A 55,384-nucleotide genomic window follows, 5' to 3' on the forward strand; every position below is an offset into this window, starting at 1 on the left:
GGGCGTACGCTGGGGCGGCAACTGGTCCTGGCGGTGTGTCTGGGCGTTGTGGCCTCTTATATCGGCCTGGTGCTGTCCTATCACTTCGGTCTGCCGGCTTCCAGCGCCATCATTCTGTCAGCGGGCGCCTTGTACATCCTGTCAATGCTATTTGGCAATCAGCACGGCCTGCTGCGATCTGGCCGCTAGTACAAAATCCTTATTTCTCCTTATCGGTTTCGTCCATTTTGGCACGGGGATGCGCCTTGTCGTACACCTGGGCCAGATGCTGAAAATCCAGCCTGGTATAAATTTGCGTGGTGGCAATATTGGCGTGCCCCAGCATTTCCTGCACCGCACGCAGGTCCTGCGCCGATTGCAGGACGTGGCTGGCAAAACTGTGACGCAGTACGTGAGGATGAACCTGCGCGGGAATGCCGCTGCGCATGCTCAGTTTTTTCAGTTGCAATTGAACCACCCGCGGGGCAATGCGGCGACCGCGAGCGCCCAGAAATACGGCGGACTGATCGTCTGTCGTGCTACCTGGCGGCAGCAATTTATGCCTGACGGTCAGCCATTGCGTCAGGGCGCCGATGGCGGTGCGGCCCAACGGCACGCTGCGCGTTTTACCGCCTTTGCCGGTGACCGTGACCTCGCCTTCATCCAGGTTGAGCCAGCTGACCGATTCATAGCCGTCCTTGCGGGTGTAATGAATGTCCAGGCTGACCAGTTCGGCCAGACGCAAGCCGCTGGAATAGAGTACTTCGAACATGGCCTGATCGCGCAGGTCGGCCGGTTCCGTGCCGGTGGCCACGGTCGGATGGTCCAGCAGCGCCTGGGTTTGCTCCACCGATAGCGCCTTGGGAAGCGAGCGGGCGATCTTGGGCGTCTTTACATCCAGGGCAGGATTGACTTTGACCGTGGTCTGGGGAATCCACCATTGATAAAAGCCGCGCCAGGCCGACAGAATCCGCGCCAGGCTGCGCGGGCTGTAATCCTGGGCATGTAGCCGTGCGATGGCGTGTCGGATCTGCGCATTGCTCAGATTCTCGGCGGGGATGTCCGGGTAGAAACCCAGCAACAGCACCAGATCACGCCGATAGGCCGACAGCGTGTGGCTGGCATACCGCTGGTTGGTCTGCAGATAGGCCAGCCATTTTTCCATTGAATCGGGCAGAATGCGTGTCATGGCGCTTCCCATAGGTACTGCTGCACCTGGCCGAAAGACGGTGTGGCAGGTGTCAGGCTGTGTAATTCAGGCGGCTTAAGCAGGCGCTGGCCAGCTTGCCGAGAATTTCAAGAAATGTCGTGCCCATGTCCGGCTTGAAGTGCTCGGACCCTTCTGCGGCGAAGGCCAGCACGCCAATCGTGCGCCCCTCATGCGTTAACGGCACCATGGCGACTGAGCCGGGCTTGCTGTCGAACCAGCCGTGCGCCGGCAGATAGCCTTCCTGGCCACAATAAGGCTTTTGCAGCCCGGCCACAAAGGCCTGGAGCATATCGTCGGAGCCCTGGAAACGCTCGTCTTTGAGGGCTGGAAGATTCCACAGGCGCAGGGCGACTTCCAGCATATCGAATTCCTGGCGCAGCCCGTCAACTACGCGTTGCGGCAGTCTCTGCGGATCCTGCTCGGCCAGCATATGCGTACACCAGAGCGTGACATGATCGCTGATGGTTTCGTTGGAATTGGCATTGTGCAGCAGCTCAGACAGCTTCCACTCCAGTTCCTTGTTGCGCGTGCGCAGCGTCAGAATCTGGCGTTCACCCAATGACAGTGTGTTGCGTGCATGAGGGTGGGGTACCTTCAGAGACGAAAAAATATCGGCGTGCTCATCAAAAAAAGCAGGGTTGTCCTGCAGAAATTGTGCGACGGTTTCTGCTGTCAGTGTGGCAGCTTCAGACATGAGTACGTTCCTTTATAAAGCAGTGCTGTTGCGATACTGCGCAACCAGGCGATCAATGTTTATTTCACTTGAAAATACCGTCACGGCCGGGCCGCGCATGGTAATTTGCGTGCCGTCCCAGGCGATGTTCAGGTCGCCGCCGCGCGTATGGACGGTCACCGGCGATTGCAGGCGCCCGCGCCGGATACCCGCGACCACGGCGGCGCAGGCGCCGGTCCCGCAGGCCAGCGTTTCACCAGCCCCGCGTTCATAAACCCGCAAGTTGATCGTATGCGGGTCCACGATTTGCATAAACCCGGCATTGACGCGATTGCCAAAGCGCGGGTGCCCTTCGATCAGCGGGCCTTGCACGGCGACCGGTGCGCTGGCGACATCATCTACGATCTGCACGGCATGCGGGTTGGAAATGGCAACCAGCGAGAGCGTGACGGTATCGCCATTGCTCAGCGGCAACGACCATAGCGTGTCGTCATGATCGCGCGTGCTTGGCAGATCGCTTGTGTCAAATGCGACAGCCTCGGGTTCAAAGCGGGTTTGTCCCATATTGACCGTGACCGTTGTGTCATCGGCTTCTTCGAGCGTGATCAGGCCGGTTGCAATTTCGGCCTTCAGCGGATTGCGCGAAGACAGTTTCTGTTCGTGCACAAAGCGGACAAAGCAGCGAGCGCCGTTGCCGCAATGCTCTACTTCAGTGCCATCGGCATTGAAAATGCGGTATCGGAAATCGGCCTCGGGGTGGCTTGGCGCTTCGACCAGCAGGATCTGGTCTGCGCCGATGCCAAATTGCCGGTGCGCCAGCGCGCGAGCACGCTCGGGCGTCATGTCGATGGACTGACGTACGCCATCGAGCACAACAAAGTCGTTGCCGGCGCCGTGCATTTTCGAGAAAGACCAGATCATTGAACGTTTTCCTGATTGAACCGCTGATTATTGGACATTATTATCGCCGATCCTGCACGGCAGCACCATGACCATGCGCAATCAATAAAATTTCTTTTCCCCTTCGGGGCGGGTTTTGAAGCGCCGATGCACCCAATAATACTGGGGCGGATCGGCGCGCACCCACTCTTGCAGCTGTTGGTTGCCGAAAAGCGTGGCCTGCTCCAGGCTCATCTGGCCTGGAAAATCGTCAAAGGCAGGTAGCACCCGGGTGTGATAGTGACCGGTGGCGCTGTCCCAGCGGGTCACGATGGGAATCACGTCGGCCTTCCAGGTCCGGGCAATTTGGGCGGTTGCCGGCAGGGTCGCTGCCGGTACGCCAAAGAAAGGCACAAAGAGGGCGCCTTCGCGGCCAAAGTCCATGTCCGGCAGGTAATACACCGGCGTGCCCTGGCGCAGTTGCCGGATGAGACCGCGAATGCCCTCCTTGCGAGGGATCTGGGTCACTTTATTGAAGCGACCGCGTCCTTTGATCATCAGGGCATCAACCTGCGGATCGGATGCAGGCGTGTACATGGTGGCCGATTTGACCAGATGCATGGACAAAATAGTGGCTGCGGCGTCCAGCCCGACAAAGTGCGGGGCGAACATCAATGTGGGTCGGGAGGAGTCGATGCTGTTCTGGATGTGTTCATAACCGCTAAGGTGCACCATGCGGCGGATTTTATCTTCCGAGCCGTACCATAGCACAGCGCGATCAATCATGGTCTGGGCCAGGGCACGAAAATGTTCCCGCAACCAGCGCTGGCGCTGAGCTGGCGTAGCCTCGGGGAAACACAATTGGAGATTGGTGCTCACGATGAAGCGGCGGCGCTTCATCAGCGTGCGCATCAAGGTAGCGCAGATACTGCCCAGGCCCAGACGCAGGCGGTCCGGTAATAGATTGATGGTGCGGAAAAGAAAAACGAGTAATGCGGATTTCATAATGTTTGAAGATGAGCGAAATGCGTGCTGACAATATGTGCTGGCAGTGCGCCGTGACAAGCACGTCGCTGGCTGCCGGCCTGGCGGCATTGCCGGCAGACGGGTGCGATCCTGAATTTTTTCGATTGTAATGGAGAAAAGGATGGCATGGTCCAGGCGGTTGCCTTGACGAGCAAGACGGGTACACTGGCAAAAAACACTATATATGCATGCGCAAACAAATATATTGACGCGCATCTTTGTTTCTTATAATATGCATGCACATGCAAACAATAAATAAATGAAATCTGATGATCTCCATTGCCTTGCATGAAAGCAAACTGTTGAACACTTTATAAAGGAAATATGATGAGCTGGTTATATCTTGGAATCGCCGTGGTCTTTGAGGTCGCGGTCGCAATATCGGCAGGCAATGCCAAGGGATTCACCCGGGCAGGGTGGACGATCGCCACCCTTGTCAGCGGAGTTATTGCCACTTATTTTCTCAGCCTTGCGCTGCTGACCTTCGATGTGGGCATTGGCTACGCAATCTGGACCTCGGTCGCAGGCGTAGGCATCGTTATTCTGGGCGCACTGTTCTTTGGGCAGCGACTGAACTGGAACAAGGTCCTCGGGATTGTTTTGGTCATCGGAGGCGTTGTCGGTTTGCAGCTCAGTGGTGCGGCGTAAGGCGTTGGCAGTCATTGACAGATATTGGTTAATTTAATTTATATAACTTTGAAGGAAATAGATATGTTGACAACAAACAAAAAAAATCCGGGTAGTGGGCAGGCGTGGATGATGTTGCTGCTGGCCGGTGCGTTCGAAATCGGTTATGCGCTCAGTGTTGGTGGGAGTCAAGCCTTTACCGTGTTGAGCTGGTCGCTTGCCGCCATCGTTTTCTTTTTGCTCACGCTGTATTTTCTCAGCGCCGCCCTGAGGACGATTGACGTGGGGATCGGCTACGCAGTCTGGGCGGGTATTGGCGCGGTCGGCGCGGCTGCTTTTGGCAGCGTCCTGCTTGATCAGCCACTGACGGCGGTGCAGGTATTTTGGCTGGTCGTTATCATCGCAGGGGTCGTCTGGCTCAAACTGGCCGATAGCGTCAAACTGCAGGCAGAGCAAAGCAGCGAGCCATTCTGAGCAGAGGTTTGTTGCGGTGCTGAAAAATACCGACAGGTATATCCAGGAGGAAAAAATGATCTTTTTATCCAATGACAGCTTCGGTTTCTCATGCGGTAAAAGAGGCAAGAACGCGGGTGGCTCCGATGGCCGTTGATCTTGCGAAACGTCTGCCGCCGCTTATGCAGGAGGTCGTCGCCTTCTCCATGGAACATGTCCATCAAGGTGGTATTCCATTTGCCGCATTTGTGGTCGATGGCGGTGGCACAGTCCTGGGGCGCGGGGTCAATCGCGTATGCGAGTGTCGTGATCCGACCGCGCATGCCGAGGTTCAGGCCATACGGGATGCATGCCGTGCCCACGGTATTGGCCGTTTGCACGGGGCAACGCTTTTGGCTTCAGGAGAGCCTTGTGCGATGTGTTATATGAGTGCACTCTATGCGGGTATCACGCAGATATGCTTTGCTGTTGATCGGGACGAAGCGGCAGCCAATGGCTTTGACTATCGTGGCAGCTACACGGTTTTGGCCAGCGATCCCATTGACTGGCATTCGCCCGTGGTCCGAAAACTGCCTGTGCCCGAAGGTTTGCAGCCGTTTCTGGCGTTTCGCGCCCGGTCTGCCTCGGCTTGATTTTGCATGGACATGCATATGATAAGATATTTTGCTGAACGATTAAGGACGTGGTGAACTTCGATGTCAAAGAAAAGTGATACATGGCTTAAGCTGATTCAGGTGATCGCCAATGTCGAGGCCAGGCTTGGCGCGGTGCTGCAGGCAAAGCATGGGCTTGGTCTTTCAGAGTATCGTGCACTTGAGGTATTGGCGCGTTCGCCCAACGCCGAATTGCGCATGCAGGAGCTTGCGTCGCATCTGCGCCTGAACCAGAGTTCGGTTTCGCGGATGGCTGAGCGTCTGGAACGCGTCGGGTTTACCATTCGCGATCTGTGCCCGGACGACAAACGAGGGGTTTATACAGTGATCACCGATAAAGGGCGGGCGCATCTGGATGGCGCGCGAGTCGATTACGAAAATGCGCTGGATGAAGCAGTCAAAGAATGCGGGTGTGAAAAGCTGCTGCTCATGAAATTTATCAATGCAGGATAGCTGGCCTGACGCTATCATTACGGCTGCGCCACTTTGAAGGGGTGAGGGTGTCAGGCGCCAGGTTATGTCGGCCCGGCATGCCGCCGGCAGTTGGCGACAGTGTGTTCAAATGCACGTCCTGGAGGGCGGCGTACCCTGGATGGTTTACAGGCACGAACAGTGCACCCATCGGTTTTCCACAATTGACAAAATCCTGGACAATTCTGTACATTAACACCTGAACCGATGCGGACCCTCCCGCACCGGTCCCTGATCAATAGGCGGGTGTCATCAACACCAGCATCAGTACGATCAGGATAAGTAGAAATACGATCTGCTTCATCGTAAACTCCTTATCAGATTGGCCCGGCTTCGGTCGGGCCTTTTACCGTCGGCTGTTTATCAGCGCTGTGGCAAAGGCGCCTGGCCCCTGCCACAGCGATATTTTCTGCAAACCCATGCCCTTGCGGTCTGCCGGTGCATCGTATGTATCTGCCTCGTTTTCTACCAAGACAGTCGGTCAGCCCGCCGACTTTTGCGCTCCTACATGGCGAATGTCGCGCCAGGTTGCCTTTTATCTACTGCTGTCAGGGTTTTTCAGGCCTTCGCAGTCAAATTGTCATAAAATGATTTCCGGTCGCTGAGTTAACCGACAACTTGCGGGGCGACAGCTGAATACACGGTGCACATGCCAGGCTTGGCATGGGGTCGTTTTCAGATACATTCCGCTAAAGCGTCGCGCCAGTATTAATCCCATTCGGTGCTGCGCGTTCTTTTTAAGAATGTCGGTTTTGTTTTGACACTATTAATTGGACGCAACATGGCCCACAACGATTTTCTCTTTACTTCCGAATCCGTTTCCGAAGGTCACCCCGACAAGGTTGCTGACCAGATTTCCGACGCCATTCTTGATGCGCTGCTCGAGCAGGACCCCCAGTCCCGCGTAGCCGCCGAAACCCTGTGCAATACCGGCCTGGTTGTCTTGGCCGGAGAAATCAGCACCAAAGCCAACATCGACTATATTCAGATCGCGCGCGATACGATCAAGCGCATTGGCTATGACAATACCGAGTATGGTATTGACTACAAGGGCTGCGCAGTACTGGTCGCCTACGACAAGCAGTCTCCCGACATTGCCCAGGGTGTTGATCGCAGCGAAGAAGATATTCTGAATCAGGGCGCTGGGGATCAGGGCCTGATGTTTGGTTTCGCATGCGACGAAACGCCGGATCTCATGCCTGCGCCCATCTGGTATGCCCACCGTCTGGTGCAGCGCCAGAGCGAATTGCGCAAGGACGGCCGGCTGCCCTGGCTGCGTCCCGATGCCAAATCCCAGGTCACGTTCCGGTATGTCGATGGCAAGCCGGTAGAGGTCCATACCGTTGTGCTCTCTACCCAGCATGCCCCGGAGATCTCGCAGGACGCGATCCGCGAAGCGGTCATCGAAGACATCATCAAGCCGACTTTCGCCGAAGGCTTGATCACGGCCGATACCAAGTTTCTGATCAACCCGACGGGCAAGTTCATTATTGGCGGCCCTCAGGGTGATTGCGGCCTGACCGGACGCAAGATCATTGTCGATACCTATGGCGGTGCCTGCCCGCACGGCGGTGGCGCGTTTTCAGGCAAGGATCCTTCCAAGGTTGACCGTTCTGCTGCCTATGCGGCACGTTATGTGGCCAAGAATATTGTTGCTGCGGGCCTGGCGCGCCAGTGCCAGATCCAGGTCAGCTACGCCATCGGTGTGGCCGAGCCCATCAATATCACCGTGTACACGGAAGGCACCGGCGTCATCCCTGACGACGAGATTGCCAAACTGGTACGCGAGCATTTTGACCTGCGTCCGCGCGGTATTGTGCAGATGCTGGATCTGCTGCGTCCGATCTATACCAAATCTGCCGCCTATGGGCACTTTGGCCGCTCGGAGCCCGAGTTCAGCTGGGAAGCGCTGGACAAGGCGGCGGTTCTGAAAAAAGCCATCGCTTAAGGTATAATCGTCGTGTCCTGAGGGGCGTTGCGACATGACTTCCCCGTCATGCCAGGCTCAGGATACGATCAGGTAACGAACCGCGCTCATCATATACTGCGTTGCTGGTCTATGGTGAGACGTAACTCACAGTCGGCATCGCAGTATGTTTCAGGATGAAAACTATGACTGCTGATTATAAAATTGCCGATATTACACTGGCCGACTGGGGCCGGCGTGAACTGTCCATTGCCGAAACCGAAATGCCGGGCCTGATGGCCACGCGCGAAGAGTTCGCCAAATCCCAACCGCTCAAGGGCGCCCGCATTGCCGGCAGCCTGCACATGACCATCCAGACCGGTGTGCTGATCGAAACGCTCACTGCGCTGGGCGCCGAGGTGCGCTGGGCTTCCTGCAATATTTTCTCTACCCAGGATCACGCTGCCGCCGCCATTGCTGCCAGTGGCGTACCGGTATTTGCCATCAAGGGCGAAACGCTGGCCGATTACTGGGAATATACACACCGCATTTTCGACTGGCCGGGTGAACAGGCCAATATGATCCTGGATGATGGCGGCGACGCCACCACCCTGTTGCATCTGGGCGCCAAGGCGGAAAAAGACATGTCCGTGCTGGACAATCCGGGCAGCGAAGAGGAAACCGTGCTGTTTGCCGCCATTGCCGAGCGCCTGGCCAAAGATGCCACCTGGTACTCGACAAGACTGGCCAATATCATTGGCGTGACCGAAGAGACCACGACCGGCGTGCACCGCCTGTACCAGATGGCACAGAAGGGCGAATTGCATATTCCCGCCATCAACGTCAACGACTCCGTGACCAAATCCAAGTTCGATAACCTGTACGGCTGCCGTGAATCGCTGGTCGACGGCATCAAGCGCGCGACCGACGTGATGGTCGCCGGCAAGATTGCGGTTGTGGCCGGTTTTGGCGATGTGGGCAAGGGTTGCGCCCAGGCGCTATCGGCCCTGCGCGCCCAGGTGTGGGTCACCGAAATCGATCCGATCTGCGCCCTGCAGGCATCCATGGAAGGCTACAAAGTGGTCACCATGGAGGAAGCGGCGGACAAGGCAGATATCTTTGTCACGGCTACCGGCAACTACCATGTGATTACACGCGATCATATGGAGCGCATGAAAAACGAAGCCATCGTTTGCAACATTGGTCACTTTGACAATGAGATTGATGTGGCTGCCGTCGAAGATTTGCAGTGGGAAGAGATCAAGCCGCAGGTTGACCATATTATTTTCCCCGATGGCAAACGTATTATTCTGCTGGCCAAGGGACGCCTGGTCAATCTGGGTTGTGCTACCGGCCATCCGTCATTTGTGATGTCTGCCTCGTTTACCAACCAGACCATTGCGCAGATCGAATTGTTTACCCGTACCGAACAGTACAATAAAGGCCAGGTGTATGTGCTGCCCAAGCATCTCGATGAAAAGGTGGCGCGCCTGCATCTGAAAAAACTGGGTGTGAATCTCACAACGCTGTCGCAGAAACAGGCCGATTACATCAGCGTGCCTGCGCAGGGACCATTCAAACCCGATCATTATCGCTATTGATCAATCGCGGCGATTGCTGTCGGCCCGCACGATTATCACAAATGTGATTGCTGCAAATGTGATGATCCTGCCGACAGCAGTTCGCTTTTGGATTGGCAGCAGGAGCATGCCGCAGTGCGGCAACTTTCGATCATTGTGCTGCCGTTCGACTGTCATGTAAGGCATTGCAGTTGGACGGGGGCGCAATGGCAGCGTGAGCTTAGGGCGCACGTTGTTCTGGTGTTGGTGTTCTTTTGGTGTTGGTGTTCTATTAGGGAATTTAAAGGAGAAGTAATATGACATTGCTGTTAACCTGGGTCCTGCAGGCGCTGGCCCTGATGATTGTTGCCTATATTCTGCCTGGCATTACTGTAACCAGCTTTGTATCTGCGCTTATTGCAGCTGTCATTCTGGGGCTGGTCAATACGGTTGTTTATCCCATTCTTGCCATTCTGACCCTGCCAATTACCGTTGTTACGCTGGGGCTTTTCCTGTTGGTGCTTAACGTGCTGATGTTCTGGCTGGCCGGATCGGTATTCAATGGCTTCAAGGTGGATGGTTTCTGGTCGGCCGTCATTGGCGCCGTGCTGTATTCCATCATTTCTGCAATTTTGCTGAGTATTCTGAATTAACGTTATGAGTTCTTTTTCCGACGAGGCATTCAGCCTGGAGTTTTTCCCGCCGCGCGATCAGGCATCGCGCGAGCGACTGGTAGGCACCGCCAAGCAGTTGATGGCGATGCATCCTCGTTATGTAAGTGTGACTTTCGGGGCAGGCGGTTCTACCCGGGATGGAACGGCCGAGACCGTCTCCATGTTCTCGCAACTCGGTTGTGAGGCTGCCCCGCACCTTTCCTGCATCGGTGCCAGCAGAGCATCGCTGATTCAATTGCTGGATCAGTACAAGGCCAAAGACATTCGTCGTATTGTGGCGTTGCGCGGCGATCTGCCCTCGGGCATGGGAGGCAATGATTCAGAGTTGCCGTACGCGTCCGAGCTGGTCAGGCTTATTCGTGAACATTCGGGTGACTGGTTTCATGTCGAAGTAGCCGCCTATCCGGAAACGCACCCGCAAGCCGACAGCCCCGAGCATGATCTGAATAATTTTGTGACCAAGGTCAATGCCGGCGCCAACAGTGCGATTACGCAGTATTTTTTCAATGCCGATGCCTATTTCGATTTTATCGATCGTGCCGTGCAGCGTGGCGTCACAATTCCGATCGTGCCCGGAATCATGCCCATTACCAACCATACGCAGTTGCTGCGTTTTTCGCAAATGTGCGGTGCCGAAGTGCCGCGCTGGATTCGCCTGCGTCTGGCGCAATTTGGTGATGACAAGGCGTCGATTCGTGCCTTTGGCGCCGATGTCGTTACACAATTGTGCCAGAAGCTGATTGACGGTGGCGTGCCGGGCATTCATTTTTACACGCTCAATAATGCCGAAGCCACCCTGGCGATCTGGAAAAATCTGCGCTATTGAGTTTGCGGATAATCCGAAGCCTTTAAAAAGGTGCTCATCTTTTTCCGACCTGATTAGATTGCCGGGGGTTGCGGTCTGGTCACTGTCTCTTTAATAGAAAGAGACAGAAAAATAATTAAAATTAATTACAACAATGAAAATGGCTGCCTGTGTTTTATAAAATTTTTCTGGCTAATAAATTGAACAAGAGAAAGAATATTATGGCAATAATAAAGCCAATATACGAATAAGGTGCTGGCAAAAAGAGTGCTATTGCGACTATTAGTAAAGCGAGAGCACCCCCGCCGGAGGCACATAATTTGTGGTTCAGGCATTGGCTATTTTCCCAGCCATTTTATAGCAGTTATGGAAGTGGATTTGGTACCCCACGTCTGGGGTGATGCGACTGCCCCAAACGTGTTGTGTCGCTATAGCATTAGCGTTTTGGTCGTTTCATGTCGCAAGTGGTGGGCAATTGCGCTTCGGCAGCCGGAATGACTTCCTCTGTGCGCCAACCAAAGCCAGTGCCTTCCTGCTCAAGCTGCACATTAGTGTCATTGGTTTTGGACCATGTTGCTACATACAAAGCCTGCTGTAGTTGATGGTCAGAAGCGCGCATTTTGATTTTTCCATTAAGGCTATCGAGCTCCATGTCTTCCAGGGCAAATGCCACGTCAACTGGATTGGTGGAACCCGTTTCTTTCATTGCCTTTGAAAGAAGCGCCACACCGGAATAAGCCTGCAGCCAGGTCAGGTCATCGTTATGCTTTTCTTTAAAGCCTTCGACCAGGTCCCTGCCTTTATAGCTTTCGTTATTAACGTTCCATACACCCACGTATTTGACACGCTCAAGACCGCTTTCGCCCATGGCTGTCGGCGAGCCTTTTAGCACGGCGTAGTATGTGTAGAAGTTTGCCTCAAGCCCAGAAGCACGTGCCGCCTTAATCAACAGTGCCAGGTCAGAGCCCCAGTTGCCTGTAATGATGGTGTCAGCGCCAGATGCTTTGATTTTGGCTATGTAAGGTGCGAAGTCCTTTACTTCACCAATTGGGTGCAAGTCATCGCCAACAATTTCTACATCGGGACGCTTTTGAGCAAGCATTGCCTTGGCGGCCTTACTGACAGCGCGCCCAAAGGCATAGTTTTGACCAATCACATACACTTTTTTAACCTCTTGGTTTTTGGCCAAGTGGTTAACCAGAGCTTGCATTTTCATGTCGGAATTAGAATCGACACTAAACTGCCAGAAGCTGCATTTGTTGTTAGTGAGTTCTGGATCGATCGCACCATGGTTAATGAATAAGACTTCCTTGCCAGGGTTGCGCGCGTTATGTTTGTTGATCGCCTCAACCAAGCCAAATGCGACCCCAGATCCATTCGCTTGAGCAACATAACGGTAGCCTTGGTCAATGGCTCGCTTAAGCTGGCTTAGGCTGTCCTGTACACCTGCTTTGTTATCGAAACCGACGAACTCTAGTGTGTGCTCACCGGCCCATTTTTCCTTGTTGGCGATGTCGCCAATATACTGCCATGTACGCATCTGGTTTTCGCCTAATGCCGCGAATGATCCGGATAATGGGTCGATGAGCGCAACCTTGACGTTGTCAGCATGGGCCATACCTGCAAATAGGCCTATCGTTAGTGCTATAGCGCTTAGTTTGAGTTGTGTTTTTTGCTTCATTTTGTCTCCTTCCTGTATTAGTTACAAGTACAAACGTTAAACCTCCAGCCAGTCTCTGCGCACTTCCTGTGCATTGGACAGATCGTCGGGGGCTCCTTCAAAAACGATAGTTCCGTGGCCCATTACATAAAGCCTTTGGGAAATATCGAGTGCAATTGCCAGCTTTTGCTCTACTAGCAAAACTGCTACGCCACGCTGACGAAGTACGTCAAGGTATTCGGCTACTTGATCAACAATTAGTGGGGCAAGCCCTTCTGTGGGCTCGTCAATCATGATCAGTTTAGGGTCGCCAATTAACGACCGGCACAGCGTTAGCATTTGCTGCTCACCGCCCGATATTACCCCAGCGGATGTATTTCTACGTTCTTTCAGGCGCGGGAACATGTTGTACATATCTTCCATGCTCCATTGCGAACGCTTGCCACGCTGCTGCCCGAGCAGTAGATTTTGCTCTACCGTTAGAGATGGAAAAATATCGCGAGTTTCCGGTACGTACCCCAAGCCTTGCAACGCTATTTCGTGGGTTCGCATGCCGGTGATTTCTTTGCCATCAAATACTACTGATCCGGCCGACTGCACCAACCCCATCACCGCCTTAATCGTCGTTGATCGACCGACACCATTGCGACCCAGCAGGCTGACAATTTCGCCGGCGTTTACATGCAGATCAACGCCTTGAAGCACATGGCTTTTTCCGTAATAGGCGTGTAGCCCTGAAATCTCAAGTAACGCCATCTTTCACCTCTTTTTGCTGATCTTTTGAAACGCCTAGATAAGCCTCTTGTACGCTGACATTGGAACGAATATATTCTGTTGTGTCACAGGCTATTACCTGCCCGTACACCACCACCGCAACACGATCAGCCAACCCAAACACAACCCCCATGTCATGTTCGACCATTAAAAGTGTTTTGTTGATGGTGACCGTTTTAATCAGTTCAATGGCTGCGTCACTTTCGCCACGGCTCATGCCTGCGGTTGGTTCATCCAGCAAGATAGTGCTGCTTCCGCCGGCGACGGCGATGCCAATTTCCAGCGTACGTTGTTCGGCATAGGTAAGCAAATTGACGGCGATATCGCGCCGCGACTCCAGCCCAATAAGCTCCAGCACTTCCTGCGCGCGTTCGTGCAGCGGCCTGAGCTGACTGATGTGCTGCCAAAACGTATAGCGATAGCCCTTGGACCACATGCAAGCCGATAGTATGTTTTCGTAGACCGACTGGCGATGAAACAGGTTAGTAATCTGAAAACTACGGCTTAGCCCACTTCGATATATTTGCTGTGCATTTTGGTCGTCTATCTGTTTACCGTCAAACCATATCTGGCCAGAGCTAATAGGCAAGCGCCCAGAAATAAGATGGAACAAGGTGGATTTGCCGGCGCCGTTAGGTCCAATCACGGCTAGCCTTTCACCGCTATTTACAGCCAGATCCACCCCTCGGATTATCTCGGTTTTGCCAAACTGTTTGCGCACATCTTTTAGTTCAAGAATGGTGTTTGTCATTGCAGTCCCCCTGAGGCTCGGGTTTGTCTACGGCTAATCGTTCAAGTAATGCACGCCCCGCAGGCTTGATGGTTAGCATCCCAGCCAGCAAAATCACAGCACCAACAGCCCACGCCACGAAGCTTTGGTGGTTTAGGAGCAGCCCAAACAGTGGCATGGGGTCCGATGTGCCCGTAGCCCGGTGATACATAAGTTCGATCAAGGTAATGACGCCAACCAATAGCAGCAATGCGCTTAGCGTCAGGCGCAGGAGCGATAGGTACTGCCGTTGAGCTAGAGTTTGACGCAAAACGTCCAGGCCCGGCTTTAAAAGACTGCTGATACCCCCGGGTGCATAAACCACCACCAGCATAAACACGAGCCCCAAATATATTTGCCAGCCAGCTGTGTAGTCTGGCAAGAATTTGGTCAGCATGATCCCGACAAGGGCGCCCAGCATGGGGCCTATGAAGGTACCTGTGCCGCCAATGAATGTGAACAGCAATACGGCGCCGGACTCATGCAGGCTAAGTATCTCGTCTGTGGCGATTTCGAAGTTGATTGCCATCAAGGCGCCACCTATGCCTGCAAATAACCCAGATATCATCAGCGCCATGTAGCGCAGCAAATGTGGGTCGAACCCAATAAATGAGATGCGCTCTTCGTTGTCACGCACACCGTTTAGCAGGCGTCCCAATGGGGTTCTGGTTAAAAAGAATGTTGCCATCGCACATATGAATAGCCACGCAGCGGCCAGATAATAGACTTGAATTTGTGGTCCGAAGTCCCAATCGAACAAATAGTTCCCGTATACCCGGTTGGTGGAAACGCCACCCTCACCACCGAAAAATGCGGGAAACATTAATGCGCTTGCAAAAACCATCTGGCCTATGCCCAGTGTAATCATGGCAAATGTCACGCCAGAAGTGCGCGTAATGACGTAGCCTATCAGAGTCGCAACGGCCAGGCCGGTGATTGCGCCGACAATGGGTACCAATGGAAGCGGCAACCAAATCGAGCCATCGCTGGCAAGATTCATGGCATGAACCGACATGAAGGCACCCAGCCCAGAAAATGCGGCATGCCCAAAGGACAGCATGCCACTTTGGCCAAGCAATACATTGTATGAAAGCGCCAGCACCATCATGGTACTAATTTGCGTCAGATGGGAAAGAGCCAGAGACGAAGTAAAAATATGCGGCGCCACTACCAGGACGATGGCGAAACCTAACCATATCAATGGCATCCGATTAGGCGTCAGATTATTAGGCCGGTTGGCAGTCAAGGAATGTGTAGACATAGCTTAATTCTCCCGTTTGCCCAGCAACCCACGTGGACGAAATATTAAAACCAACACTAGAAGTGCATATGGCAATATGGGGGCGACTTGCGATACAGTGACGCTTAATACAGAGTGACCAAATACGTCGGGACCTAAACCTAAGCCTATGGACGACAGGCCGTCTAATAGTGATAGGTCGATGGCTACAGCAAAGGTTTGGATTACGCCAAGTAGTAGCGATGCCAGTAATGCACCCATTAGCGAGCCCATACCGCCAGCAACGACTACCACAAAAATAATCGTTCCTAAGGTTTCAGCCATGCTTGGTTCGGTAACAAATGCATTACCGCCAATGACACCGGCCAAGCCAGCCAGAGCACACCCGCCACCAAACACCAACATGAATACGCGCGGCACGTTATGCCCTAAGGACTCGACCATTTCCGGGTGAGTAAGCGAGGCTTGTATGATCAGGCCCACCCTGGTGCGGGTCAGGACTAGATACAGTGTCAAAAGCGTTAATACGGCAATCAACATCATAAAAGCCTGGTATTTGGGAAATGACGTGGTGTAGATGGTGAATATTGATCCTTGCAGTATTTCTGGGATGCCATAAGGCACAGAGGACCGACCCCATATCAGCTGCACAGCTTCCAGTATCAGATACGACATGCCGAAGGTATATAGCAGCTCGGCCACGTGACCATATTTGTGCACCGCACGCAAACCGTAACGCTCTACCAGCACGCCACCCAAGCCTGCCAGTATTGGGGCGACGACAAATGCCACCCAAAATCCAGCCACGCCGCTTATGGTGTAGGCCAAATAAGCACCCAGCATATAAAAGCTGGCATGGGCAAAGTTAAGTACCCCCATCATGCTGAAAATCAGCGTTAGCCCTGAAGACAGCATGAACAAAAGCAGTCCATAGCTAAGGCTATTCAGAAGAGAGATTAGAAAAAACTCCATTCGGGTCTCCTTTTGTGGCTAATCATTAGCCTGGCTGTTATTGTTTTTTACTGCTTACTTCAAATAAACCTGCCGCCCCCATGCCGCCGCCAACGCACATAGTGACGACAACATAGCGTGCACCTCGGCGTTTGCCTTCAAGTAGCGCATGACCAACGAGCCTTGCGCCCGTCATGCCATAAGGATGGCCAATAGAAATAGCACCGCCATTCACGTTGCACAGGCTGGGGTCTATGCCCAGATAATCGCGGCAATAAAGGACTTGGCAGGCAAAAGCCTCGTTGATTTCCCACAGATCTATGTCTTTTACGCTTAGGCCATGTTGTTTTAGAAGCTTGGGAACTGCAAAAATTGGGCCTATGCCCATTTCTTCAGGTGCGCATCCAGCGACTGCCATGCCACGGTATACGCCCAGTGGCGCTAGCCCACGGTGCTTGGCCAAGGCGGCATCCATAACTACACATGCGGATGCGCCATCAGACAGCTGGCTAGCGTTGCCTGCAGTTACCAGGCCACCATCTATGACGGGCTTGAGCGCGGCAAGACTCTCGATCGTGGTTTGAGGGCGATTGCCCTCATCTTGGGAGAGAGTTACCTTTTGATAGTGAGTTTCCCCTGTGGCTTTGTCGGTGATTGCTTGGCTGGCAGTTATTGGCACAATTTCATCATCGAATAAGCCCGCTTTTTGTGCCACCGCGGTGCGTAGCTGGGACTCCAGCGCATAAGCGTCTTGGTATTCCCTGCTAATGCCATACTTGGCAGACACATATTCGGCCGTTTGAAGCATGGGCATGTACGCGTGTTCAACGGCGCTAATTACTGCAGTATCAGCGTCGCGAAACGTCCTTGGCATATAGTCGTTTTGAACGGCTGAAATGTTGTCTTGGCCACCAGCGACAACTATGTCCATACCTTCCAGGGTGACCTGGCGGGCAGCGGCGGCAATAGCCATCAAACCGGACGCGCATTGTCGGTCCATTGTTTGCCCAGGCACAGTAACTGGCAGCCCCGCCGCTAAGCTGGCGTACCTAGCAATATTTCCACCCGCCGTACCGGCGCCCAGCACTGTACCTATAAGTACATCGTCGATTTCGGATGGGTCTATGTTGGCGCGTTGCACCGCGTGATGAATTGCATGGCCTAGCAGCGAGGGTGATTTTATGTTGTTAAGCGCTCCTTTGAAGGCTTTTCCAATGGGCGTTCGGGCAATGGACACAATAACGGCTTCTCTCATCAAACCTCCTAGTTGTAATCCGGTGAACAAGCTTCCTATTGATAAGGTTGGTATGCAAAAGGCCCCTAGCCTACTTGGCAACAATCAAAATAATTTCATCGGCGATTTCATGCGGATTGTAACGGCCGTCTGGCTTATACCAGCTCATCATGCCGCGTAATGTTCCTTCTATTACCCGTACAGCAATCGCCGGATCCCCTTTTAGATGACCCGCTTCGTGACACTGACGTACGACTTCAGTCCAAGAACTGAAGTAGCGTTTTCGTAGTTGTATTAGCTCGGGCAAATGCTTCGGAGAAACATCCCGCCAATCGAAATACAGCACAGCGTGGTAGTCACCTTCTTCATCAATAAATACAAGGTTAACTTCCTGCCAAATAAATTGACGTAGTTTTTCCAGCGGTGTTAATGCTGACGCCAGCGCCTGTTCATGGCGTGTGCAGATGGATATGAAAGCGGCGCGCATCACTTCCATCAGGATTTCGTCCTTGGTCTTGAAGTAATGAAACAGGCTGCCTGAATATAGGCCAACTGCATTGCCGATATCCCTAACCGTAGTGGCCTTAAAACCTTTTTTGCGAATCAGATGCGCAGCCGCATCCAGTATTCGAGCCCGAGTCGACTCTGCAACTGGAGCTGCAAGTTCCTTTTTTTTGTCGCTAGGCAATCGGGTGGGTTCGGTCATGAGTGGTCGCAATGTATTGGCAATAAGATACTGGAATGATATCAAGTATAGAGGTAGAATCAAAAATGAAGCAAGCGCTTGGTCACTACTATTCATCAGTGTTTTCCCTGATGGGATGTGTTTTGCGGGTCATCAATAGGGCAACCCCGGAATTTAATTAATGGATATTGCATATGACTTCAACAAGCTTTTCAGAAACAAAATTTACTGCTGGTGGTCACCATTGCGAACTTACACTGGCTACTGTTTTAGCTAGCGGAATTGAAGCAGGTGGCTCTCAGGAAATCATTACTTATGGCGGTCTACGCCTAACGTACCAAGACCTGAACACGCGTTTTCGAAGATTGGGGTACGCCTTGATGCAGCTGGGTGTAAAACACGCAACTCGCATTGCTGTTTTAGAGCGAGATACCCATCGGTATCTTGAGTCTTATTTTGCTATCCCTATGCTGGGCGCTACTCTTATGACGGTCAATATCCGTCTGTCGGTCGACCAGATCCGGTACACACTAGAACACAGCCAGTCGGAATTTATCATTGCCGCAGCCGAGTTCATGCCTTTGCTGGAACAAGTCTTTGCTAGCGCCGACAGGGTTCCACCAATTATTGTTATTGGCGAATCGGACTCGTCAACATTGCCTTGTGTGGGCGAATACGAAGCACTGCTGGACGCAGCAGAAAATGCATTTGAGTTCCCGTACGTGAGCGAGGACAGTGTCGCCACGCATTTTTATACAACGGGTACTACTGGCCTACCCAAGGGCGTAACCTACACACACCGTCAGCTAGTTGCCCATACCTTGGCCGTTGGATTTGCGCTTGGCACTGCAGACGACTACCAAGCATTTCGACGCTCGGACGTCTATATGCCATTAACCCCCATGTTCCACGTGCATGCCTGGGGGCTGCCTTATGTTGCCACGCTTTTGGGGGTTAAGCAGGTTTATCCGGGTAAATACGATGCTCAGGCCCTTGTGGATCTTGTCCACACTGAAGGAGTAACGTTTTCCCATTGCGTCCCGACGGTTCTACAAATGCTGCTTACAGAGGCAGAGAAAAAATCACAAAAACTGCCAGGCTGGAAGGTGATGGTGGGCGGTTCTGCCATGTCCCCAGCGTTAGCAAAACGCGCCATGGCGTCTGACCTTCAAGTTTTTACGGGGTATGGGATGTCCGAAACATGTCCCGTCATTAGCTTTGTCCGGACATCGGCGGCCCAGGCAGCGGCATCCCCTGAAAATCTATGCCGCATAGGCCATCCTATGCCGCTTGTAACGTTAAAAATCGATCTTCAAGAAGACAGCCATCAAGGCGAACTGGTGGCTCGTTCAGTATGGCTGACACAGGAATACCACAACGATCCCGCCATGTCGGAACAGTTGTGGGAAGGTCAATTCCTGCATACCGGGGACGTCGTCGTTAAGGATGCTGATGGTGCTTTCCGTCTAGTTGATCGCACTAAAGACGTCATTAAGTCTGGGGGGGAGTGGTTGTCATCTCTAGACCTGGAAGCCTGCTTGGCCGAGCACCCTAACGTGGATGAAGTGGCTGTTATTGCTATTGCCAACGAAAAATGGGGTGAAAGACCTTGCGCTTTTGTAAAGCTAAAGCAGCACGTTAATGAACCCGACACCATGGTTAATGAAATGCATGCCATCGTAAAAGAGCGCATTAAAGAGGGGAAACTACCTCCTTATGCCATGCCCGACGAAATCCGCTTTGTTGATGAGCTGCCACGCACTAGCGTAGGAAAACTTAATAAAAAGCTGCTGCGAGAAAACATACAGTAAAGCAGCCAATAATTTTCCAGGTGAAATGGGCTACACATCTTATGGAGACAAACTATGAATCAGAACACTAACCATGCATCTTCGCTAGATAACGAAGAAATGTCATTTAACTTAAAAGATAAGCTGGCGCTAGTAACCGGAGCATCTAGCGGCATTGGGCAATTCCTTTCCGGAGCGCTTGCGCGTGCAGGGGCTGCTGTGGTGCTATGCGCACGCCGCGGGTCACGTGTGGCCGAAGAAGCACACCGCTTGTGCAACCAGGGTGCAGTAGCAAAAGGTATCGCTATGGATGTGGCCGATACCGACTCAATTAATGCCGCATTTGATCAGGTCTGTAAGGAATTTGGCCGCTATCCCGATATCCTTGTGAATTGCGCTGGTGTAGCACTGCTCAAACCATTTCTAGAGCAAACTCCGGAAGACCTTGACTCGGTTATCGGTGTCAATCTACGCGGCGCTTTTCTAGTCGGGCAACGTGCTGCGGCTGAAATGGTTAAACAAGGTGGCGGATCGATTATCAATGTTGCATCGACGGCCGGTTTGCGTCCCGGGGGCTTTTTATCAAGCTACGGAGCAAGCAAGGCAGGACTGATTCATTTATCTAAGGTCATGGCCTATGAGCTTGCGCGCAATAACGTGCGTGTAAACGTCTTGTGCCCAGGAAATATAGAAACAGATATGCATCGCGAGTTCGAAGAGGCCGGATTTGCTGAGGCCTTGGTTAAAAGGATTCCTCAGCGCCGTTTTGGTAAAAGCCAAGACCTTGTTGGCGCTACTTTGCTTATGGCTTCTGATGCGGGCAGCTATATGACAGGCTCGGTGGTCGTGATCGACGGCGGTCAGATAGTCAACTCTATTTGATATGTACATTAGGTGAAAATTGTGAGAAAAACATTAGAATTTATGATGTACGACTGGCTCAAGGTGCAGGAGCTTACCCGTCGTGACCGCTATGCAGCACACAGTCGCGAAACATTTGATTCTGTGCTTGATGTAAGCGAAAAAATAGCCTTAGAGCAGTTTCAGCCTCTTAACCGGTTAACGGACGAACAAGAGCCCGAGTATGTTAACGGAGCAGTAAAGCTTCCAGATGGTGTGGGCCAAGCGCTTAAAGCGTATGCTGATTCCGGCTTGCTGGCAGCGGGCCACAACGAGGGCGTCGGCGGCATGCAACTTCCTTATGTCATTGACATGGCAGCAAATACTTTTTTTGCTTTTAATAGCATTAGCTTGTCAGCTTACGCCATGCTTACTTATGCCAATGCAAACCTGCTTATGGCACACGGCTCAGAGGCACAAAAAAATGCCTTTGCGTTGCCACAACTACAGGGGCGTTATTTTGGCACCATGTGTCTGAGCGAGCCCACGGCGGGTTCCAGCTTGGGTGACATTACCACCAAAGCCGTCCCTGACGGTGATGACTACCTAGATTGCGGTTTAGGTCCCCGTTATAAGATCAAAGGCAGCAAGATGTGGATATCTGGTGCCGAACATGATTTGACCGAGAACATTATTCATCTGGTATTGGCAAAAATTCCTGATGACTGCGGTCAATTGCCCGCAGGCCCAAAAGGCATTTCATTATTTGTAGTGCCTAAATTTTTGGTCGAAGAAAATGGCGGCATCACGAGCACCCGAAATGACGTGATGCTGATTGGTCTGAATCACAAGCTGGGCTATCGCGGTATTCCTAATACCTTGCTTAGCTTTGGTGAAAACAACGATGCAATAGGCTACCGCATTGGTGAGCCAGGACAGGGCTTGCAACTGATGTTCCACATGATGAATGAAGCACGCATCAATATTGGTATGGGCGCCGCCATGCTGGGATATGCAGGTTATAAGGCATCCCTGGATTACGCGCGCGATAGACGCCAAGGTCATTTGCGTAGCAACAAGGGCACTCAGCGCGGCAACGCCCAGATAAAACTGATAGAGCACCCTGATGTTAAGCGCATGCTGCTAGCGCAAAAATCCTTTAGTGAAGGTGCCTTGGGGCTAGTGCTGTACTGCGCACACCTGATCGACGAAAAACGCACCGGAACAGACGATCAGAAAAATCGTGCACATGCCTTATTAGAGCTGCTTACCCCTATTGCCAAAAGTTGGCCTAGCGAATGGTGTCTTGAGGCCAATAGCCTGGCAATTCAGGTGTTGGGCGGATCAGGATACACACGTGACTTCCCCGTCGAGCAGTACTGGCGCGACAACCGCTTGAATATGATCCATGAGGGGACGCACGGCATACAAGCATTGGATTTGCTAGGAAGAAAGGTGCGGCAAAACGATGGTGCGGCCTTTAATTTATGGGTGTCTGAAGTTATGCAAACCATAGAGCAAGCCCACGAGCATGCAGACCTTAAGGGCTTTGCGCAGGACCTTGACGTGCAGTTACAGCATCTTATTGCAGCCACACAAAAGTCACAACAAGACGACATGTTCGAGATGTCGCTTGCGCATGCCACCCCATATATGCAGGCCTTTGGTCATATTGTGATTGCGTGGTTATGGCTGCAGGTTACGCTGGCTGCTTATGGTAGCGACACTACAAATGAAGCGTTTGTAGCCGGTAAGCGTAGCGCAATGCAATATTTTTATGCCTACGAGCTTGCACGAGCGCATGGCTGGTTGAACTTAATACTTGACGCAGACGATGCGGTTGCAACGATGCAGGACGACTGGTTCTGAGGATTCCGTCACCAAATCAGAACTCAATAAACAGGGAAAAAATTTATGTCAGAACTAGTCACATGCACCAAAGATGGTGATATCTCTATTGTTACGATTAACAATCCACCTATAAATGCCAGCTCGCAAGCCGTGCGCGAACAATTAAAAGCAGCCTTAGCGCAACTGCGTAATGCTGCCGACATCAAGGCCGTCATGCTTTGCTGTGCCGGCCGCACATTTATGGCAGGTGCCGACATCCGCGAGTTTGATTTGCCGGAGATCCCGGCACCCGATCCCAACGAAATCCATGCCTTGCTAGAGTCCATGCAGGTTCCAGTTGTTGCCGTTATGCATGGCACAGTGCTTGGCGGTGGGCTTGAACTTGGTTTGGCGTGTCATTACAGGGTTGCCCTGGCTTCAACAGAAATGGGGCTACCCGAAGTGAAACTAGGGATATTGCCTGGCGGTGGTGGCACCCAGCGTCTGCCACGGCTTGTTGGATTTACTAAGGCGCTGGACATGATAGTTACCGGCAAATCAATGTCAGCAGCTAATGCGCTTGATATTGGCTTGGTTGACACCCTGTTTGACGGCGATTTGCACGCCCAAACCCTGGAATATTGTCGTAGCATTGCAGGTTCTGATTGCGCAAGCCGGGTGCTTGGCAGGCTGCCTGTTGAGCTTAGCGCTACCGATAAGTTAGTTTTAGAGGAACGCGTTAACAAGCTACCCTCCACAGAAAAAGGGGGGAATGCAGCGCGCGCAGCCGCTAAATCCACAGAAAAAGCAGGCAGCTTACCCTTTGCGGAAGGCCTGAAGTACGAAAGGCAGGCATTTATTGACTGTAGGAATACCAACGAGTCCAAAGCACTAAGGCAGGTTTTTTTTGCCGAACGTGAAGCCGCGCGCATACCCAATCTGCCACGTGATCTAGGCCTTAGAACCATACAGTCAGTGGGTATTGTGGGCGCTGGGACCATGGGCACCGGAATTGCCATGAGCTTTGCAAACGCTGGTTTTCCCGTGGTATTGCAGGACCTTAGCCCACAGACGCTATCGCGTGCCGACGAAATTATCGATAGCACGTATCAAGGGTCTGCTGCCAAAAACCGCATCACACCGGAACAGGCCCAACATCGTGCCGGCTTGATTACAACCACAGAAGATGACATGCAACTGTCTTCTTGCGATTTAATCATCGAGGCTGTTTTTGAAAACTTTGACATAAAAAAAGCCATTTTCAAGCGCTTGGGCCAAATCGCCAAGCCGGGAGCCATTCTGGCTAGCAATACGTCATCACTGGACGTAAATGTGCTGGCGCAATGTTCAGGCAGGGCCGCAGACGTATTAGGTATGCATTTCTTTAGCCCGGCAAATATTATGCGCTTGCTGGAGGTTGTACGCTGCGATCAAACAGCACCTGAAGTACTTGCAACCATCATGCATCTGGCCAAGCGTATAGGTAAAGTGCCAGTGGTGTCTGGAGTGTGTTTCGGTTTCATTGGCAACCGTATGCTGGAAGGATACTTGCGCGAAGCGGAATTCCTTTTGCTAGAGGGCGCTACACCTGGTTTTATTGATAAGGCGCTGGAAGACTACGGGATGGCAATGGGCCCATGCCGCATGATAGACATGGCTGGCGTAGATGTTGCATCTAAGGTCGTGCTAGAACAAAAAAAATCAGGGAATCTACCTGATGACGACACGTATCGTGTCGTCGTGCAAAAACTTCATGAACAAGGTCGTTTTGGACAAAAAACAAGCAGTGGCTATTACCGATACGAAGGCCGCACACCTGTAGAGGACAGTGAGGCACTGACGTTATTCAGCGACCTGGCGCAACAACATGGCATCACACAGCGTACTGACATCAGCGCACAAGAGGTTGTTGAGCGCTGCCTGTACCCACTTATCGCCGAAGGGTATAGAATTCTAGAAGAAGGTATAGCCTACAGGTCTGGTGATATTGATACGGTATGGTTGCACGGTTATGGTTTCCCCGCTTATCGTGGCGGCCCTATGTTCTACGCTACTACCATTGGCGAAAGCAATGTAGTTGCAAGCATGCAGCGCTACGCCAAAAACACGGGCAACACCTCTGGGTATTGGAGCGTGCCAGCTAGCCTTTCGAAGGGCGCTAACTAGACCCCGTCTTATACTGAACTGACGCCAATACGGCTCAGTTCAGTGCAAGTAAGCCGCTTTGCCCTAGCTACCCGAAGCGTACTGTTCGATCAACGGCATAACATGCTGAAGATACGAGTAATCATTTACTCCTCGCCTAGCCTGCGCACTGCTAATTCATTCAACGACCTTATCGTTCAATGGCGTCGGTAGTCAACTGTGATATCCCAGGCCCTAGCCAGGTCGCCCCAAAACCGACAGCACCACCTGTGGTCCTATGGGCCCCGACAACGGCGGCAACGTTCTCTTCGGGTATACCGTTGTTTTGCAAGGCGTACACGATGCTTGAGTCATGCAGATGCTTAGGCAAATTGGGCAGTACGATTGTATTGGTGGTTTGCTTATTCATCAGTATCCGGTATGATCCAGCCGCCGGGCGTCACAATGGCGTCCATCGGCATATCATGTGCTGCGGGCAGATAGGACCCGTCGATCAGTCCTTCATCCCAGCCGATGCCCACACTCAGCGCGCTGTGGCCTTGCCGCGCCAGTGCATGCAGCGTACGATCATAGTACCCTTTGCCGTAGCCCAGCCGGTGTCCGTCACGTGTATAACCGAGTGTAGGTACAAGAATCAGGGACGGCTGCATCGCCGGCGTGTCCACTTGCGGTTCGGGAATATTGAAGGCGCCGCGTCGCAAGGGGGTATCGGGCGACCAGCGATAAAAGTGCAGTGGCGCGTCCCGCTGTTCAATCACCGGCAGGCTGATGTCGTGGCCGAGCATATGCAAATCATGCAATAGCGAAATTATGTCGGGTTCATCCCGTATGGGCCAAAAACCGGCGATCGAACCGATGGTTGCGCGATCCGGCAAGCGGCAATCTTGATGGCGGCCTTGCAGCCAGTCCAAAATATGCTGTTTTATTTGTACACTTAGCATCTGGCGACGCGAGTCGGGAATGGCCGATCTGGCCGAGAGCAGGGATTGACGCAAAGTCGGGGTATCGGCGGATGTCATGACCTGTGACGATATAGAATGTAGTACAAAGCATGACTATAACAGGACAGCATATGCAACAGCGGGCAGGAGCAAAAAGCAGGTTCAACAAAGGGGTTGCGGGCAGTCTGCGTCGCCGGTCAGTGCAAGCCCTCTGGGGGGTACTCGGTTCCGGCGTGCTGCTGGCCGGCTGTGCCGAATCGGTACAGAATCCCCAGGCTGCCAGATCAACGCTCACGCCGCAGAATCTGGCGGTTACCTCATCGGCAGTCATATACGGGCAGTCTCCGCGTGCAGTGCCGCAGGCGGCACGCGCGGCGGTGGTGTCGGCCAGGGATGCCATGCAGCGTCGCCAGTGGGAGACGTTGCCCGGCTATGCAGAACAGGCCAGGGATGATCATGAACTTGGCAGCTATCCCATGTACTGGTACTTGCGCCAGTTATTGGGCGACGCTGCGCAGCCAGTGCCCACGCAGCAGATCTATGCTTTTTTGCAGCAGAACAAGAACCCCTATCTGGAAAACCGGCTGAAATCGGACTGGATCCTGGCATCGGCCAAGCGGGGAGACTTTGATACCGTGCGGCGTATTGGTACGGTGGCCAGTCGGACCTCGGAGGTCGATTGCGCCATCCTGCAGGCACGCTTTCTTGGCAATGGGCAAGTCTCCGCCGCGCAGGCGCTGGATGTGTTCAAGCCGGGCGATGCCTGCTGGAGCATGCTCGGGCAGCTGACGGCAGCCAAGGTCATTACCCATGAACATCTGGAGCCGTTGCTGCGCGATGCCGTCGAATACGACAGCAAGGCCAGCGCCCGCCGCTACGCGGCGCTGGCGTTCTCACCCGCCGGGCTGTCTTCCTACGATGCGCTCGTGGCCAATCCGATGGGCTGGCTGGCGACCCAGAGCGGTTCGGCCACTGGCGAACTGCAGCAGTTGCGTGCACTGGCCTTCAGCCGCCTGGCGCGGCAGGACAGAGATGCGGGGGCAGTCTTTCTGGAGACGCAGGGCGGCGCATTGCTGAGCGAGCGCAACCGTCAATGGGCCTGGACACAGTTCGGCCTGATCGCCGCCCTGAATCTGGAGGCGCGGGCTGACGGCTGGTATCGCAAGGCCGGCCAGGTTTTTCGTCTAAGCGACTACAACCACGCCTGGCGCACCCGCATGGCGCTGCGCCAGCCCACCATTGACTGGAAATGGGTAGAGCAGACCATCCGCATGATGGGTCCCGAGCAGCAGAAAGAACCGGTCTGGGTTTACTGGTATGGCCGCGCCCGGGCAGGGCAGGGCGACACCGGCGGCGCCACAAGCGCCTGGCAATCCATTTTGTATGATCACGGCTTCTATGGTCAGTTGGCGACCGAGGCATTGGGCCGCAAGATTTCCGTTCCTGCGCAGCCGGCCGAACCCAGCGCTGCCGAAATCAACAAAATAATGACGCACGAAGGCTTGCAGCGTGCCGTTGCCTTGTTCCGCCTGGGCTGGCGCCCGGAAGCGGTGGGTGAATGGAATTTTGCGATTCGTGGGATGAATGATCGCGAGCTGATGGCGGCAGCAGAATGGGCCTTGCGCGAACAGGTCTATGACCGGGCCATCAACACGTCCATGCTGACCAAAAACGATTTCAATTTCCGCCAGCGTTACCTGGCGCCATTCGAAGGGCGGGTCAGTCAGCAGGCACGTGCCGTGGGTGTGGATCCTGCCTGGGTATATGGCCTGATCCGCCAGGAATCGCGTTTTGTCACGGTTGCCCGCTCATCGGTCGGCGCGGCGGGGCTGATGCAGGTCATGCCGGGAACGGCGCGACTGGTGGCGCGCAAGCTGGGACTGAGTTACTCGGCTGCCAGCGCCAATGATTTTGATACCAATACTTTGTTGGGCACGTCTTACCTGAAAATGACCCTGGACGACCTGAATGGCTCCGAAGTTTTGGCCACTGCCGGCTACAACGCCGGGCCGAACCGCGCCAAGCGCTGGCGTGATTCGCTTAGCCAGCCGCTGGAAGGGGCGATTTTTGCGGAAACCATTCCCTTTACGGAAACGCGGCTGTACGTAAAGCATGTCATGTCCAATGCGACTTGGTACGATGCCCAGTTCAGCGGGCGGACGCAATCGCTTGTGAATCGGCTGGGGCAGGTGAGGCCCTGATGTCCGTTACCGACGGCCTTGATGTGTATGTGGTGGGCGGCGCCGTGCGCGACCAGTTGTTGGGGCTGCCGCAGGGAGACCGGGACTGGGTCGTGGTGGGCGCCAGCCCGCAGGAAATGGTCCGGCGTGGTTTCCTGCCGGTCGGCGACGACTTCCCGGTTTTTCTGCATCCGCAGACCAAAGAGGAATATGCGCTGGCGCGCACCGAAAGAAAAGCGGGGCGTGGCTACAAGGGTTTCACCTTTCATACGGGTCCGGAAGTGACGCTCGAAGAGGATTTGAAGCGTCGCGACCTGACCATCAATGCCATGGCGCGCCGTACCGATGGCACACTGGTCGACCCTTTGCGTGGCCGTGACGATCTTGAGCGCCGCGTGTTTCGGCATGCCAGCCAAGCGTTTGCCGAAGATCCGGTGCGCATATTGCGCCTGGCGCGGTTTGCTGCGCGGTTCACCGAATTCACGCTGGCCGGCGATACGCTGCAGCTGTGTCGGGACATGGTCCGCAGCGGTGAGATCGATGCCCTGGTGCCCGAGCGGGTCTGGAAAGAAGTCTCACGCGGGCTCATGAACGAAAAACCGTCGCGCATGTTCACCGTTTTGCAGGATACCAATGCGCTTGCCATCGTGATGCCGCAGTTGCAGTGGAACACAGAGGTGGCGCAGGCCACCGACTTGTCGGCCGCCAGGATCCTGCCGCTGCCTTCCCGCTACGCGGTGGCGCTGTCGCAGACACGCGAGCATGCGGCCTTGAGTGTGCACCTTAAAGTGCCCGCAGAGTGTGCTGATTACGCCCGCTTGACGCAGGTGCTATCGGAACGCTTTGATATGTTGCCATTGCCGCCCAGCCCGACGGCGCAGGCGCACTTGTCGAACCGGGCACAATATGTGCTGGAAACACTGGAAGTGACTGACAGTTTGCGCAAGCCGGCGAGGTTTCGCGATTTGCTGGGCGTCGTGCTGTGTACCAGACAGTCTGCGGCGGAAAATCTGCAGGCGGAAATCACGCGGATTGAATCCTGGAGTGCAATACTGGATTGTTATTTACGGGTGGATGCGGGCGCGGTCGCCCGGCAGACCGAGGGGGGCGCCAACTCGATCAAAATGGCGGTGCGCTCGGCAAGACTGGACGCCATTGCGGCGTGCCTGGGAAAAATTGCACCGAGCTAGGCCCGGACCGTGTGGCGCTGTACGCTTTGTGCATGTGCCGGGGGCGGTTATTTCAATTGTAGTATCAGGGATTGCTCATTCCGTCCCAGCGGGTGACCGAGCCGGTATCTATGTCAAATAGGTCAAGGGCTCGTCCGACACTGTGGTCGACCATTGCCTGGATGTTTTCCGGGCGCGCATAAAAGGCCGGAACCGGCGGCATGACGATGGCGCCCATTTCGGTCACCGCCACCATGCTGCGCAAATGGCCCAGATGCAGTGGTGTTTCCCGGACCATGAGCACCAGCTTGCGTCTTTCCTTGAGCACCACATCGGCAGCACGGGTCAGGAGCGAAGAGGTAACTCCGCTGGCAATTTCCGAGAGCGTACGAATGGAGCAGGGCGCGATGAGCATGCCACAGGTTTTGAAGGAGCCGCTGGAAATGGTGGCCCCTACGTCCTGGATCGCATGCACGACCGTCGCCCGGTCGGCCAGTTCGCCGGGATGCATCTGCAGCTCTTGTGACAAGGTCAGACTGGCCGAGCGGCTCATGACCAAATGGGTTTCGAAGCCGGCCTGGGCAAGCAGCTCAAGAGCACGGACCCCGTAAATGGCGCCAGAGGCGCCGGTGATACCGACAATAATACGCGCAGGAGCGGAAACAGAGCTTGGCATGGGCAGATGGCTATTTTCGGTAAGGGGTCAATGGGCTGGCTGATATTGGCAGCCTTGCCGGGGCAAAACCACCGGCTTGAAGCGTTATTATACCCGCAGGGGCACAAAGCGACGCAGGCCGGTGGTTTGTGGTTCACGGAATGGCGCAAGCCTGTGTCGGTATTGTTAACTGATTTGCAGGCCAATTGGTAGGTCGGGCAGATGACAGATGCAACAGGGAGCACAAATGGATCAGGATAAAAGCGCAGCGGATCACTGGCAGTTTTCGCTGGCGGTTTATACCCGTGATGGCGTGGCCGAGCACTGTCTCACGCTGCAACACACGCTGGGGCTGGATGTCAATGTCCTGTTGCTGATGTTGTGGGCGGCAAGACGTTGGGGCAATGCGCCTACGGCAGAACAGATTGCCGATGCTGATAGCGAGATTTGTGCGTGGCGGCGCGAAATTGTTATCCCCTTGCGTCAGTTGCGAACGCGGCTCAAGAGTGGTCCGGCGCCGGCGCCCGATGCCATGACAGATGTGTTAAGGCAAGACATCAAGCGTCTGGAACTGGATGCCGAACGCATGCAGCAGGAGGTATTGGCGCAATGGGTCAAGGAACAGACGCAGGCGATACCTGGCGCAGCGCACGGCGGTACGGTTCAGCAGATGATGGTGATGTCGCAGGTCCGGGACGATGCGTGGTCCGACCCTGCAACGCAAAAAAATGCTTCTGCACCACAGCGGTCGTCAGTCGCGCTTGCCGATACGGCAGAGAACGCCCGGCAACTGGCCGTGCTGGAGCAGACTGCCGTCAGGGTGGTTGCCCACTATGAGGCACAGTATGATGGGCCTGCGTATGGGCAGGCTGCCATTGTCGAAGGAGGCGCGGCGGGACTTGCAGCCGACGAGCACACTGCGGACCCGTGGGTGGCGTTGCAGCATGCTCACCAGGTCGTGCTGGCTGCCGTGGCCGTGTTTGCGTCAGCCTGATGGCGAAAAGACGGCACCTGCTGCTGCACGATAACAACACCGCAGTTACCGTGGCAGCCCGCAGGAAGGCCTGGTTGTGGTGATCAGAACCAGGATGTGGTGGATACGCCCCGGCCGTCATTCAGGCGAATGGCGCCCATGACGATGCGATAGATGTACCATACGGTAACGGCGATAAGCACGATCCAGCCGATCAGGATAATCATCAGCAAAAAGCCTGCAATCGCGCCGATCAGGCCGATCCAGAAGGTACGAATCAGGTATTGCATATGATCGGCATAGATCGTATTGGTGAACTCGCCCCGTTTGGCGTAGGCCATGATGACGCCCACAACGGAAAACAGCCCGGTAAACAACCCCAATGCGTACATTGCATAAGTAATCCATGTGAAATTGCGGGCAGCGTTATCCGGCGCGGGAACCGGAGTCTGGTTCTGGCTGGTTTCTTCGTTCATTACAGTTTCCCCTTGCGTTCAGTCGTGAGCCACTTTAAGTTGTATCCACTTTAAACTTTAAGTAATAACCACTTTAATATAGATTGCAAGTTTAATAAACCGATATTGCATTCGTGTAAAAATGTAGCAGATTGACATTGGCGCATGAAGTATTTGCGTCCATATAACGGATGCTGTAGACTCGCGCGGCGTGTGCTGCAATTTGTCCTTTTGACAGGATGACTCGGATCAGGGGCGATTGAGTCTGTTCTGGCGTTGCCGCGCCTCTTATTCTTCCTACTATACGGACTATAACAATGAAAAAATTCGACCTTGAAAAAGTCAAAGCGCAAAAAACAATGGGGAAAATGAAACAGGAAGGTCTGCCGGGCCAATTCGGTGGCGCTGCTGATGCTGCGCTTGACCGCCGCGCACAACGCAAGGTGGACCAGGCCCAGGGGCTGGTCTCTTTTCCGGTCAAGCTCAGGCAGGATGTGATCCACCAGATCCGTGAGCGCGCTGTCCAGCAGGATAAAAGCACCAACGACATTATCGGACAATTGCTGGAACAGGCGCTCAAGGGCTGACAGGCCTGTCGCCAGCCTAGGCGCGCTTGCTTTGCCGGCGTCAGTCTGGGCTGCCTGCCGGGTTCTGGTCGGCCACAGCGGTAGGTGTTCCGCCCACTCATCCGATCCGACAGTTCAGTCGATCCGATGGCTCATCCGCGCCGACGGTCTATCAAAGCTGCGCCGACTTTCCGACAGCCGCAGGCCAGGTGCCGTACGCTTACAGCCGATGGCGGCGATCTCCCGTGGCAAACCCGGCCAGATCCATATCCACATTTTTGCCGATGGCCAGCACCTTGAACAGTTCTCCCATTTCGGCTTCTGACAGCAGTTTTTGCACCGGGCCAATTTCGCGCGCGTAGTGCGCGGTGTCGCCGGGGTCCAGATCGCTTAACATCTGCAGCAGCCCGCAGTTGAGCAAAAAGCGGGCTTGCGAGGTGTAGCCGAGCACTTCCAGACCTGCGGCCAGCGCCGCATCGGCCATGGCAGTAAAGTCTACGTGCGCAGTAATGTCCTGGATTCCGGGAAAATGCAGCACCTGACTGTGCGCATGATGCAGCAGATGGCACATGAGTGTGCCCTGGCTGCGTTGTGGGTGATAGTACTCGTGCTGCGGAAAGCCGTAGTCGATCAGCAGGGCGGCACCTTGATTGAGCCACTGTCCCAGGCTCGATACCCAAGATTCGCCTTGCAGGTTTATTTCGGATCGATAGCCGGGCAGCGCCGGCATGCGCGCCCTTACAGCCTGCTCCAATAGGGCACTGGCGGGAACGCGCAGAAAGTCAAAATGTGACCAGGCCTGGTTATCCTGGCCTGCTTGCGGGTCCGCCACCGCTGATGCTTCACCTGGTTTGTTGATGACGTGCAGTTCATAGACATTGCCATCCTCGCCCCATTCAAACAGCGAGACGGGCATGGCATCAAGAACTTCATTGGCAATGACGCAGCCGGTAAAGCCCGAAGGCAGGCTGTGCAGCCATTGCACGCTGTCCCCGAAAGGGGCAAGCCGTTGCCGTTGCCGTTGCGTCAGGTCCGGTGAAATATCCAGAATGTAATATTGCAGTTGGGGAAATTCGGGCAGCAGGGCCTGCAGTATATGCTCGGCAAGGGCGCCAGAGCCAGCGCCGAATTCCAGAATATGAGGGGTGCCGATGTGGGCGAGAATGGGGCCGATTTGCCTGGCCAGGCTGCGGCCAAACCACGGCGTCAGTTCTGGTGCCGTGACAAAGTCGCCTTGCAGTGCGGTGCCTGCGGCGGCGGTATCTCCGAATTTGAGGGGGGCGCCGGCATAATAGCCGGCTTGGGGATCGTACAGCGCGGCATGCATCCAGCGCGCGAAGGGCAGCCCCTGGGGGCCGGCTTCATGAATAAGCCCGGCAAGCTTGTGCCGGGCGTTTTCGCTATAGCGCTGCGCTGCTTCCTGGATTTGGGGCAGCGCAGGGCCGGTTGGGTCTGCACGCATATCTTTCCAACGTTACTTCGGGAAAGATCATTATAAAGGCTTACGCCCAGGTGCGTGATGAACTCGGTTTCTTTTTGCTGCGAGCAAAAGCGGGTTTGTCTGAGCGTGCTGTGCGATCACCACTGAAGCCGCCGTCGGAACGGGTGCTTGGGCGAGGCTTGCGGGCCGGAGCAGGAGCGAACTCGGTGCGTGGCTTGCGCGGTGCCGGTGCTGCATCGGCTTTGACGAAACCGCTTTTTTCGGTGCGCGGGCGATCAGATGAGAACGGATTGCGTGACAGCGACGTAGCTGCACGGTCAATCAGCGATTCACGAGGCGCGTCATAAGAGCGTGCCGGACGAGCGCGCTCGGGGCGGCCTTCGGCAGAACGTGAATCTTCACGGGCGCCGTAAGAAGGAGCGCTGCCGCCTTTGCGATGACCAAAACCGGTGCGGGCATGATCTTTCTCGCGCGAACCGCCACCTGGGCGACCCTGGCGTGAACTATTTGGCTTGCCGCCACGACCCTTGCCGCCGCCGGCACCGCGACCACTCTCGGCCGACTTGACCGGTTCCAGGCCAGCAATCACTTCGGCAGGCATAGGCTGGCCGGTGAACTGTTCGATACGGCGGATTTTATGACGTTCGCCATGGGTTGCCAGCGTAAATGCCTGACCGTTGCGACCTGCACGGCCGGTACGACCGATACGGTGAACGTAGTCTTCAGCCTGCATGGGCAGATCGAAGTTGATGGCATGGCTGATGCCTTGCACGTCAATACCGCGGGCGGCAACGTCGGTTGCAACCAGCACGCGCAGGCGACCTTTTTGCAGCATACCCAGTGTGCGGGTGCGCTGACGCTGATTCATATCGCCATGCAGGGCGGAAGCGGCAAAACCTTCATCTTCCAGACGTTCGGCCAGTGCATCGGCGCCCCGTTTGGTAGAAGTAAAGACAATGGCCTGATCCATGGAGGCGTCACGCAGCAGGTGACCCAGCAGGCGCAATTTGTGGCCGCTGTCATCTGCGTAAAGCAGGGTTTGGGTAATGTTGGCGTGTTTCTGTTTCTGTCCGGCGATATCGATACGCAGCGGATTGTTCAGCATATCGGCTGCCAGACGGGCAACAGTACCTTCGAATGTGGCGGAGAACATCAGTGTCTGACGATCACGTGGTGTTTGCGCAACAATGCTTTCGATGTCTTCGATGAAGCCCATATCCAGCATGCGGTCGGCTTCGTCCAGTACCAGGGTGTGAACCTGTGACAGATTGACGCGGCGTGCGTTCAGGTGGTCAATAAGACGGCCGGGGGTGGCAACCAGCACGTCAACACGACGCGACAGTGCTTTGATCTGCGCGCCGTAAGGCATGCCGCCGACCACAGTGGCGATACGCAGATCGTCAATGCCAACGCCGTATGATCTGGTGGCTTCTGCAACCTGCAGGGCCAGCTCGCGGGTCGGTGTCAGAACCAATACCTGTACGCCCATGCCTTTGTTGCCAGGCATGCCGGCAATACGGTGCAATGAGGGCAGCATGAATGCTGCGGTTTTACCGCTACCTGTCTGTGCAGAGACGATCAGATCCTTGCCTTCGAGGGCTTTGGGGATCGCTTCGGTTTGCACTGGAGTAGGTTGGGTGAAGCCGGCCTTGTTCAGGGCAGCAAGAAGAATGGGTGATAGACCCAGAGAATCAAATGACATTTGTAATCCTAAGTAGGTGTCAGGCAAGCCTGTTCATCAGGAGCGCAGATGGCCGTTGATTCCGGTTGTGATGCTGGGCGATTGCATAAGCAACTCCAGGCCGCACGATGGACAGGCCATCGGCAAACAGGACAAAACGACAATTCTGTCACGCAGCAAAGTCCTGCTGATATGCACAATGCACATCTGCACTTTACTGATCAGGATGAACAAACGAATGGGAAATGGCCAGACGAATCGTTGATCGGAGCATCGAGCCGACCGGATCAACCGTTGCATGACAGAGGAAATACGCATGCGGGTCTGGAGGTAGGAGCGATGACGGCTTTTGATTAATAAGCCAGGCAGCAAAAATAAAGAGAATTTGCTGCAAAGAAAATGATTATATAAGTGTTTTCCCTAGAATGCAAGCATTATTATTGCAATACCCATTCAGCCGTGTTGCGTATACGGCAAAAGCCACGTATTCGGTACAGGCACACAGCCGTGCGGCTGGCGCAGATCACCAGGGTTAAATGGGTGCGTACGGGCCCGATGCCCGGTGCCCGGGCACCGCCAGATTCATCGATCCGTGATGCGCTGCAGGGTTTGCTCAAAGCGGGTCTGCTCTGGCACCGTACCTGCCACTTCATCGAAAAGGGCGGTAAACGATTGCGTGATGTCCTGGTGGTAGGCGGGCAGGTGCTGCCGGATTTGCGCATTTCTGCGGGCACAGGCTGTCGCGTGTCCGCCGTCTGGCGTATTTGCAGTCTCGCGCGGCATGCCCCAGATCGGGTTGGGAAAATGTTTGTCGTCGGCAAAACGGGCAATGATGTGCCAATGCACATGAGGAACCATATTGCCCAGTTGCGCCAGATTGATTTTATCGGGCTGGAAATGGCGCCTTTGCAGGGCTTCTACGAGATACACGGCGCTCATCAGGCCGCTACGCTCGGTCTGATTCAGGTCGGTCATTTCCTGTGCGTGGCGATTGAGGATTACCCGCGTAAATGCCGGGTAATCGGCCTCCTGCGCATCGATGACGCGCAGGAATGCGTTGCGAAACAGCACGGTCGCGCCATCGTCATGGCACAGCGGGCACTCAGTATGCGTGGTCACTGCCGCGGTTCTCCCAGAAAATGCTTTATGGGTGAATCAATGATTCACGATAAATGACTCAAGTGTGATGCCTGGATCGGTTTCCCGCATGAACGCTTCACCAATCAGGAACCCATAGACCCCGTTCTCATGCATGCTGCGTACGTCCTCGGGCGCGTGGATGCCGCTTTCGGTAATGACAAAGCGTCCCTCTGGGATATGCGGGAGCAGCTCCAGCGTGGTTTGCAGTGTGGTCTCGAAGGTTCGCAGATTGCGGTTGTTGATGCCGATCAGCGATGATTTCATGTCCAGGGCGATATCCAGTTCGGCTCGGTCGTGCACTTCGATCAGGACATCCATGTCCAGTTCCTGCGCAACCGCTTCCATTTCCTTGAGCTGGTCGGCCGGCAAGGCGGCGACGATCAGCAGGATGCAGTCGGCGCCCAGCGCGCGAGCGTTAATGATCTGGTACGGGTCAATCATGAAGTCTTTGCGCAGCACCGGTAGCGGGCAGGCGGCGCGCGCCTGGCGCAAGTAATCGCTGGATCCCTGGAAAAACTGCACGTCGGTCAGCACCGATAGGCAGGTCGCGCCATGTGCTGCATAGGTGTGGGCAATTTCGGCGGGATTGAAATTGGGTCGAATCACGCCTTTTGACGGCGATGCTTTTTTGACTTCGGCGATGACAGCGGTTTTTTTCTGTCTGATTTTTTCGCGCAGCGCATTGGCAAAGCCGCGAACATCCTTGCGCGCCTGGGCTTCGCGCAGCAGATCTGCTTCGCTGCGGAACTGGCGCTGCATGGCGACTTCTTCTTTTTTTACGCTGAGAATCTGTTCAAGAATATCGTTCATGTCGTGAGCTTCCTGGTATAGGCACGGAATGTCTCTAATTTATCACGTGCAGCCCCGGATTGGATCAGTTCGCGCGCTTTAATAATCCCATCCTGCATGGTGGCGGCCTGATTGCCTGCGTAGAGCGCCAGACCGGCATTGAGCACGACGATATCGCGGGCCGTGCCCGTTTCATTGTTCAGTGCGCTCATGACCAGCTCGCGTGACTCTTCTTTGTTGCTGACCGTAATATTGCGAATGGAGACCATTTGCATGCCGAAGTCTTCCGGATGAATTTCGTATTCGCTGACTTTGCCGTCCTTGAGCTCGCCCACCAGTGTTGCAGCGCCCAGCGAGGCTTCGTCCAGATTGTCCTTGCCGTGTACGATCAGCACATGCTTGGATCCCAGTTGCTGCAGCACGCGCACCTGGATGCCGACCAGATCCGGATGGAATACGCCCATGAGTTGATTGCCGGCTTTGGCCGGGTTGGTCAGGGGCCCCAGGATGTTGAATATGGTGCGTACCGCCAGCATTTTGCGTATCTCGGCGACGTTTTTCATGCTGCCATGATGCGTTGGCGCGAACATGAAGCCGATACCGGTCTGTTCCACGCATTCGGCAACCTGCTCTGGCGAGAGCATGACATTGATGCCCAGCGCTTCCAGGACATCGGCGCTGCCCGAAGAGGAAGACGAGCTGCGGTTACCATGCTTGGCAATGCGCACGCCGCCAGCGGCCGCCACGAACATGGCGGTGGTGGAGATATTGAAGGTATGACTCGCATCTCCGCCGGTGCCGCACATATCCAGCAGATTGTCCGGGTCGCTGATGTTGACCGGCGTGGCAAATTCGCGCATGACTGTGGCGGCTGCGGTAATTTCGCCGATGGTTTCTTTTTTGACGCGCAATCCCATGAGCAGGGCGCTGGCAATGGGCGGCGGCACTTCGCCGCGCATCAGCTGGCGCATCAGGTACAGCATTTCGTCATGAAAGATTTCGCGGTGTTCAATGCAGCGCGTCAGGGCGTCTGTGTAGGAAATGCTCATGGATGAATGTCCAGAAAGTTTTGCAACAGGGCATGGCCATGTTCGCTGAGAATGGATTCAGGATGGTACTGTACGCCATAAACCGGCAGGCTGGTATGCTCCACGGCCATGATCTCCCCATCGGCCGTTTCTGCCGTAATGCGCAGGCAGTCGGGCAATGAATCGCGTTCGATCGCCAGTGAGTGATAGCGGATCACGGTATGAGGCGAAGGAATGTTGCGAAACAGCGCGGATCCATCATGGGTAATTTCCGAAGTCTTGCCGTGCATGATCTGCTTGGCACGGATGATTTTACCGCCGAAAGCGGCGCCGATGGACTGGTGCCCCAGGCACACGCCCAGGACCGGAATTTTCCCTGCGAAATGTTTGATGAGTTCAACCGATACACCTGCCTGGGCAGGCGAGCAGGGCCCGGGGGAGACGCAAAGCCGTTCGGGATTGAGCGCAGCAATTTGCGCAACGGTCATCTGGTCGTTACGTACCACGTGGACGTCCTGGCCCAGTTCGCCAAAATATTGCACCAGATTGTAGGTAAACGAATCGTAATTATCGAGCATGAGCAGCATGACAGTTCCTCAGATGGGTTGATCCAGACCGTATTGCACCTGTTCGGCGGCGCGCAGCACGGCGCGGGCCTTGGCTTCGGTTTCCTGCCATTCTTTTTCAGGGTCGGAATCGGCCACAATGCCGGCGGCCGCCTGTACATAGAGCATGCCGTTTTTGATGACGCCGGTGCGGATCGCGATGGCCACGTCCATGGTGCCGTTGTAGCTCAGATAGCCGGCAGCGCCGCCATAGATGCCGCGTCGCACGGGTTCCAGTTCATCGATCAGTTCCATAGCGCGCACTTTGGGCGCACCGGTAAGGGTGCCTGCGGGAAAGCTGGCGCGCAACACGTCGATGGCATCCATGTCCGGCTTCAGAATGCCCTTGACGTTCGATACCAGATGCATCACGTGTGAATAGCGTTCAATCGCCATCTGGTCGGTCACTTCCACTGAGCCGGTTTCGGCCACACGCCCCACATCGTTGCGGGCCAGATCAATCAGCATGACGTGTTCGGCGATCTCCTTGGGATCGGCGCGCAGCTCGTCGGCCAGAGCTGCATCTTCTTCCGGTGTTTCACCGCGCTTGCGCGTGCCGGCAAGCGGACGAATGGTGATGGCGGTTTTCTCTTCGGCGTTTTCGGTGAAGGTTTCCTGGCGCACCAGAATTTCCGGTGACGAGCCTACGACATGAAAGTCACCGAAGTTCCAGAAATACATGTAGGGAGAGGGATTCAGGGAGCGCAGGGCGCGGTACAGGGACAGCGGCGAATCCCGGAAGGGCTTGGCAATGACCTGGCCGACCTGGACCTGCATCAGGTCGCCCGCGGCGATATATTCCTTGGCCTTCAGGACGGCCTTCAGATAATCTTCTTTCTTGAAGTCGCGGATTTCTGTCGTTTGCAGGCTGGGCAGGCTGTAGGGAATTTCAACCGGATGGCGCAGGCGGGCGCGCAGTTCAAGCAGCCGTTTCTGGGCCTTGCTGTAGCTTTCGGCCTCGTTCGGATCTGCGTAGATCATGAGGTAGGTTCGGCCGATCACATTGTCGACAATGACCAGTTCATCGACCTGCATCAGCATGATATCGGGCACGCCTTCCTTCTGGCCGTGAGGATAGGGTTTGACGTTGGGGCCCAGGGACGGCTCGATATGGCGAATGGTGTCGTAACCGAAATAGCCCGCCAGGCCGCCGGCAAAGCGGGGAATGCCTGGGCGCAGGGCCACCTTGATGCGTTTTTTGAATGCCTGGATGAAGGTCAGCGGATCGCCCCGATAGGTTTCGGTGACTTCGCCGTTGGTCAGTACTTCGGTCAGATCGCCTGTGGCGCGGATCACTGTTTTGGCCGGCAGGCCGATAAAGGAATAGCGGCCGAACTGCTCGCCCCCGACCACCGATTCAAGCAGGCAGGTCATGCGACCGGCTTCTTTGCCGGTGTGGGCCAGTTTCAGGTAAATACCCAGCGTGGTATCAAGATCGGCGTAGGTTTCCTTGATGATCGGGATGCGGTTGAACCCCTGTGCTGCGAGTGCATTAAATTCAATTTCAGTCATCATGACGGTCTCTGTTTGTGTTTTCCTGAATGACCGGGCAGATACAAAAATACCCGGTCCTGTTTTAAGGGATTACCGGGTATTGTGCGTACTGACTACAATTTTCGGATGCGGAAAAAAAGCGGCATCCGGAACAGTCTAATAAGTGACACTCCCGGCAGACGAACGCCACCAGCGCCAATACATGGCAACCAGAGCAGAACGAGCATAAAGGGAGCGTGCAGTCATTTACGTTAATAAATCAGGTTGGTCTGCCGATGCGTTGTGGCGTTCAATCCACTGGGCCGCTTCGACGATAGTCTCTACTATATCATTGACTTTCAGGTTTTGTACACTGTTTCCTTCGTTATAGCCATAAGGAACAATGAGTACCGGCATGCCCGCCGCTTGCGCCGCCTGCGCATCGTTGATGGAGTCGCCGATAAACACGCAGTCTGTGGGCTCGGCTTCCAGCAGGAAGCAGGCATGCAGCACGGGACCGGCGTCCGGCTTGCGAGTGGGGCAGGTGTCGCCGGATACCACAGCATCAAAAAACGAACGTAGCCCGGTCTGAATCAGCAACTGTTCGGTAAAGACCGTGGGCTTGTTGGTCACGACGGCCAGGCGAATACCGGCCGCCTTCATGGATTTGAGCCCGTCGACCACGCCTTCGAATACCGTGGCCCGGTCGCCATTGACCTGATGGTACGCGTCAATGAAATGTTCGCGGGCAACGATGAATGCTTCGGCGGTGACAACGGCCTCATCGTCGCCGCCGGTCATAGCGCGGCGCACCAGGTTATCGATACCTTTGCCGACAAACTGGGCAATCAGCTCCTGGTGCAGTTGCGGCAACCCGAGCTTGATGCGCATGGCATTGGCCGCCTGGGCCAGATCGGGAATGGAGTCGACCAGAGTGCCGTCAAGGTCAAGCAGTGCGGCGCGGATACTCATGAGCGGTGCACTCCGGCAATCTGTTCGCGCATGTTTGCGATAACCGCCGCGTAGTCCTGCTGGCCGAAAATGGCCGAGCCAGCCACAAAGGTATCGGCGCCGGCTTCGTGGATTTGCGCGATATTATCTGTTTTCACGCCGCCATCGACTTCAAGCAGAATGGTGTTGCCGGTTTTTTCCTGCCAGGCGTCAATGCGCTGGCGAGTGGCGCGCAGCTTGTCTAGCGTAGACGGGATGAATGATTGTCCGCCGAAACCCGGGTTAACCGACATGAGCAGGATCAGATCCAGACGGTCCATGACATGATCGAGCACCGACAGCGGCGTCGCCGGATTGAGCACCAGCCCGGCCTTGCAGCCATTGTCGCGGATCAGGGAAAGCGAACGGTCCACATGGCGCGACGCTTCCGGATGAAAGGAAATGATATTGGCGCCGGCCTGGGCAAATTGCGGGATCAGCTCGTCTACCGGCTCACACATCAGGTGTACATCGATGGGTGCATCCGTACAGGGGCGAATGGCCTTGCACACCATGGGTCCGATGGTCAGATTGGGCACATAATGGTTATCCATCACGTCAAAATGAATCCAGTCGGCGCCGGCGCTGATCACATTTCTGACTTCTTCTCCGAGACGGGAAAAATCTGCTGACAGAATGCTGGGGGCGATGCGGGTAACGGGTTGTAATTCCATGACAGCGTTTTTCTCCTGTAAGGGGGCGCACGAAGTACAATGAAGTTCTATTATTCCATACAAACACGTTTAGCTTTCTGAGGATCCGGCACGAATGGTAAATACAATGACGGTGGAAGTCACACCGCGCTATCTCGAAGAACAGTCCGACCCGTCTCGCTCGCAATATGTCTTTGCCTATACAGTGAGAATTCGCAATACCGGTACAGCGGCAGCGCAGGTCATCAGCCGTCACTGGGTCATTACCGATGGCGATGAGAAAATCCAGGAGGTGCGCGGACTGGGTATTGTCGGCGAACAGCCGCTTATTGCTGCTGGCGATATGTACGAATACACCAGCGGGTGTCCGCTAAATACCCCTTTGGGCACCATGAAGGGCAGCTATCACTGTGTAGGTGAAAACGGTGTCCCGTTTGACGTGGACATTCCCGAATTCATTTTGACGCTACCGCGAACGCTGCATTGATCGCCCGCCACTATTGCTGTGTCATTGGGCTTGTCTTCCATTATTTGTCTGGATAAATAACTATGAAAAATCCGCACGCACCAAACAGGCTACTGCCTGCCGCCGTGGCTGCGCTTGTCCTGCTGGCAAGTTGTTCGACGCAAGATGCGGGGATGCAGCCGTCGCAGTCGTCGTTCTCCATGACCGCGCCCCTGTCAGTGCCGGACCAGTCGGCCTTTGCGCCTACGCCACCACGACCGCTGGCGGGCCAGTATAGCCAGGTTGCCTGGTCGTCGCTGCCCGGCTGGAATGCGGATGATGCCCGCCATTTATGGCTGACTTTCTATAATAATTGTCGTGGCCTGATGCGCCCGGTCAGCGGCTCCAAAGCCATGCCGGCGCGCGCTACCCCTGCTGTCTGGCAACCGGTGTGCCAGGCCGCCGCACAGTCGGGTATCGACCCGCGCAGCAATGACGCAACTGCGGTCAAGGCCTTCCTGGAGCAACATCTGCAGCCCTGGCAGGTGACTGAGAACGGCAAGTCAACCAATACCGTCACGGGCTACTATGAGCCGGTGGTGCATGGTTCGCGTTCACATGGCGGCGAGTATCAGTGGCCAATGTATGCCGCTCCCGATGATCTGCTGACCATCGATCTGGGCCAGCAATATCCTGAACTGGCAGGCAAGCGTATTCGCGGCAAGCTCTCGGGCAAGACGATCGTGCCCTACGACACCAGGGAGCAAATTGCCCGGCGCGATACCAAGCCGCCGGTCATTGTGTGGCTGAATGATCCGGTCGAGGCGTTTTTCCTGCAGGTGCAGGGGTCGGGCCGGGTGCAACTGGATGATGGCTCCATGATTCGCCTGGCCTACGCCAACCATAATGGCCGCCCTTATAGTTCGATCGGCAAGTGGCTGGCCGACAAGGGCGAATTGCCGCTGGCGCAGGCCAATATGCAAAATATCAAGGCCTGGGCCAAAGCCCACCCGGATCGGGTCGATGAAATGCTCAACACCAATCAGGCCATGGTGTTCTTCCGTGAAGAGGCGCTGTCTGACGATGCGGCAGGTCCCAAGGGCGCCTATGGTATTCCGCTGGTGGCGGAACGGACGGTGGCCGTCGATCCCAATTACGTGCCATTGGGCAGTCCGCTGTTCCTGGCGACTACCCGGCCGCATTCGACCCAGCCTATGCAACGTGTTGTCTTCGCACAGGACACGGGTGCTGCCATCAAAGGGGTGGCGCGAACCGACTTTTTCTGGGGGTCGGGTGATGCGGCGGGTGAGTTGGCCGGTCGCATGAAACAGACCGGTCGGGTATGGATTCTCTGGCCGCGCAGCGCAGGAGTTCCGGAGGCGCGATGAAACACGATGTGATTGTCTGTGGTGCCGGTATTGCGGGAATGGGCAGCGCGCTGGCGCTGACCCGAGCCGGCGTGAATGTGGCGCTGCTGGCACCCAAACGGGCACCGGCGCCCATGCCGGGCGAGCAGTATCACCCTCGCGTTTATGCCATCTCCGAAGCCAGCCAGGCACTGCTTGCGTCGCTGGGCATCTGGGATGCCATGCCGCAAGAACGGATTACACCTGTCGATGCGATGCAGGTCAATGGCGATCGTGACGGGCAGGTGGTGCTCGATGCCTGGCAGGCTGCCAAATCCCATCTGGCATGGATTGTCGAATCGGGTGAAATTGAACGGGCCCTGTTCCAGGCGCTCACGATTTACGGTGTGCCGTGGATTGACGATACGATGCAGACCTGGCAACCCGGGCTGGTGACAACGGCCGGTGGCATGACGCTGCAGGCACAGTTGTTTATCGGTGCCGACGGGGCCCGGTCACCGCTGCGCAGCGCTGCCGCAATGGCGCACCAGAAAAAAGACTATGGCGATCAGGGGCTGGTCACGCATCTGACTTGCGAAAAACCTCATATGAACACGGCGTACCAATGGTTCTGCAATCATCATGTGCTGGCTTTTCTGCCCATGCCCGATACCAGCGAAGGGCATCAGGTATCGCTGGTCTGGTCGGTTGACGATGCAACCGCCTATCAGTTTCTGCACATGGACGAGGCGACGCTGGGCCGTGCGCTGCCGGAGGCCCTCAATGAGGTGGCGCAGGGTTGCCTGGGTACGCTCAGGATGCGCGCACGCCTGCATGGCTTTCCCTTGACGCTGGAAAAGGCGCAAATGGCAGCGCCGGGCGTGGCACTGGTGGGCGATGCGGCGCATCGGGTTCATCCGCTGGCCGGACAGGGGCTCAATCTCGGGCTTGGCGACGTTAAGGCGCTCGCGCAAGTATTGAACGAAAAAGAGGCGTTTCGGTCCTATGGAGATCTGCGTGTACTCGAGCGCTATGCCCGCACGCGTGCCGCCGATGTTATGGCCATGCGAGTGGCGACCGATGGCCTGTATCAGTTGTTTTCCCGTGACCTGCCTGCGCTGCCGTTTTTACGCAATGCAGGCATGAACCTGGTGCAGCAGCTTCCCTGGGTCAAGCGGCAACTGATTGCCGGGGCATCGGGGTTGTGATCGTCTTGCAAGAAGGGGTATCGCTGCGCAAGCGCGGTACCGGAACCTGTGCAAGATCGTGGCCAGTACAAAACAGTGTCGGTGACAGCCCCCGGCCACAGTAGCGCCTTTCACGTCTCGTGCAAGGCTTCGTTGGCGGCAACGCCACTCAATGGGTTTCTGTTGTAAAAGGATGGAAGGTAATGGGATTGAATTGGATAAAAGCACGCACAGGGCAGCAGTACCGCCGGGCGGCGATGGCAGGCTTGCTGATATTGGTAGCGGGCGCCTTTGCCGTGCCGGCCGTACAGGCTCAGACAGCCGATAATGCAAAGCTGGAAAGCGTTCGGGATGCGGTAAAAAAGGCGTTCGATGTTGAAGTGACCCGGGTGCAGCCGACCGATTATGCCAATCTGTATGAAGTGCAGTTGGGCGGCAATATCGTGTATACCAACGAAAAGGCCGAGTTTGTGCTCGCAGGTAATCTGGTCGACGCCAAAACAAAACGCGATGTAACCACCGAGCGGATCGAGGAAATTTCCAAGGTGGATTTTTCCACCTTGCCACTGTCCCAGGCAGTCAAGCTGGTTAAGGGTAATGGCGCGCGCAAAATGGCCGTGTTCGAGGATCCCAACTGCGGCTATTGTAAAAAACTGCATAAGGAACTGACTACGCTGGATAACGTCACCGTGTACACCTTCCTGTTCCCGATTCTGGCGCCCGATTCAGTGACCAAGGCCACTAACGTGTGGTGCGCCAAAGATCAGGCCACCGTATGGACAGACTGGATGAACAAGGGGATTGAACCACAGCAAGCCACCTGCGATACACCTATCGAGAAAAATCTCGCCCTGGGCCAGAAACTGGCTGTCCAGGGTACGCCCGCCATCTTCTTTGAAAGCGGCAACCGCGTCAACGGCTATGTACCGGCCGCCCGGCTCAATCAGGAACTGGATCGCAAGTGACTCATCGCCCCCGGCCCTGACAGGCTGGCCGCGTGCCGGTTAATGTGCTTGTCAGGCTGACAGGGCAAATGGATGGGTCAGCAGTTGCTGTACAGAGTTGACGCGCAGGTCCACATAGGCGGGCCGCATGCGCTGCATGGAACTGAACGGTGTGCCGCGATGAAAGATGTGCACGGTTTTCATATGCAGCTGTTTGGCCGTTTTCAGGTTTTTCAGTGTGTCCTCGACCAGAATCGTGCGCGTTGGCTCACACTGCAACTGCACCAGCAACTGCTGCATCAGCGCCGGTGAGGGTTTGGGTCGAAACCGGCCCTGCAGGCACATTTCATTGATGGAACAGATTCCCGCAAAACAGTGGCGCACATTCAGGCGATCCAGAACGATCCTGGCGTAATGCATGGGCGCATTCGTGACCACATATTTGATGCCTGGCACGGCATTGAGCATGGCCGACAGGTTTTTTTCGATTTTGGTGTTGCCGGCAATGTCGAAGTCATGGCTCAAGTGCAGGAAATCGGCGGCTTTCACATTGTGATGCCGCACCATCCCGATCAGTGTGGCACCATAACGTGCCCAGTAGGCCTTGCGCAAAACCGTCGCTTCGTCTTCGTCAATATCCAGCGATAGCATGACGGCGCGCGTCATACTCTGGTTGATGTGTCCAAAGATCGCGTGCGAGGCGTCGTGCAGTGTGTTGTCCAGATCGAACAGCCATACGCGCGGTGTGCGGGTATGGCGAACCAGCGGTTGCAGGGGTTTGATGAGCGGGGTACAGATCATGCAGCAACAGCAACAGCAACGCCTGCGACGCGTAACAACGCCGCAAACGTGATCATGATGTGATCATGGTGCCGACACCCTTGTCTGTCAGAATTTCCAGCAACAGGCAGTGAGCGACCCGGCCATCGACAATATGCACGGAGTTTACACCGTTGCGGGCGGCATCCAGCGCCGATGAAATCTTCGGCAGCATGCCGCCAGAGATGGTACCGTCAGCAAATAATTCATCAATGGTCTTGGCCGACAGCTTGCGCAACAGCTGGCCTGCTTTGTCCAGTACGCCCGGGGTGTTGGTCATCATCAGCAGTTTTTCTGCCTGAAGGACTTCGGCCATTTTACCGGCGACCACGTCGGCGTTGATGTTGTAGACATCCCCTTCTTCAGCGTCGTAGCCGATGGGGGAAATGACGGGGATGAACTGATCGTCCTGCAGGGCTTTGACCACCGACGGATCAATGCTGGAAATATCCCCTACGAAACCGATATCCAGTGGTGCGTCAGGATTTTCCTTGTTGGGCATGAGTTTTTTGCGGGCCTGGATCAGGCCGCCGTCTTTGCCGGTAAGGCCCACGGCCTTGCCGCCGGCTTCGTTGATCATCATGACGATATCCTGCTGGACCTGGCCGCCCAGCACCCACTCGACCACTTCCATGGTGTCGGCGTCGGTCACACGCATGCCCTGGATGAAGTTACCTTCCTTGCCAAGACGCTTGAGCGCGCTGTCGATTTGCGGGCCGCCGCCGTGAATCACCACCGGGTTCAGGCCGATCAGCTTGAGCAAGACGACGTCTCTGGCGAAACTGCGTTGCAGCCGTTCTTCAACCATGGCGTTGCCGCCGTATTTGATCACGACGGTCTTGCCGTGGAACTTCCGGATATACGGCAAAGACTCGGAAATAATGTCGGCCTTGACTGCCGGTGAAACAGCGTTGATATCCAGGGGTGTGTCAGACATGCTAGCTCGCGGTTGCTGAAAGTTAGTTTTGTGCCAGAGTATTTTCCAGCGTTTTGATGAAATCTTTTTTATCGTAATTGCCAATATAGCGTTTGACTATATTGCCCTGACGATCCAGCAAAAACGCCACCGGTGTGAACTTGATATCGTCAAAGGCTTTGGCGGCACTGCCATCGCTGTCAAGGGTAACGGTAAATGGCAGTTTTTTGTCTGTCGTATAGTTTTTTACGAAATTGGGCGGGTCATAGGCCATGGCCACGGCAACGGTCTCATAGCCCTTGTCGTGATAGGTATTATAGTACTCGATGGTATCGGGCATTTGCGCAATACAGGTCACGCAACTGGTGGCCCAGAATTTGACCAGCACCACCTTGCCCTTGAGGTCGGCAGTCTGGAACTGGCGCCCGTCCAGCGCGGTAAACGTGACATCGGGTGCCGCCTTGGATGAGGTCATCATAAACCCGCCTGCTATGGCGGCCACGGCGAGTACGGCAGGAAGAACGATTTTTTTCATGGGTAGTTGGTATTATTCCATAGGGAAAGTTTGCACGCCGCCCGAAGAGGGGTTGGCTTCAGTACCGGGCACCGTTGTGGGTGCACCCGTGGTGCCGGTAGTCGCGTTCAGGCTGCTGCCCGAAACAATATCAAATACCTTGACAACCCGGCTTACGCCGCTGACGCCTGCCGCAGCCGAGGCTGCACGCTGTCCTTCAAGGTCGGTGACCTGACCCATCAGATAGACAACACCACGGGTGGTGATCACATTGATGGATCCTGATGGGACCTGTTTGGTGGCCAGAAGTTCCGCTTTGACGCGCGAAGTGATCCAGGTCTCATTGCTGCGGGTGCTGAAAGAGGCACGGGGACCCACGGTCAGCTGGTTGTCAACGCGCTTGACGTCGGTAGCACTGCGCGCCATAGTTTCGGCCGATTGCTTGGCGGCCTCTGTGGGCACTTCACCGGTCAGCAGGACGCGTTGATTAAAGGATGACACAATGACGCGGCCGGCTTCGCCGATGCTTTCGTTAATGGTATTCTGGGTGCGTCGTTCAATGTTCTTGTCCACCAGTTGCATGCCCGCCGAGCGCCGATCTACGGCTACGATGGCGGTGCCGCCCGCGGCAGCACCAACAATCAGGGGCACGCAACCGGCCAGCAGCGAGCACGACAGTGAAAGGGCAACCAGGGCAGTGGCAGAGCGGGACAGGGTAAATGGGCGCGATACACTCATTCGGAATCTCCAAGTAACATGGCGTCAATGCCATCACACAAAACGTGAAGTGCCAGCGAGTGGACTTCCTGGATACGCATGGTACGGTCATGCGGCACGCAAAGATGGACATCCTGATCGGTCAGCAGGCCAGTCACACTGCCGCCTTTCTTGCCGGTAAGGGCGATGACATGCATTTCGCGTTCATGGGCGGCGCGGATCGCCTTAATCACGTTGGCCGAATTGCCACTGGTGGTGAAGGCGACCAGCACGTCGCTTGGCTGACCTAGCGCCTGTACCTGGCGTTCAAATATATTGTCAAAACCGTAGTCGTTGCCGACGGCCGTAAGGATAGACGTGTCGGCGTTAAGCGAAATGCCGGCAAACGGGATGCGATCGCGTTCGAACCGGCCGACCAGTTCGGCGATGAAATGCTGGGCATCGGCTGCCGAGCCGCCATTGCCGCAGGCGAGCACTTTGCCATTATTGCTGATGGCATTGACCAGCATGTCGATGGCGATAGCCAGCGGTTCGGCCAATACCTGGTGGCTTTGGGCGATGACGCGGGCCGAATCATCGAAATGAAAAGAAATGCGGGAAGAGATGTCCATATTGCTATTATCGCACGTGTTAAAAAAAACCGCATGGGCAGCTGTTGTCATCGAAGCAGGCAACGGGCGGTAAAAGGCGCGTTTGAGGCGTCAGCAAAACCGATTGTAACGGTTTTGTGATCCTCAGAAGACGGCAGGTAGCCAGTTAAGTGTATCGCCTTCGATGCAGACCGCATCAAAGCGGCAGTGTGGTGTTCTGCCGCCAAATCCACTTGCAGCCAGTTGGGGCAGAAACCAGGCCGCAGTTCTGCGCAGGCGCTGCTGCTTGGCGTAGGTGATACTGGCGGCCGCGCCCCCATGACGCGCGTTGCGACGATGTCGAATTTCAACGATAACCATGGTTTGGGCATCGGCACGAAAGACCGCATCCAGTTCCCCGTACCGGCAGCGCAGATTGGTGCCCAGCAATTGCAGGCCGTGCGCGCAAAGCCAGGCTATGGCGCGGCTTTCTGCTTGCAGGCCGCGTTGCTGAGCCGGTGATAATCGTTGCTCATGCGTGTTGCGATGGGCGCCGGTGCCTGGTCCGGCCCGACGGCGCAGCCGCGCCCGCGCCCGCAGCTTGTCCTGCGCGGCCGCAGCCAGCGTGAACGCGATGAGCTGGTGGCTTTGTATGGGCGCGGGCGTCTGCGGCTCGCCGCAGGCGTGTTTTGCAGGTTTTTTTCCAGTCACGGCATGGATCCACAGGGGTACGATGGCTATCGGGGATAATGTCCGGATATGATTTTTTCACACAGAGAAGTCCATGACTACCGAAAGCGGACAATTTGACGCCCGATGGCAGCGCGTGCTGCATGACCTGGCCAGCCAGGACTGGCCCGCCGGGTGCCTGTATGTGGTTGCGACGCCGATCGGCAACCTGGCCGACCTGTCGCCGCGTGCGTTATATGCGCTGCAAAAGGCCGACCTGATCGCGGCCGAAGACACGCGTTCTTCCCGCGTGCTGCTCAATGCCTGGGGGATAGAGACCCCGATGATGGCGGCGCACCGGCATAACGAGGCGCAGGCGGCGGCGACCCTGTTGCGCCATTTGGACCAGGGGCAGCGGGTCGCACTGATTTCCGATGCCGGCGCGCCGGCGGTCAGCGATCCGGGGGGGCGCATTGTGAGTGAAGTGCGCGCTGCCGGGCACCAGGTGCGGGTCATTCCGGGTCCTTCGGCGGTGATTGCCGCTCTGATGGGTAGCGGCGCCACCAGCGATGAAAATCCAGCCTTTGTCTTTGCCGGCTTTGCACCGCACAAAGCCGTGGCGCGGCAGACCTGGCTGAAGAGCTGGTGTGCGGTGCCGGCGGCCATTATTCTTTTTGAGTCGCCGCATCGGGTGCGCAGCACGGCGACCGACATTGCTGCAATCGCAGGCAATGACCGTCCGGTGACCGTAGCGCGGGAATTGACCAAGCGGTTCGAGCAAATTGCCACCGTACCGGCAGGGCAGCTTGCCGACTGGTTCGCGCAGGATAGCCAGCGAACGATGGGTGAGTTTGTCCTGATTGTTCATGAGGCAGCAACACAAGAGGCGGCGGTGCTGGGCCAGGACGCAGAGCAGATTGTGGCCGCCATGCTTCGGTCTTATTCTGTGAAAGATACGGCCAGACTGCTTGCCGCTTTCAGCGGTCTGCCGCGTGACGTGCTGTACGCCAAAGCGCTGCAGTTAAAGCAGCAGGACAGTGAGGCGCAAGACTGAGTGCTGTGGTGATCTTCTGCGATCTGTTCTCTATGGTGGCGCCTGATCAGCTTGCGACCAACATACAGTGAGCGTTAAAACACAAAGGCCGTTCCCGGGAGGGGAACGGCCTTGTTGCTTATGTCGACGTTGTGTCGGCGATCAGTGTGATTACAGCATTTTCTTGGCTTTGACCTGTGTTTCGGTGCTGCGTTCGCCCGCTGCCGCTGCCTTGGAAATGGGTTCGATCTTCACTTTGTCGCTACCCCGATTGACAATGCCCAGGCGTTTTGCGGCACCATAAGACAAATCAATGACCCGGTTGCCAACGAACGGTCCGCGATCATTGATGCGCACCACGATGCTTTTGCCGGTGGACACACGCGTTACCCGGACATAGGACGAAATGGGCAGGCGCTTGTGAGCGGCTGTCATTGCATTCTGATTGAAGGTCTCGCCATTGGCGGTCTTGCGACCATGGAAACCCGGGCCGTACCAGGAGGCGATGCCTTCCTGGGAAAAACTGCTGGTCTCGTCTATGCTCATTGGCTTGTAACGGATCCCTCTGACTGTGTAGGACCTGCTGGTGCCGGAGAGCGCCTTCCTTGCCTTGGTGACAATATCCTTGTCTGCAGGTTGCGCATCGTCCCGTTTGGCCAGGCTGACGTCTTCTTTGGGCATCTGAATTTCGTACTCGCTTTCAGGAATAATACCGTTTTCCGTGATGCGCATCGTCAGGCCGTCAACCAGTTGCGGTTTGCTGTTCTCGGCGGGCGTCGCGGGCGCTGTCGTCACCGGTGCTGCGGCAACGTTTGCCTGCTTGACTGCTGCTGTGGTTTTTTCTTCATTGGCCTTGCCAGCCAGTGGTTGTGTGCCGGCGCGAGCGCTGGCTTTCTGCGCCAGGCGGGATTCCGCTTTGGCTTGTCGTTTAGGCTGTCCACCTGTGGTCGCAGCCGGCTTTACCGAGGCCCCTGTGCGGCTAGCCAGTGTATTGCCGGTTTTGACCGCATTGCCAGGCTTGGCGGCGTCCCGGTTGCCACCCTTGACTGTCTGCGAGTCAGATTCAGGCTTGGCTGGGGAGGCGGTCACCGCAACTTCAGCTTTTGCCGGATTTTTGGCTGCTGTCGTGGGTTTGGCAGCGACCGCAGCGTCATCGGCCGCTTCGGGTACGACCCCGTTGGCTGTGATGCGCATTTTTTGCACAGGCGCTGCCGGCTTTTTGGCTTTTGCCCCTGGCGCAACGGCGTCGGACGGCGCAACCATGTGTTTAGAAAAATCCTGGTTTTCGCGGATTTCGATGCCGGCGGCATGGACGATCGGCGCGAGAAAGAGGCCGGTTATAAGTGTCGTTAAGGTGTTGCGTATTAAAGTTGTTCGTTTCATCATGTCATAGTGTCAACTGGGCACGATGCCTAACGCGTAAGGGTTTGTAGGAACTGAAGCGCTTGGCCAGTTCTTCGGCCACGTAGACCGATCGATGCTGACCACCGGTGCAACCAATGGCAACGGTGAGATAACTACGCGTATCCTGCATATACAATGGGAGCCATTTTTCAATATATGCGGCAATATCGTTGATTAAGGCGGGCACGCTGTCAAATTGAGCCAGCCATGCCGCCACGGGTTCATCACGGCCCGTAAGCGGGCGTAAGTTGCTGTCGTAATGAGGATTAGGCAAGCATCTTACATCAAAAACCAGGTCTGCGTCATTAGGGACGCCTTTTTTGTAGGCGAAGGATTCGAAGGTCAAAAGGACCTCCGGCTCTTCATGATCGACCACATCTTTGACCCATGCGCGCAATTGTCCGGGCGTCAGGCCCGAGGTATCGATCACGTGTTCCTGCTCGCGCAACGGCGCCAGAAGATTGCGTTCGTGTGTGATGCAATCCTCCAGAGACGGCGTAATTCCTGTGGTTTCGCGCATGCGGTTGCTTAGCGGGTGCTTGCGGCGCGACTCGGAATAACGATGAATCAGGGTCTCGTCATCGGAGTCCAGAAAGATAGCTTGCATGGGCAGACCCATGCTGCGAAGGGCGGTAATGACCTCCGGCAGGCCGGCCAGTTCGCCCGGCGTTCTGACATCAATTGCAACAGCTACCGACTTGAGGCTGTTTTCCCTGGCGTTGGCAACCAGGTCGTGCAGCAGGCTGACGGGCAGGTTATCGATGCAGGAGTATCCGAGGTCTTCGAGCTGGCGCAGAGCAACGGATTTTCCTGATCCTGAAATGCCGGTAATAAGAACAACATGAAGCATAATGGGTGTAAATCCTGGACAAAACGTATGGATGGTCGGAAAAATGGCCTTTTCGTTCTTGCGCAGTCTTGGTGGCCGAAATCTATGTCTCTTACCCTATTTAACCATAGGCACGTGACAAAATATAACAGGTCGGGATTTGGTTCGGTAAAACCTGTGCGTCCTCTGTTGTTCCTATTATATTCTGCGGCTGATGGCCTGGCGGCAGGCAAGGGCCGGTTCGATCCTGCAAAGAACGACTGCCCGTCAGAGGTTGCTGTTTTCCATGATGGCGGCCGCCTGCCGCTCCATGAACTCGCCAAGGGTGTCAATGCCGCGCAATTTGAGGATGGTATTGCGCACGGCAGCCTCCACAAGAACGGCCAGATTGCGCCCCGCTGCCACCTGCAGCATGACGCGGCGGATAGGGATGCCCAGCAAGTCCTGCGTCTGGTCCTGAATTGGCAAGCGCTCGAACTTTTCACTGTTGGCGCGCACCAGATGCACAATCAGCTTCAGGCGCATCTTTCGGCGCACCGAGGTTTCCCCGAAAATGGTGCGGATGTCCAGCAGGCCCAGCCCGCGCACTTCGAGCATATTGCGCAGCAGGTCGGGGCATTGGCCTTCGATCAGTGTGGGCGAGGTGCGGGAAAAATCGACGGCGTCGTCTGCCACCAGGCCATGTCCGCGGGAAATCAATTCAAGCGCAAGCTCGCTCTTGCCCAGCCCAGACTCGCCCGTAATCAGCACGCCAAGCCCCAGCACGTCCATAAAAACGCCATGTACCGTGGTTTTAGGAGCAAAACGCTTGTTCAGGTAGATACGCAGTACGTCAATAAGATGCGCAGCATCTACCGGGGTTGAAAGCAAGGGGATTCTGCTGCGGGCGCAAAAGCTGACCAGATCGGCGGGAGAGTCCAGCCCTTCGGCCAGAATCATGGCCGGTACGCCCCCTTCGGCCAGTTCGATCAGGATTTTTTCACGCTGAACGGCAGAAATGCGGTTATAGAAGATCAGCTCTTCCTTGCCGAATACCTGAATCCGTGAGGGGTGGACAACGTTCAGGTGCCCGATCAAGTCTGCTGCGGAGGTATTGGCCGACGAATCCTGGATATGGCGGGTGCGACCTTCCTTGCCGGCGATCCAGGTGAAACGCAGCGTTTCGTCATTGTCGGCTGCCAGATCCTGAATACTGAGCATGAGCGTGCCCCCGATTAATTGCCGGCAGAGTGGGCCAGCAGGTGATGAATGCCTTCTGCATTGGGGCTGCCCAGCAATTGCTTGCGTGTGTCTGCGCTGGAGAGCAATTGTGCCAGTTCGGCCAGTATTTCCAGATGCTGCTGGGTTGCGCTTTCGGGCACCAGCAGGATGACCAGCAGTTGCACATGTTGCCCGTCAGGCGCATCGAAGGGGATGGCCGAGCTCAACCGCATGACGGCTGCGACGGCCTGCTTCAGGTTGGCGATGCGGCCGTGAGGCACCGCTACACCATGGCCCAGGGCAGTAGAGCCCAGTCGCTCACGCGAGAACAGGCTGTCGAAAACCGTGGAGCGGGCAATGCCCTGATTGTTTTCGAATAGCAGCGCAGCCTGTTCGAAGGCGCGCTTTTTGCTGGTGACATTGACATCCAACAGGATATTTTCCTGCGGAAGGATACGGGATAGTTGATTCATGCCGCAATTATAGGATGTTCTTACAATAAGAAATAGAAGGGTAAGCTAAAACCCGGCCATCTGGCCGGGTTTAGGCGAAAAACGGGAAAAAAGTACAACGTATCTAGCCGATACTCATTCTTTTTGCCGATTCATTGGAGTGATTTGACGCTTTCGTTTTGTATTTGATGACTTGTCTGTCGGTTTTGTCCGAAAGCAAATCAATGGCCGCATACAGATTTTCGTCCGTGACTTCGCAGTGGATGTCTTTGCCCGGCACGCGTAGTGTTACTTCTGCGCTGTGCTTCAGCGGTTCCCTGGACAGGATAACCTGGGAGTCAATGACATGATCGAAGTGCCTGAGGACTTTGGCGAACTTGGTCACTACGTATTCTTTAATTGCAGGGGTGATTTCCACATGATGGCCACTGATATTAAGATTCATAGTGTGCTCCTTTTGAAAGTTGAATAGGCAGACGCCGAAACAGGACAGGGCGTCAGTATAAAAAGATGAGAGAGGCGTAACTCCTTTTTTTGACAGGTTGATGAAAAGCTGTTTTTTCAGTCCGTATGGATAGTTTAAACCTTATTTGGACTTATACAAGCCCCCCGGCAAGCGGCGGCCTGCTTGCCTGCGCCCCTGTGGCAGGGCGCGGCAGGGGCAAGCAGATAGTTACATTTTAAAGTGTTCGCCAAGGTAGACCTTGCGCACTTCAGGGTTGGTAATAATGGAGTCGGGTTCGCCATCAGTGAGCACCTTGCCGGCGC

60 protein-coding genes and 1 riboswitch (1 of these 61 cut by a window edge) are annotated in these 55,384 nt (G+C 55.3%); of the genes, 23 read left to right on the forward strand and 37 right to left on the reverse strand.

Features of this window, described 5'->3' with window-relative positions; translation table 11 throughout:
- On the forward strand, positions 1-189 hold a 189-nt coding region (locus tag ACTIKR_RS02720), incomplete at its 5' end, for a metal ABC transporter permease (RefSeq protein ID WP_442327088.1).
- 10 nt (positions 190-199) lie between these two features.
- On the opposite strand, the gene xerC is transcribed toward ACTIKR_RS02720, so the two are convergent.
- The 4 genes from xerC to ACTIKR_RS02740 form a co-directional block, all read right to left on the reverse strand.
- Positions 200-1,168 carry a tyrosine recombinase XerC gene (gene xerC / locus ACTIKR_RS02725; protein ID WP_226817276.1) on the reverse strand — a complete coding sequence of 323 codons (969 nt, stop codon included), beginning with the start codon at positions 1,166-1,168 and terminating at the stop codon, positions 200-202.
- 52 nt (positions 1,169-1,220) lie between these two features.
- Entirely contained in the window at positions 1,221-1,883 is a 663-nt protein-coding gene (locus tag ACTIKR_RS02730) for a DUF484 family protein (RefSeq protein ID WP_442327089.1), read from the reverse strand.
- A gap of 12 nt (positions 1,884-1,895) precedes the next feature.
- Positions 1,896-2,783: a diaminopimelate epimerase gene (dapF, locus tag ACTIKR_RS02735; RefSeq protein WP_193090222.1), complete on the reverse strand. Its 888-nt coding sequence runs from the start codon at positions 2,781-2,783 to the stop codon at positions 1,896-1,898.
- Between the two features lie 81 nt (positions 2,784-2,864).
- Positions 2,865-3,746: a lysophospholipid acyltransferase family protein gene (locus tag ACTIKR_RS02740; protein ID WP_193090223.1), complete on the reverse strand. Its 882-nt coding sequence runs from the start codon at positions 3,744-3,746 to the stop codon at positions 2,865-2,867.
- Between the two features lie 345 nt (positions 3,747-4,091).
- Here ACTIKR_RS02740 and ACTIKR_RS02745 point away from each other — a divergent pair, with 345 nt between their 5' ends.
- From ACTIKR_RS02745 to ahcY, 6 genes are all read left to right on the forward strand, one after another.
- Positions 4,092-4,415, forward strand: coding sequence for a DMT family transporter (locus tag ACTIKR_RS02745; RefSeq protein ID WP_442327090.1), 324 nt, complete (start codon positions 4,092-4,094; stop codon positions 4,413-4,415).
- A 63-nt stretch (positions 4,416-4,478) separates the two neighbouring features.
- Positions 4,479-4,868: a DMT family transporter gene (locus ACTIKR_RS02750; RefSeq protein ID WP_193090225.1), complete on the forward strand. Its 390-nt coding sequence runs from the start codon at positions 4,479-4,481 to the stop codon at positions 4,866-4,868.
- A 71-nt stretch (positions 4,869-4,939) separates the two neighbouring features.
- Complete coding sequence (locus tag ACTIKR_RS02755; RefSeq protein ID WP_226817277.1) at positions 4,940-5,479, forward strand: nucleoside deaminase; 540 nt, start codon at positions 4,940-4,942, stop codon at positions 5,477-5,479.
- Between the two features lie 63 nt (positions 5,480-5,542).
- On the forward strand, positions 5,543-5,953 hold the full coding sequence (locus ACTIKR_RS02760) for a MarR family winged helix-turn-helix transcriptional regulator (protein WP_193090226.1): 411 nt from the start codon (positions 5,543-5,545) through the stop codon (positions 5,951-5,953).
- A 799-nt stretch (positions 5,954-6,752) separates the two neighbouring features.
- Positions 6,753-7,919, forward strand: coding sequence for a methionine adenosyltransferase (gene metK / locus ACTIKR_RS02765; protein WP_442327091.1), 1,167 nt, complete (start codon positions 6,753-6,755; stop codon positions 7,917-7,919).
- Positions 7,920-7,932: 13 nt separating this feature from the next.
- Positions 7,933-8,014: riboswitch (S-adenosyl-L-homocysteine riboswitch) on the forward strand.
- Positions 8,015-8,083: 69 nt separating this feature from the next.
- Positions 8,084-9,478, forward strand: a complete 1,395-nt coding sequence (gene ahcY, locus ACTIKR_RS02770) for an adenosylhomocysteinase (RefSeq protein WP_442327092.1) — start codon at positions 8,084-8,086, stop codon at positions 9,476-9,478.
- Here ahcY and ACTIKR_RS02775 read toward each other — a convergent pair whose 3' ends face one another.
- Positions 9,479-9,760, reverse strand: coding sequence for a hypothetical protein (locus ACTIKR_RS02775; protein ID WP_442327093.1), 282 nt, complete (start codon positions 9,758-9,760; stop codon positions 9,479-9,481).
- On the opposite strand from ACTIKR_RS02775, the gene ACTIKR_RS02780 reads away from it, so the two are divergent.
- On the forward strand, positions 9,754-10,089 hold the full coding sequence (locus ACTIKR_RS02780) for a phage holin family protein (RefSeq protein ID WP_193090230.1): 336 nt from the start codon (positions 9,754-9,756) through the stop codon (positions 10,087-10,089). The genes ACTIKR_RS02775 and ACTIKR_RS02780 overlap by 7 nt on opposite strands.
- Positions 10,090-10,093: 4 nt before the next feature.
- On the forward strand, positions 10,094-10,936 hold the full coding sequence (gene metF / locus ACTIKR_RS02785) for a methylenetetrahydrofolate reductase [NAD(P)H] (RefSeq protein ID WP_193090231.1): 843 nt from the start codon (positions 10,094-10,096) through the stop codon (positions 10,934-10,936).
- Positions 10,937-11,351: 415 nt separating this feature from the next.
- Here metF and ACTIKR_RS02790 read toward each other — a convergent pair whose 3' ends face one another.
- The 7 genes from ACTIKR_RS02790 to ACTIKR_RS02820 all read right to left on the reverse strand — a co-directional run bounded on the left by ACTIKR_RS02790 (position 11,352) and on the right by ACTIKR_RS02820 (position 18,249).
- Positions 11,352-12,596, reverse strand: a complete 1,245-nt coding sequence (locus ACTIKR_RS02790) for a branched-chain amino acid ABC transporter substrate-binding protein (RefSeq protein ID WP_442327094.1) — start codon at positions 12,594-12,596, stop codon at positions 11,352-11,354.
- A gap of 36 nt (positions 12,597-12,632) precedes the next feature.
- Positions 12,633-13,331 carry an ABC transporter ATP-binding protein gene (locus ACTIKR_RS02795; protein ID WP_193090233.1) on the reverse strand — a complete coding sequence of 233 codons (699 nt, stop codon included), beginning with the start codon at positions 13,329-13,331 and terminating at the stop codon, positions 12,633-12,635.
- Positions 13,318-14,100, reverse strand: coding sequence for an ABC transporter ATP-binding protein (locus tag ACTIKR_RS02800; protein ID WP_442327095.1), 783 nt, complete (start codon positions 14,098-14,100; stop codon positions 13,318-13,320). The genes ACTIKR_RS02795 and ACTIKR_RS02800 overlap by 14 nt, the downstream gene beginning before the upstream one ends.
- A complete protein-coding gene (locus ACTIKR_RS02805) occupies positions 14,081-15,379 on the reverse strand; it encodes a branched-chain amino acid ABC transporter permease (RefSeq protein ID WP_442327096.1) in 1,299 nt (432 codons plus the stop codon). Before ACTIKR_RS02805 ends, ACTIKR_RS02800 begins: the two co-directional genes overlap by 20 nt.
- 3 nt (positions 15,380-15,382) lie before the next feature.
- A complete protein-coding gene (locus ACTIKR_RS02810; protein ID WP_193090236.1) occupies positions 15,383-16,330 on the reverse strand; it encodes a branched-chain amino acid ABC transporter permease in 948 nt (315 codons plus the stop codon).
- A gap of 37 nt (positions 16,331-16,367) precedes the next feature.
- A complete protein-coding gene (locus tag ACTIKR_RS02815) occupies positions 16,368-17,564 on the reverse strand; it encodes an acetyl-CoA C-acyltransferase (protein WP_442327098.1) in 1,197 nt (398 codons plus the stop codon).
- Positions 17,565-17,634: 70 nt separating this feature from the next.
- Entirely contained in the window at positions 17,635-18,249 is a 615-nt protein-coding gene (locus tag ACTIKR_RS02820) for a TetR/AcrR family transcriptional regulator (protein ID WP_442327099.1), read from the reverse strand.
- A 173-nt stretch (positions 18,250-18,422) separates the two neighbouring features.
- Here ACTIKR_RS02820 and ACTIKR_RS02825 point away from each other — a divergent pair, with 173 nt between their 5' ends.
- Genes ACTIKR_RS02825 through ACTIKR_RS02840 form a run of 4 tightly spaced genes read left to right on the forward strand, consistent with a single transcriptional unit; the run spans position 18,423 to position 24,854 of the window.
- Positions 18,423-20,039 carry a long-chain-fatty-acid--CoA ligase gene (locus ACTIKR_RS02825; protein ID WP_193090239.1) on the forward strand — a complete coding sequence of 539 codons (1,617 nt, stop codon included), beginning with the start codon at positions 18,423-18,425 and terminating at the stop codon, positions 20,037-20,039.
- A gap of 54 nt (positions 20,040-20,093) precedes the next feature.
- Positions 20,094-20,900, forward strand: a complete 807-nt coding sequence (locus ACTIKR_RS02830; RefSeq protein ID WP_226817278.1) for an SDR family NAD(P)-dependent oxidoreductase — start codon at positions 20,094-20,096, stop codon at positions 20,898-20,900.
- A gap of 42 nt (positions 20,901-20,942) precedes the next feature.
- Positions 20,943-22,727, forward strand: a complete 1,785-nt coding sequence (locus tag ACTIKR_RS02835; RefSeq protein ID WP_193090270.1) for an acyl-CoA dehydrogenase — start codon at positions 20,943-20,945, stop codon at positions 22,725-22,727.
- Positions 22,728-22,772: 45 nt separating this feature from the next.
- The gene (locus ACTIKR_RS02840) at positions 22,773-24,854 is read left to right on the forward strand and encodes a 3-hydroxyacyl-CoA dehydrogenase NAD-binding domain-containing protein (RefSeq protein WP_442327100.1); all 2,082 of its coding nucleotides are present in this window, start codon (positions 22,773-22,775) and stop codon (positions 24,852-24,854) included.
- Positions 24,855-25,023: 169 nt separating this feature from the next.
- Here ACTIKR_RS02840 and ACTIKR_RS02845 read toward each other — a convergent pair whose 3' ends face one another.
- Positions 25,024-25,242 carry a 2-dehydropantoate 2-reductase N-terminal domain-containing protein gene (locus ACTIKR_RS02845; protein WP_193090241.1) on the reverse strand — a complete coding sequence of 73 codons (219 nt, stop codon included), beginning with the start codon at positions 25,240-25,242 and terminating at the stop codon, positions 25,024-25,026.
- A complete protein-coding gene (locus ACTIKR_RS02850; RefSeq protein ID WP_442327101.1) occupies positions 25,235-25,852 on the reverse strand; it encodes a 5-formyltetrahydrofolate cyclo-ligase in 618 nt (205 codons plus the stop codon). The genes ACTIKR_RS02845 and ACTIKR_RS02850 overlap by 8 nt, the downstream gene beginning before the upstream one ends.
- Before the next feature lie 53 nt (positions 25,853-25,905).
- Between ACTIKR_RS02850 and ACTIKR_RS02855 the strand changes: the two genes are divergently transcribed.
- Together ACTIKR_RS02855 and ACTIKR_RS02860 are read left to right on the forward strand one after the other, a co-directional pair.
- Positions 25,906-27,975: a transglycosylase SLT domain-containing protein gene (locus tag ACTIKR_RS02855; RefSeq protein WP_442327102.1), complete on the forward strand. Its 2,070-nt coding sequence runs from the start codon at positions 25,906-25,908 to the stop codon at positions 27,973-27,975.
- On the forward strand, positions 27,975-29,144 hold the full coding sequence (locus tag ACTIKR_RS02860) for a tRNA CCA-pyrophosphorylase (RefSeq protein WP_193090244.1): 1,170 nt from the start codon (positions 27,975-27,977) through the stop codon (positions 29,142-29,144). The genes ACTIKR_RS02855 and ACTIKR_RS02860 overlap by 1 nt, the downstream gene beginning before the upstream one ends.
- 64 nt (positions 29,145-29,208) lie before the next feature.
- Here the strand turns inward: ACTIKR_RS02860 and ACTIKR_RS02865 are convergent, their stop codons facing one another.
- Positions 29,209-29,799, reverse strand: a complete 591-nt coding sequence (locus ACTIKR_RS02865) for a UbiX family flavin prenyltransferase (RefSeq protein ID WP_193090245.1) — start codon at positions 29,797-29,799, stop codon at positions 29,209-29,211.
- A gap of 226 nt (positions 29,800-30,025) precedes the next feature.
- On the opposite strand from ACTIKR_RS02865, the gene ACTIKR_RS02870 reads away from it, so the two are divergent.
- Positions 30,026-30,772 carry a TIGR02444 family protein gene (locus tag ACTIKR_RS02870; protein ID WP_442327103.1) on the forward strand — a complete coding sequence of 249 codons (747 nt, stop codon included), beginning with the start codon at positions 30,026-30,028 and terminating at the stop codon, positions 30,770-30,772.
- 83 nt (positions 30,773-30,855) lie between these two features.
- On the opposite strand, the gene ACTIKR_RS02875 is transcribed toward ACTIKR_RS02870, so the two are convergent.
- A complete protein-coding gene (locus tag ACTIKR_RS02875) occupies positions 30,856-31,227 on the reverse strand; it encodes a DUF4870 family protein (RefSeq protein ID WP_193090247.1) in 372 nt (123 codons plus the stop codon).
- 296 nt (positions 31,228-31,523) lie between these two features.
- Between ACTIKR_RS02875 and ACTIKR_RS02880 the strand changes: the two genes are divergently transcribed.
- Positions 31,524-31,793, forward strand: coding sequence for a hypothetical protein (locus tag ACTIKR_RS02880; protein WP_193090248.1), 270 nt, complete (start codon positions 31,524-31,526; stop codon positions 31,791-31,793).
- A gap of 199 nt (positions 31,794-31,992) precedes the next feature.
- On the opposite strand, the gene ACTIKR_RS02885 is transcribed toward ACTIKR_RS02880, so the two are convergent.
- A complete protein-coding gene (locus ACTIKR_RS02885) occupies positions 31,993-33,234 on the reverse strand; it encodes a class I SAM-dependent methyltransferase (RefSeq protein ID WP_193090249.1) in 1,242 nt (413 codons plus the stop codon).
- A 40-nt stretch (positions 33,235-33,274) separates the two neighbouring features.
- Positions 33,275-34,915 (reverse strand): DEAD/DEAH box helicase, encoded by a 1,641-nt coding sequence (locus tag ACTIKR_RS02890; protein ID WP_193090250.1) that lies wholly within the window; start codon positions 34,913-34,915, stop codon positions 33,275-33,277.
- Positions 34,916-34,963: 48 nt separating this feature from the next.
- Between ACTIKR_RS02890 and ACTIKR_RS02895 the strand changes: the two genes are divergently transcribed.
- Complete coding sequence (locus tag ACTIKR_RS02895) at positions 34,964-35,251, forward strand: hypothetical protein (protein WP_193090251.1); 288 nt, start codon at positions 34,964-34,966, stop codon at positions 35,249-35,251.
- 225 nt (positions 35,252-35,476) lie between these two features.
- Here ACTIKR_RS02895 and ACTIKR_RS02900 read toward each other — a convergent pair whose 3' ends face one another.
- The 7 genes from ACTIKR_RS02900 to rpe form a co-directional block, all read right to left on the reverse strand.
- Positions 35,477-36,013 (reverse strand): HIT family protein, encoded by a 537-nt coding sequence (locus ACTIKR_RS02900; RefSeq protein ID WP_193090252.1) that lies wholly within the window; start codon positions 36,011-36,013, stop codon positions 35,477-35,479.
- Between the two features lie 36 nt (positions 36,014-36,049).
- Positions 36,050-36,844 (reverse strand): indole-3-glycerol phosphate synthase TrpC, encoded by a 795-nt coding sequence (gene trpC / locus ACTIKR_RS02905; RefSeq protein WP_193090253.1) that lies wholly within the window; start codon positions 36,842-36,844, stop codon positions 36,050-36,052.
- On the reverse strand, positions 36,841-37,872 hold the full coding sequence (gene trpD / locus ACTIKR_RS02910) for an anthranilate phosphoribosyltransferase (RefSeq protein ID WP_193090254.1): 1,032 nt from the start codon (positions 37,870-37,872) through the stop codon (positions 36,841-36,843). The genes trpC and trpD overlap by 4 nt, the downstream gene beginning before the upstream one ends.
- Positions 37,869-38,438, reverse strand: a complete 570-nt coding sequence (locus ACTIKR_RS02915) for an aminodeoxychorismate/anthranilate synthase component II (RefSeq protein ID WP_442327104.1) — start codon at positions 38,436-38,438, stop codon at positions 37,869-37,871. The genes trpD and ACTIKR_RS02915 overlap by 4 nt, the downstream gene beginning before the upstream one ends.
- A gap of 9 nt (positions 38,439-38,447) precedes the next feature.
- Positions 38,448-39,968, reverse strand: coding sequence for an anthranilate synthase component I (trpE, locus tag ACTIKR_RS02920; protein ID WP_193090271.1), 1,521 nt, complete (start codon positions 39,966-39,968; stop codon positions 38,448-38,450).
- A 228-nt stretch (positions 39,969-40,196) separates the two neighbouring features.
- Positions 40,197-40,901 carry a phosphoglycolate phosphatase gene (locus ACTIKR_RS02925; RefSeq protein WP_193090256.1) on the reverse strand — a complete coding sequence of 235 codons (705 nt, stop codon included), beginning with the start codon at positions 40,899-40,901 and terminating at the stop codon, positions 40,197-40,199.
- Positions 40,898-41,593 (reverse strand): ribulose-phosphate 3-epimerase, encoded by a 696-nt coding sequence (gene rpe / locus ACTIKR_RS02930; protein ID WP_193090257.1) that lies wholly within the window; start codon positions 41,591-41,593, stop codon positions 40,898-40,900. Before rpe ends, ACTIKR_RS02925 begins: the two co-directional genes overlap by 4 nt.
- 94 nt (positions 41,594-41,687) lie before the next feature.
- Between rpe and apaG the strand changes: the two genes are divergently transcribed.
- From apaG to ACTIKR_RS02950, 4 genes are all read left to right on the forward strand, one after another.
- Complete coding sequence (gene apaG / locus ACTIKR_RS02935) at positions 41,688-42,059, forward strand: Co2+/Mg2+ efflux protein ApaG (RefSeq protein WP_193090258.1); 372 nt, start codon at positions 41,688-41,690, stop codon at positions 42,057-42,059.
- Between the two features lie 62 nt (positions 42,060-42,121).
- Positions 42,122-43,405 (forward strand): murein transglycosylase A, encoded by a 1,284-nt coding sequence (gene mltA / locus ACTIKR_RS02940; protein WP_193090259.1) that lies wholly within the window; start codon positions 42,122-42,124, stop codon positions 43,403-43,405.
- Positions 43,402-44,571 carry an FAD-dependent monooxygenase gene (locus ACTIKR_RS02945; RefSeq protein ID WP_442327105.1) on the forward strand — a complete coding sequence of 390 codons (1,170 nt, stop codon included), beginning with the start codon at positions 43,402-43,404 and terminating at the stop codon, positions 44,569-44,571. The genes mltA and ACTIKR_RS02945 overlap by 4 nt, the downstream gene beginning before the upstream one ends.
- Before the next feature lie 182 nt (positions 44,572-44,753).
- Positions 44,754-45,515, forward strand: a complete 762-nt coding sequence (locus tag ACTIKR_RS02950; protein WP_193090261.1) for a DsbC family protein — start codon at positions 44,754-44,756, stop codon at positions 45,513-45,515.
- Between the two features lie 51 nt (positions 45,516-45,566).
- On the opposite strand, the gene ACTIKR_RS02955 is transcribed toward ACTIKR_RS02950, so the two are convergent.
- The 6 genes from ACTIKR_RS02955 to ACTIKR_RS02980 form a co-directional block, all read right to left on the reverse strand.
- Positions 45,567-46,295: a pyrimidine 5'-nucleotidase gene (locus ACTIKR_RS02955; RefSeq protein ID WP_193090262.1), complete on the reverse strand. Its 729-nt coding sequence runs from the start codon at positions 46,293-46,295 to the stop codon at positions 45,567-45,569.
- 52 nt (positions 46,296-46,347) lie between these two features.
- The gene (gene argB / locus ACTIKR_RS02960) at positions 46,348-47,250 is read right to left on the reverse strand and encodes an acetylglutamate kinase (protein ID WP_193090263.1); all 903 of its coding nucleotides are present in this window, start codon (positions 47,248-47,250) and stop codon (positions 46,348-46,350) included.
- A gap of 22 nt (positions 47,251-47,272) precedes the next feature.
- Positions 47,273-47,764 carry a peroxiredoxin family protein gene (locus ACTIKR_RS02965; protein ID WP_193090264.1) on the reverse strand — a complete coding sequence of 164 codons (492 nt, stop codon included), beginning with the start codon at positions 47,762-47,764 and terminating at the stop codon, positions 47,273-47,275.
- 12 nt (positions 47,765-47,776) lie between these two features.
- A complete protein-coding gene (locus tag ACTIKR_RS02970) occupies positions 47,777-48,481 on the reverse strand; it encodes a BON domain-containing protein (protein WP_193090265.1) in 705 nt (234 codons plus the stop codon).
- Positions 48,478-49,071: a phosphoheptose isomerase gene (locus ACTIKR_RS02975; protein ID WP_193090266.1), complete on the reverse strand. Its 594-nt coding sequence runs from the start codon at positions 49,069-49,071 to the stop codon at positions 48,478-48,480. The genes ACTIKR_RS02970 and ACTIKR_RS02975 overlap by 4 nt, the downstream gene beginning before the upstream one ends.
- Positions 49,072-49,194: 123 nt before the next feature.
- The gene (locus ACTIKR_RS02980; protein WP_442327106.1) at positions 49,195-49,740 is read right to left on the reverse strand and encodes a YraN family protein; all 546 of its coding nucleotides are present in this window, start codon (positions 49,738-49,740) and stop codon (positions 49,195-49,197) included.
- A 73-nt stretch (positions 49,741-49,813) separates the two neighbouring features.
- Between ACTIKR_RS02980 and rsmI the strand changes: the two genes are divergently transcribed.
- Positions 49,814-50,752 carry a 16S rRNA (cytidine(1402)-2'-O)-methyltransferase gene (rsmI, locus tag ACTIKR_RS02985; RefSeq protein WP_442327107.1) on the forward strand — a complete coding sequence of 313 codons (939 nt, stop codon included), beginning with the start codon at positions 49,814-49,816 and terminating at the stop codon, positions 50,750-50,752.
- 150 nt (positions 50,753-50,902) lie between these two features.
- Here rsmI and ACTIKR_RS02990 read toward each other — a convergent pair whose 3' ends face one another.
- The 6 genes from ACTIKR_RS02990 to lptB form a co-directional block, all read right to left on the reverse strand.
- Positions 50,903-52,117, reverse strand: coding sequence for a septal ring lytic transglycosylase RlpA family protein (locus ACTIKR_RS02990; RefSeq protein ID WP_442327108.1), 1,215 nt, complete (start codon positions 52,115-52,117; stop codon positions 50,903-50,905).
- Between the two features lies 1 nt (position 52,118).
- Positions 52,119-52,985, reverse strand: a complete 867-nt coding sequence (gene rapZ / locus ACTIKR_RS02995) for an RNase adapter RapZ (RefSeq protein WP_193088480.1) — start codon at positions 52,983-52,985, stop codon at positions 52,119-52,121.
- 246 nt (positions 52,986-53,231) lie between these two features.
- On the reverse strand, positions 53,232-54,164 hold the full coding sequence (gene hprK / locus ACTIKR_RS03000; RefSeq protein ID WP_193088479.1) for an HPr(Ser) kinase/phosphatase: 933 nt from the start codon (positions 54,162-54,164) through the stop codon (positions 53,232-53,234).
- A 14-nt stretch (positions 54,165-54,178) separates the two neighbouring features.
- Positions 54,179-54,637, reverse strand: a complete 459-nt coding sequence (locus ACTIKR_RS03005) for a PTS sugar transporter subunit IIA (protein WP_193088478.1) — start codon at positions 54,635-54,637, stop codon at positions 54,179-54,181.
- 103 nt (positions 54,638-54,740) lie between these two features.
- On the reverse strand, positions 54,741-55,061 hold the full coding sequence (hpf, locus tag ACTIKR_RS03010) for a ribosome hibernation-promoting factor, HPF/YfiA family (protein WP_193088477.1): 321 nt from the start codon (positions 55,059-55,061) through the stop codon (positions 54,741-54,743).
- Positions 55,062-55,289: 228 nt separating this feature from the next.
- Positions 55,290-55,384, reverse strand: the end of a protein-coding gene (gene lptB / locus ACTIKR_RS03015) for an LPS export ABC transporter ATP-binding protein (RefSeq protein WP_193088476.1). It continues 697 nt past the right edge of the window; 95 of the gene's 792 nt are visible here — the last part of the coding sequence; its start codon lies off the right edge, out of view; it ends in the stop codon at positions 55,290-55,292.

It is taken from the genome of Advenella sp., from assembly GCF_052108595.1.
Lineage (GTDB): Bacteria > Pseudomonadota > Gammaproteobacteria > Burkholderiales > Burkholderiaceae_B > Advenella.

Coding starts and splice junctions, on each gene's coding strand:
- ACTIKR_RS02850 (WP_442327101.1), bottom strand. CDS start 25,852: ATGACATCCGCCGATACCCCGACTTTGCGTCAATCCCTGCTCTCGGCC.
- ACTIKR_RS02990 (WP_442327108.1), bottom strand. CDS start 52,117: ATGATGAAACGAACAACTTTAATACGCAACACCTTAACGACACTTATA.
- rsmI (WP_442327107.1), top strand. CDS start 49,814: ATGACTACCGAAAGCGGACAATTTGACGCCCGATGGCAGCGCGTGCTG.
- ACTIKR_RS03005 (WP_193088478.1), bottom strand. CDS start 54,637: ATGAATCAACTATCCCGTATCCTTCCGCAGGAAAATATCCTGTTGGAT.
- ACTIKR_RS02890 (WP_193090250.1), bottom strand. CDS start 34,915: ATGTCATTTGATTCTCTGGGTCTATCACCCATTCTTCTTGCTGCCCTG.
- ACTIKR_RS02790 (WP_442327094.1), bottom strand. CDS start 12,596: ATGAAGCAAAAAACACAACTCAAACTAAGCGCTATAGCACTAACGATA.
- ACTIKR_RS02965 (WP_193090264.1), bottom strand. CDS start 47,764: ATGAAAAAAATCGTTCTTCCTGCCGTACTCGCCGTGGCCGCCATAGCA.
- hpf (WP_193088477.1), bottom strand. CDS start 55,061: ATGAATCTTAATATCAGTGGCCATCATGTGGAAATCACCCCTGCAATT.
- metK (WP_442327091.1), top strand. CDS start 6,753: ATGGCCCACAACGATTTTCTCTTTACTTCCGAATCCGTTTCCGAAGGT.
- mltA (WP_193090259.1), top strand. CDS start 42,122: ATGAAAAATCCGCACGCACCAAACAGGCTACTGCCTGCCGCCGTGGCT.
- xerC (WP_226817276.1), bottom strand. CDS start 1,168: ATGACACGCATTCTGCCCGATTCAATGGAAAAATGGCTGGCCTATCTG.
- ACTIKR_RS02825 (WP_193090239.1), top strand. CDS start 18,423: ATGACTTCAACAAGCTTTTCAGAAACAAAATTTACTGCTGGTGGTCAC.
- ACTIKR_RS02950 (WP_193090261.1), top strand. CDS start 44,754: ATGGGATTGAATTGGATAAAAGCACGCACAGGGCAGCAGTACCGCCGG.
- ACTIKR_RS02885 (WP_193090249.1), bottom strand. CDS start 33,234: ATGCGTGCAGACCCAACCGGCCCTGCGCTGCCCCAAATCCAGGAAGCA.
- ahcY (WP_442327092.1), top strand. CDS start 8,084: ATGACTGCTGATTATAAAATTGCCGATATTACACTGGCCGACTGGGGC.
- ACTIKR_RS02865 (WP_193090245.1), bottom strand. CDS start 29,799: ATGCCAAGCTCTGTTTCCGCTCCTGCGCGTATTATTGTCGGTATCACC.
- ACTIKR_RS02805 (WP_442327096.1), bottom strand. CDS start 15,379: ATGTCTACACATTCCTTGACTGCCAACCGGCCTAATAATCTGACGCCT.
- ACTIKR_RS02740 (WP_193090223.1), bottom strand. CDS start 3,746: ATGAAATCCGCATTACTCGTTTTTCTTTTCCGCACCATCAATCTATTA.
- ACTIKR_RS02895 (WP_193090251.1), top strand. CDS start 34,964: ATGGCCGTTGATTCCGGTTGTGATGCTGGGCGATTGCATAAGCAACTC.
- apaG (WP_193090258.1), top strand. CDS start 41,688: ATGGTAAATACAATGACGGTGGAAGTCACACCGCGCTATCTCGAAGAA.
- ACTIKR_RS02750 (WP_193090225.1), top strand. CDS start 4,479: ATGTTGACAACAAACAAAAAAAATCCGGGTAGTGGGCAGGCGTGGATG.
- dapF (WP_193090222.1), bottom strand. CDS start 2,783: ATGATCTGGTCTTTCTCGAAAATGCACGGCGCCGGCAACGACTTTGTT.
- trpE (WP_193090271.1), bottom strand. CDS start 39,968: ATGACTGAAATTGAATTTAATGCACTCGCAGCACAGGGGTTCAACCGC.
- ACTIKR_RS02845 (WP_193090241.1), bottom strand. CDS start 25,242: ATGAATAAGCAAACCACCAATACAATCGTACTGCCCAATTTGCCTAAG.
- hprK (WP_193088479.1), bottom strand. CDS start 54,164: ATGCTCAGTATTCAGGATCTGGCAGCCGACAATGACGAAACGCTGCGT.
- ACTIKR_RS02975 (WP_193090266.1), bottom strand. CDS start 49,071: ATGGACATCTCTTCCCGCATTTCTTTTCATTTCGATGATTCGGCCCGC.
- ACTIKR_RS02830 (WP_226817278.1), top strand. CDS start 20,094: ATGAATCAGAACACTAACCATGCATCTTCGCTAGATAACGAAGAAATG.
- ACTIKR_RS02855 (WP_442327102.1), top strand. CDS start 25,906: ATGCAACAGCGGGCAGGAGCAAAAAGCAGGTTCAACAAAGGGGTTGCG.
- ACTIKR_RS02780 (WP_193090230.1), top strand. CDS start 9,754: ATGACATTGCTGTTAACCTGGGTCCTGCAGGCGCTGGCCCTGATGATT.
- ACTIKR_RS02815 (WP_442327098.1), bottom strand. CDS start 17,564: ATGAGAGAAGCCGTTATTGTGTCCATTGCCCGAACGCCCATTGGAAAA.
- ACTIKR_RS02795 (WP_193090233.1), bottom strand. CDS start 13,331: ATGGCGTTACTTGAGATTTCAGGGCTACACGCCTATTACGGAAAAAGC.
- ACTIKR_RS02880 (WP_193090248.1), top strand. CDS start 31,524: ATGAAAAAATTCGACCTTGAAAAAGTCAAAGCGCAAAAAACAATGGGG.
- ACTIKR_RS02955 (WP_193090262.1), bottom strand. CDS start 46,295: ATGATCTGTACCCCGCTCATCAAACCCCTGCAACCGCTGGTTCGCCAT.
- ACTIKR_RS02835 (WP_193090270.1), top strand. CDS start 20,943: ATGATGTACGACTGGCTCAAGGTGCAGGAGCTTACCCGTCGTGACCGC.
- ACTIKR_RS02970 (WP_193090265.1), bottom strand. CDS start 48,481: ATGAGTGTATCGCGCCCATTTACCCTGTCCCGCTCTGCCACTGCCCTG.
- metF (WP_193090231.1), top strand. CDS start 10,094: ATGAGTTCTTTTTCCGACGAGGCATTCAGCCTGGAGTTTTTCCCGCCG.
- rpe (WP_193090257.1), bottom strand. CDS start 41,593: ATGGAATTACAACCCGTTACCCGCATCGCCCCCAGCATTCTGTCAGCA.
- ACTIKR_RS02925 (WP_193090256.1), bottom strand. CDS start 40,901: ATGAGTATCCGCGCCGCACTGCTTGACCTTGACGGCACTCTGGTCGAC.
- ACTIKR_RS02745 (WP_442327090.1), top strand. CDS start 4,092: ATGATGAGCTGGTTATATCTTGGAATCGCCGTGGTCTTTGAGGTCGCG.
- trpD (WP_193090254.1), bottom strand. CDS start 37,872: ATGAGCATTTCCTACACAGACGCCCTGACGCGCTGCATTGAACACCGC.
- argB (WP_193090263.1), bottom strand. CDS start 47,250: ATGTCTGACACACCCCTGGATATCAACGCTGTTTCACCGGCAGTCAAG.
- ACTIKR_RS02915 (WP_442327104.1), bottom strand. CDS start 38,438: ATGCTGCTCATGCTCGATAATTACGATTCGTTTACCTACAATCTGGTG.
- ACTIKR_RS02945 (WP_442327105.1), top strand. CDS start 43,402: ATGAAACACGATGTGATTGTCTGTGGTGCCGGTATTGCGGGAATGGGC.
- ACTIKR_RS02810 (WP_193090236.1), bottom strand. CDS start 16,330: ATGGAGTTTTTTCTAATCTCTCTTCTGAATAGCCTTAGCTATGGACTG.
- ACTIKR_RS02775 (WP_442327093.1), bottom strand. CDS start 9,760: ATGTCATATTACTTCTCCTTTAAATTCCCTAATAGAACACCAACACCA.
- ACTIKR_RS02820 (WP_442327099.1), bottom strand. CDS start 18,249: ATGACCGAACCCACCCGATTGCCTAGCGACAAAAAAAAGGAACTTGCA.
- ACTIKR_RS02730 (WP_442327089.1), bottom strand. CDS start 1,883: ATGTCTGAAGCTGCCACACTGACAGCAGAAACCGTCGCACAATTTCTG.
- ACTIKR_RS02870 (WP_442327103.1), top strand. CDS start 30,026: ATGGATCAGGATAAAAGCGCAGCGGATCACTGGCAGTTTTCGCTGGCG.
- rapZ (WP_193088480.1), bottom strand. CDS start 52,985: ATGCTTCATGTTGTTCTTATTACCGGCATTTCAGGATCAGGAAAATCC.
- ACTIKR_RS02875 (WP_193090247.1), bottom strand. CDS start 31,227: ATGAACGAAGAAACCAGCCAGAACCAGACTCCGGTTCCCGCGCCGGAT.
- ACTIKR_RS02840 (WP_442327100.1), top strand. CDS start 22,773: ATGTCAGAACTAGTCACATGCACCAAAGATGGTGATATCTCTATTGTT.
- ACTIKR_RS02860 (WP_193090244.1), top strand. CDS start 27,975: ATGTCCGTTACCGACGGCCTTGATGTGTATGTGGTGGGCGGCGCCGTG.
- ACTIKR_RS02800 (WP_442327095.1), bottom strand. CDS start 14,100: ATGACAAACACCATTCTTGAACTAAAAGATGTGCGCAAACAGTTTGGC.
- trpC (WP_193090253.1), bottom strand. CDS start 36,844: ATGAACGATATTCTTGAACAGATTCTCAGCGTAAAAAAAGAAGAAGTC.
- ACTIKR_RS02755 (WP_226817277.1), top strand. CDS start 4,940: ATGACAGCTTCGGTTTCTCATGCGGTAAAAGAGGCAAGAACGCGGGTG.
- ACTIKR_RS02760 (WP_193090226.1), top strand. CDS start 5,543: ATGTCAAAGAAAAGTGATACATGGCTTAAGCTGATTCAGGTGATCGCC.